Source organism: Colwellia sp. BRX9-1 (assembly GCF_014077195.1).
In the GTDB taxonomy this organism is placed as follows: domain Bacteria; phylum Pseudomonadota; class Gammaproteobacteria; order Enterobacterales; family Alteromonadaceae; genus Colwellia_A.
Map to the genome: position 1 here is coordinate 1 of NZ_JACGVM010000027.1, position 50087 is coordinate 50087.

Annotated in this window: 43 protein-coding genes and 1 pseudogene; 13 read left to right on the plus strand and 31 right to left on the minus strand. The window is 38.5% G+C overall.

The features are described from left to right. Window positions 1-276 precede the first annotated feature (276 nt). A complete protein-coding gene (gene pssA / locus H4J76_RS17905; protein ID WP_182216982.1) occupies window positions 277-1074 on the minus strand; it encodes a CDP-diacylglycerol--serine O-phosphatidyltransferase in 798 nt (265 codons plus the stop codon). Between the two features lie 180 nt (window positions 1075-1254). On the opposite strand from pssA, the gene H4J76_RS17910 reads away from it, so the two are divergent. Further along, the gene (locus tag H4J76_RS17910; protein ID WP_182231048.1) at window positions 1255-1701 is read left to right on the plus strand and encodes a DUF4124 domain-containing protein; all 447 of its coding nucleotides are present in this window, start codon (window positions 1255-1257) and stop codon (window positions 1699-1701) included. Between the two features lie 10 nt (window positions 1702-1711). On the opposite strand, the gene clpB is transcribed toward H4J76_RS17910, so the two are convergent. The 3 genes from clpB to rluD form a co-directional block, all read right to left on the minus strand. After that, the gene (gene clpB, locus H4J76_RS17915) at window positions 1712-4285 is read right to left on the minus strand and encodes an ATP-dependent chaperone ClpB (RefSeq protein ID WP_182216978.1); all 2574 of its coding nucleotides are present in this window, start codon (window positions 4283-4285) and stop codon (window positions 1712-1714) included. Window positions 4286-4412: 127 nt separating this feature from the next. Further along, window positions 4413-5240, minus strand: a complete 828-nt coding sequence (gene pgeF, locus H4J76_RS17920) for a peptidoglycan editing factor PgeF (protein WP_259377164.1) — start codon at window positions 5238-5240, stop codon at window positions 4413-4415. Then, the gene (rluD, locus tag H4J76_RS17925; RefSeq protein ID WP_182216975.1) at window positions 5191-6168 is read right to left on the minus strand and encodes a 23S rRNA pseudouridine(1911/1915/1917) synthase RluD; all 978 of its coding nucleotides are present in this window, start codon (window positions 6166-6168) and stop codon (window positions 5191-5193) included. Before rluD ends, pgeF begins: the two co-directional genes overlap by 50 nt. A gap of 187 nt (window positions 6169-6355) precedes the next feature. Here rluD and H4J76_RS17930 point away from each other — a divergent pair, with 187 nt between their 5' ends. Continuing rightward, window positions 6356-7120: an outer membrane protein assembly factor BamD gene (locus H4J76_RS17930; RefSeq protein ID WP_070374470.1), complete on the plus strand. Its 765-nt coding sequence runs from the start codon at window positions 6356-6358 to the stop codon at window positions 7118-7120. Window positions 7121-7255: 135 nt separating this feature from the next. On the opposite strand, the gene glnB is transcribed toward H4J76_RS17930, so the two are convergent. After that, window positions 7256-7594, minus strand: a complete 339-nt coding sequence (glnB, locus tag H4J76_RS17935; RefSeq protein WP_070374471.1) for a nitrogen regulatory protein P-II — start codon at window positions 7592-7594, stop codon at window positions 7256-7258. A gap of 204 nt (window positions 7595-7798) precedes the next feature. Between glnB and nadE the strand changes: the two genes are divergently transcribed. From nadE to H4J76_RS17950, 3 genes are all read left to right on the plus strand, one after another. Then, entirely contained in the window at window positions 7799-8650 is an 852-nt protein-coding gene (nadE, locus tag H4J76_RS17940; RefSeq protein WP_182216974.1) for an ammonia-dependent NAD(+) synthetase, read from the plus strand. Between the two features lie 90 nt (window positions 8651-8740). Next, a complete protein-coding gene (locus tag H4J76_RS17945; RefSeq protein WP_182216973.1) occupies window positions 8741-9316 on the plus strand; it encodes a GspH/FimT family pseudopilin in 576 nt (191 codons plus the stop codon). Between the two features lie 215 nt (window positions 9317-9531). Beyond that, window positions 9532-10113: a GspH/FimT family pseudopilin gene (locus tag H4J76_RS17950; RefSeq protein ID WP_182216990.1), complete on the plus strand. Its 582-nt coding sequence runs from the start codon at window positions 9532-9534 to the stop codon at window positions 10111-10113. 9 nt (window positions 10114-10122) lie between these two features. Here H4J76_RS17950 and H4J76_RS17955 read toward each other — a convergent pair whose 3' ends face one another. The 12 genes from H4J76_RS17955 to murJ form a co-directional block, all read right to left on the minus strand. Further along, entirely contained in the window at window positions 10123-10461 is a 339-nt protein-coding gene (locus tag H4J76_RS17955; protein ID WP_182216972.1) for a TapY2 family type IVa secretion system protein, read from the minus strand. Window position 10462: 1 nt separating this feature from the next. Next, complete coding sequence (locus H4J76_RS17960; RefSeq protein ID WP_182216971.1) at window positions 10463-10879, minus strand: type IV pilin protein; 417 nt, start codon at window positions 10877-10879, stop codon at window positions 10463-10465. Then, window positions 10879-14460: a pilus assembly protein gene (locus H4J76_RS17965; RefSeq protein WP_182216970.1), complete on the minus strand. Its 3582-nt coding sequence runs from the start codon at window positions 14458-14460 to the stop codon at window positions 10879-10881. The genes H4J76_RS17960 and H4J76_RS17965 overlap by 1 nt, the downstream gene beginning before the upstream one ends. Window positions 14461-14462: 2 nt before the next feature. Next, window positions 14463-14984, minus strand: a complete 522-nt coding sequence (locus H4J76_RS17970; protein ID WP_182216969.1) for a PilX N-terminal domain-containing pilus assembly protein — start codon at window positions 14982-14984, stop codon at window positions 14463-14465. Then, complete coding sequence (locus tag H4J76_RS17975; RefSeq protein ID WP_182216968.1) at window positions 14975-15964, minus strand: PilW family protein; 990 nt, start codon at window positions 15962-15964, stop codon at window positions 14975-14977. Before H4J76_RS17975 ends, H4J76_RS17970 begins: the two co-directional genes overlap by 10 nt. 89 nt (window positions 15965-16053) lie before the next feature. Next, window positions 16054-16671, minus strand: a complete 618-nt coding sequence (pilV, locus tag H4J76_RS17980; RefSeq protein ID WP_182216967.1) for a type IV pilus modification protein PilV — start codon at window positions 16669-16671, stop codon at window positions 16054-16056. A gap of 396 nt (window positions 16672-17067) precedes the next feature. Next, window positions 17068-17997, minus strand: coding sequence for a 4-hydroxy-3-methylbut-2-enyl diphosphate reductase (ispH, locus tag H4J76_RS17985; protein ID WP_182216966.1), 930 nt, complete (start codon window positions 17995-17997; stop codon window positions 17068-17070). 41 nt (window positions 17998-18038) lie between these two features. Continuing rightward, the gene (gene fkpB / locus H4J76_RS17990; protein ID WP_070374483.1) at window positions 18039-18473 is read right to left on the minus strand and encodes an FKBP-type peptidyl-prolyl cis-trans isomerase; all 435 of its coding nucleotides are present in this window, start codon (window positions 18471-18473) and stop codon (window positions 18039-18041) included. A 1-nt stretch (window position 18474) separates the two neighbouring features. Next, entirely contained in the window at window positions 18475-19008 is a 534-nt protein-coding gene (lspA, locus tag H4J76_RS17995; RefSeq protein WP_182216965.1) for a signal peptidase II, read from the minus strand. Window positions 19009-19225: 217 nt separating this feature from the next. Beyond that, window positions 19226-22063 carry an isoleucine--tRNA ligase gene (ileS, locus tag H4J76_RS18000; RefSeq protein WP_070374485.1) on the minus strand — a complete coding sequence of 946 codons (2838 nt, stop codon included), beginning with the start codon at window positions 22061-22063 and terminating at the stop codon, window positions 19226-19228. Between the two features lie 116 nt (window positions 22064-22179). Beyond that, on the minus strand, window positions 22180-23106 hold the full coding sequence (gene ribF / locus H4J76_RS18005; RefSeq protein WP_182231050.1) for a bifunctional riboflavin kinase/FAD synthetase: 927 nt from the start codon (window positions 23104-23106) through the stop codon (window positions 22180-22182). Window positions 23107-23228: 122 nt separating this feature from the next. Beyond that, on the minus strand, window positions 23229-24818 hold the full coding sequence (gene murJ, locus H4J76_RS18010; RefSeq protein WP_182231051.1) for a murein biosynthesis integral membrane protein MurJ: 1590 nt from the start codon (window positions 24816-24818) through the stop codon (window positions 23229-23231). Between the two features lie 310 nt (window positions 24819-25128). Between murJ and rpsT the strand changes: the two genes are divergently transcribed. From rpsT to H4J76_RS18025, 3 genes are all read left to right on the plus strand, one after another. Beyond that, on the plus strand, window positions 25129-25389 hold the full coding sequence (rpsT, locus tag H4J76_RS18015) for a 30S ribosomal protein S20 (RefSeq protein WP_070374488.1): 261 nt from the start codon (window positions 25129-25131) through the stop codon (window positions 25387-25389). A gap of 193 nt (window positions 25390-25582) precedes the next feature. Beyond that, a complete protein-coding gene (locus H4J76_RS18020; protein ID WP_182216962.1) occupies window positions 25583-27235 on the plus strand; it encodes a dipeptidyl-peptidase 3 family protein in 1653 nt (550 codons plus the stop codon). 131 nt (window positions 27236-27366) lie between these two features. Then, window positions 27367-27861, plus strand: coding sequence for a peroxiredoxin (locus tag H4J76_RS18025; protein ID WP_182216960.1), 495 nt, complete (start codon window positions 27367-27369; stop codon window positions 27859-27861). 55 nt (window positions 27862-27916) lie between these two features. Here the strand turns inward: H4J76_RS18025 and dinB are convergent, their stop codons facing one another. Continuing rightward, window positions 27917-28978, minus strand: a complete 1062-nt coding sequence (gene dinB, locus H4J76_RS18030; protein WP_182216958.1) for a DNA polymerase IV — start codon at window positions 28976-28978, stop codon at window positions 27917-27919. 237 nt (window positions 28979-29215) lie between these two features. On the opposite strand from dinB, the gene H4J76_RS18035 reads away from it, so the two are divergent. After that, window positions 29216-30346 (plus strand): HupE/UreJ family protein, encoded by a 1131-nt coding sequence (locus H4J76_RS18035; RefSeq protein ID WP_182216957.1) that lies wholly within the window; start codon window positions 29216-29218, stop codon window positions 30344-30346. A gap of 121 nt (window positions 30347-30467) precedes the next feature. On the opposite strand, the gene metH is transcribed toward H4J76_RS18035, so the two are convergent. The 3 genes from metH to recA form a co-directional block, all read right to left on the minus strand. Next, window positions 30468-34166, minus strand: coding sequence for a methionine synthase (gene metH / locus H4J76_RS18040; RefSeq protein ID WP_182231052.1), 3699 nt, complete (start codon window positions 34164-34166; stop codon window positions 30468-30470). Window positions 34167-34225: 59 nt separating this feature from the next. Then, window positions 34226-35173 (minus strand): homoserine O-succinyltransferase, encoded by a 948-nt coding sequence (metA, locus tag H4J76_RS18045; RefSeq protein WP_182231053.1) that lies wholly within the window; start codon window positions 35171-35173, stop codon window positions 34226-34228. Between the two features lie 454 nt (window positions 35174-35627). Beyond that, the gene (gene recA, locus H4J76_RS18050; RefSeq protein ID WP_182216951.1) at window positions 35628-36665 is read right to left on the minus strand and encodes a recombinase RecA; all 1038 of its coding nucleotides are present in this window, start codon (window positions 36663-36665) and stop codon (window positions 35628-35630) included. A gap of 337 nt (window positions 36666-37002) precedes the next feature. Here recA and mutS point away from each other — a divergent pair, with 337 nt between their 5' ends. Beyond that, complete coding sequence (mutS, locus tag H4J76_RS18055; RefSeq protein WP_182231057.1) at window positions 37003-39582, plus strand: DNA mismatch repair protein MutS; 2580 nt, start codon at window positions 37003-37005, stop codon at window positions 39580-39582. Window positions 39583-39646: 64 nt separating this feature from the next. On the opposite strand, the gene rpoS is transcribed toward mutS, so the two are convergent. The 10 genes from rpoS to H4J76_RS18105 all read right to left on the minus strand — a co-directional run bounded on the left by rpoS (window position 39647) and on the right by H4J76_RS18105 (window position 47085). Then, window positions 39647-40570: an RNA polymerase sigma factor RpoS gene (gene rpoS / locus H4J76_RS18060; RefSeq protein ID WP_182216949.1), complete on the minus strand. Its 924-nt coding sequence runs from the start codon at window positions 40568-40570 to the stop codon at window positions 39647-39649. An 86-nt stretch (window positions 40571-40656) separates the two neighbouring features. Beyond that, entirely contained in the window at window positions 40657-41517 is an 861-nt protein-coding gene (locus H4J76_RS18065) for a peptidoglycan DD-metalloendopeptidase family protein (RefSeq protein WP_220465347.1), read from the minus strand. Window positions 41518-41546: 29 nt separating this feature from the next. After that, on the minus strand, window positions 41547-42125 hold the full coding sequence (locus H4J76_RS18070; protein ID WP_182222730.1) for a YqaA family protein: 579 nt from the start codon (window positions 42123-42125) through the stop codon (window positions 41547-41549). A gap of 142 nt (window positions 42126-42267) precedes the next feature. Further along, window positions 42268-42906 (minus strand): protein-L-isoaspartate(D-aspartate) O-methyltransferase, encoded by a 639-nt coding sequence (locus tag H4J76_RS18075; protein WP_404842419.1) that lies wholly within the window; start codon window positions 42904-42906, stop codon window positions 42268-42270. Window positions 42907-43007: 101 nt separating this feature from the next. Further along, complete coding sequence (surE, locus tag H4J76_RS18080) at window positions 43008-43754, minus strand: 5'/3'-nucleotidase SurE (RefSeq protein ID WP_182222729.1); 747 nt, start codon at window positions 43752-43754, stop codon at window positions 43008-43010. Then, window positions 43754-44788, minus strand: a complete 1035-nt coding sequence (truD, locus tag H4J76_RS18085; protein ID WP_182222728.1) for a tRNA pseudouridine(13) synthase TruD — start codon at window positions 44786-44788, stop codon at window positions 43754-43756. Before truD ends, surE begins: the two co-directional genes overlap by 1 nt. Before the next feature lies 1 nt (window position 44789). Then, window positions 44790-45290, minus strand: a complete 501-nt coding sequence (gene ispF / locus H4J76_RS18090) for a 2-C-methyl-D-erythritol 2,4-cyclodiphosphate synthase (protein ID WP_182231054.1) — start codon at window positions 45288-45290, stop codon at window positions 44790-44792. Then, complete coding sequence (ispD, locus tag H4J76_RS18095) at window positions 45287-46045, minus strand: 2-C-methyl-D-erythritol 4-phosphate cytidylyltransferase (protein WP_182231055.1); 759 nt, start codon at window positions 46043-46045, stop codon at window positions 45287-45289. Before ispD ends, ispF begins: the two co-directional genes overlap by 4 nt. A 7-nt stretch (window positions 46046-46052) precedes the next feature. After that, on the minus strand, window positions 46053-46355 hold the full coding sequence (gene ftsB / locus H4J76_RS18100) for a cell division protein FtsB (RefSeq protein WP_070374505.1): 303 nt from the start codon (window positions 46353-46355) through the stop codon (window positions 46053-46055). Window positions 46356-46467: 112 nt separating this feature from the next. Then, entirely contained in the window at window positions 46468-47085 is a 618-nt protein-coding gene (locus tag H4J76_RS18105) for a hypothetical protein (protein ID WP_182216938.1), read from the minus strand. 215 nt (window positions 47086-47300) lie between these two features. On the opposite strand from H4J76_RS18105, the gene H4J76_RS18110 reads away from it, so the two are divergent. From H4J76_RS18110 to H4J76_RS18120, 3 genes and pseudogenes are all read left to right on the plus strand, one after another. Continuing rightward, a complete protein-coding gene (locus H4J76_RS18110) occupies window positions 47301-48194 on the plus strand; it encodes a mechanosensitive ion channel family protein (RefSeq protein ID WP_182231056.1) in 894 nt (297 codons plus the stop codon). A gap of 273 nt (window positions 48195-48467) precedes the next feature. Continuing rightward, a complete protein-coding gene (locus H4J76_RS18115; protein ID WP_220466056.1) occupies window positions 48468-49718 on the plus strand; it encodes an EAL and HDOD domain-containing protein in 1251 nt (416 codons plus the stop codon). Window positions 49719-49840: 122 nt separating this feature from the next. After that, window positions 49841-50087: pseudogene (locus H4J76_RS18120) on the plus strand (transposase); the annotation flags it as partial.

Here is a 50087-nt window from a genome sequence, read left to right on the forward strand (position 1 = left end):
ACCTTATCTATAAAACGTTAAGTTAACTACTTTACTCTAAAGTGATGTAGATAACTTATCAAAACAGCTCTTTCGTGGTTCGTTTTGACTGAACCCCTTGGAACTGGAGCGCATTCTAGACATTTCTCGCTGGGCGTCAACCCTTTTTTGTAATAACTTTGAAATAAATGCTTATTCGCTCGATTAACGTACAAACTGTATTTTTATTGTGGTTTAATCAAACAACTAATGCCTTTTGCTCACAAAGCTGGTGCTACAGACAGTTAATTACTGCTGTTATTTATCTTTCGAGTTATCAACCGTATTAAAGTCTTCATCTTTGTCATCACCGACGACATCTTCTAATTTTAACTTATTAACAGAGCGGATAGTCGTAAACGGCCCCGAGCAAGCATAGAAGCCAAATACGATAAGTAAAACATTCTCTGGGCTAGAAGCGATAATGACGAAGGCGAGTACAATGAGCAAAACCACAAAAAAATTAACTTTCCCCTTCCAATCGACTTCTTTAAAACTGTTGTAACGAAAGTTACTGACCATCAATAATCCTGCAAGCATAGTAATAATGCCAACAACAATGCCATAGTCTTGGCCATTTATTTGATATTCTGCACCAACCCAGACCAAACTGGCAATAACTGCCGCGGCCGCGGGGCTTGCTAAACCTTGAAAAAAGCGTGCATCAGCAATACCCACCTGCGTATTAAAACGTGCTAAACGAAGTGCTGCACAGGCAACAAAGACAAAAGCGGCTAACCAACCAAATTTTCCGTAACTCGATAACGCCCAGTTATAAGCGACAAGTCCGGGGGCTATACCAAAAGAGACCATATCAGCCATACTGTCATATTCAGCACCAAATTCACTTTGTGTATTTGTCATCCGAGCAACGCGCCCATCTAAACCATCAAATATCATGGCAATGAATATTGCTACAGCTGCACTAATAAAATGACCATTCATTGAGGAAACTATGGCAAAAAAACCAGAAAAAAGTCCTGCGGTTGTTAATAGGTTAGGTAATAGGTAAATACCTTTCGAAGGAGTACTGGTATTTGTTTTTTTATCATTCATTATTGTTACAACGCTTGTTTAAAAATATATAGGTATAGTTAATCAAATCTAACATAAAAAACTATCATCGGTATATTAGAGAGTAATAGCATAATAATTCCTCGTTATAATTTGTAAAGTCCCAATTGTATTGTTATATAAAGTATTAGGATTTTTCTTTATATAGTTAATAGGTGACCAATGAGTTTTCGTATTCTGTTATTTGGGCTGATATTTTATTTTAGCTTTTGTTCGGCGAGTGAACTAATGGTCTATCGCTGGGTAGATGAAAACAATGTTGTTCATTTTAGTCAACATCAACCTGTTGGTGATGAGTACACCCAATTTTTAGTGTCTAATCAGTCAAGTGTAACTAGTCGCGCAGACATTATTACCAACCCGCTAGTTTCAGATGACGATGTGATTTCTCAACAAAATCAAGATAACCTCACGGCGACTATAAACAGACCTGAAAAATGTCTAAAGGCACAAGAAAATATTGCCATGTTAATGGCTTTTGATAAGGTCCAATATACGGATGAAGAAGGCAGTAAACAGATATTAACAAAAACAGAGAAACAACAGCAATTAGCGATAAACCAAAAACGCACAGAAGTTTACTGTGCGTCTTTAAGTGAAATGCCATAATACAAATTTGTTAGTGCGTAAAAACTAATTCACCGTCACTGACTTCAATACTTATCTCTGCCTTGTTTTTAAAGGCTCCCGACAATATTTTCTGAGCTAATGGGTTTTCAATTTTTTGTCTAATTACCCTTTTCAACGGTCTTGCTCCAAATAGGGGATCAAATCCAGCCAAAGAAATCAGCGCAAGTGCTTCTTGGCTAATTGATAGCTTAATATCTTGGTCTGCTAAACGATCTCTCAGACCGTCAATTTGTATTGCTGCTATTTTTTCTATCTGTTGTGATATTAATGGATGAAAAACAACTGTTTCATCAATGCGATTAATAAACTCAGGCTTAAAATGTAAACTCACTTCTGACATTACCTTAGATTTCATTTCTTCATACTGACCGTCATCAGCAAATTTTTGAATGTGATCAGAGCCAATATTAGAAGTCATAATGATAACAGTGTTTTTAAAATCAACAGTTCGCCCTTGACCATCCGTTAAACGGCCATCATCGAGCACTTGTAATAATATATTAAAAACATCACTGTGCGCTTTTTCAATTTCATCAAGAAGAATAACAGAATAAGGTTTGCGTCGAACAGCTTCAGTTAAATAGCCCCCTTCTTCATACCCTACATATCCGGGAGGAGCCCCCACTAATCGAGAAACTGAATGTTTTTCCATAAATTCAGACATATCGACACGAATAAGTGCATCTTCACTGTCAAAAAGATAATGGGCTAATGCTTTCGTAAGTTCGGTTTTACCCACACCAGTAGGACCTAAAAATAAAAACGATCCTATCGGCTGGCTTGGATCGGCAAGCCCAGCTCTTGAACGTCGGATAGCATTCGAAACACTGATAACCGCTTCGTTTTGTCCTATTACACGCTGATGCAAGTTATCCTCCATTTGCAGTAACTTATCGCATTCTTCTTCAAGCATCTTAGAAACAGGAATACCCGTTGCTCGACTTAATACATCTGCAATTTCAACTTCAGTGACTTTATTTTTTAATAACGTCATTTCTTGCATTTCTGCTTGGCTTGCTAAGTCGAGTTGTTTTTCTAATTCCGGTATTTTGCCATATTGTAATTCTGACATTTGGTTAAGATCGCCCAATCGTCGGGCAGCCTCTAAGTCAAGTCGAGCTTGTTCTAGATCTGTTTTAATAGCCTGTGTACCATGTAAAGCAGCCTTTTCGGTTTTCCAAATTTCATCTAACTCATCAAAATTAGTCTGACAAACGCTCAGATCCAATGAGATAAGTCCTAAACGTTTTTTAGAAGCCTCATCTGAATCTTTCTCTAATGCCCGTTGTTCTAATTTCAGTTGAATGATACGCCGCTCTAATCGGTCTAAGTCTTCTGGCTTAGAATCTATTTGCATACGAATACTAGAAGCCGCTTCATCGATAAGATCAATCGCTTTATCAGGTAATTGTCTATCACTGATATAACGATGTGACAAAGTAGCAGCGGCAACTATGGCTGGATCGGTAATATCAACACTATGATGAAGTTCGTAACGCTCTTTTAAACCGCGCAATATGGCAATCGTATCTTCAACACTAGGTTCTTCAATTAATATTTTTTGAAAACGACGCTCTAAGGCTGCATCCTTTTCAATATATTGACGATATTCGTCCAATGTTGTCGCGCCGACACAATGTAAATCACCACGGGCAAGTGCTGGTTTTAACATATTTCCAGCATCCATCGCGCCATCAGATTTACCTGCACCGACCATAGTATGAAGTTCATCAATAAATAAAATGACTTGCCCTTCTTCTTTGGCTAGCTCACTCAATACCGCCTTTAAACGTTCTTCAAATTCACCACGATATTTAGCGCCAGCAACCAAAGCACCCATATCCAATGACAATACCCGCTTACCTTTTAACCCTTCAGGAACTTCATGATTAATGATACGTTGTGCTAACCCTTCGGCGATGGCTGTTTTACCAACACCTGGCTGACCAATTAATACCGGATTATTTTTCGTACGACGTTGTAAAACTTGTATCGTGCGACGTATTTCATCATCTCGGCCAATAACGGGATCTAGTTTGCCCTGCTCGGCAAGCTCTGTTAGGTTCACCGTATATTTATCAAGTGCTTGTCGAACATCTTCAGCATTAGGCTCATCAACTTTTTGACCGCCACGCACATGTAATATTGCATCTTGAACACGTTGTTCACTTGCCCCAAGCGACTTTAATATTTGGCCTAGTTTTCCTTTGTCTTCAATAGCGGCAAGGATAAAAACATCAGAAGATATATACTTATCACCCATTTTTTGTGCGAACTTATCGCAGAGGTTAAGTAAGTTCCCCATAGCAGAAGAAAGTTGTACGTCGCCACCCGATCCAGAAACTTGCGCAAGTTGTTCTATAACCGTCTCGACTTGTGATCGCAGTGAAAGAACATTAATTCCTGCACTTTTCAATAAGGGTATAATGCTACTCGCGTTCTGATTTAATAGCGCTAACATGATATGCACGGGTTCTATAAATTGATGATCCCGACCTAATGCTATTGACTGTGCGTCTGAAATAGCGACTTGAAATGCTTGGGTTAATCTGTCTAAACGCATGAGGCTCTCCTGCCTAACAAAGAAAAATATTCTTTTATACCTTATAGATAAGGATATAATTGAAATTTTTCAAGGAACAAAATGAAAAGCTTTTGATTTGAAATAAGATTTAGTTTGTTTTTTAAACTTATTTTCGACAAATGATGGAAACCATTCGTCCGGTAATGGTATCTCGTCGATAAGAGTAATACTGCTGTTCATTAGAATAGGTACAATGGTTTAAATGATGAACCTTATTAATACCGAGCGTATTTAGTTGGATTCTTGCTATCATTGCTAAATTGGCTAGGTATTTACCTTTATGTTTTTCCAGCGCTAATGGTTCATTTATAGCAGTGAAAGCCGATACAAATTTTTCTGACTGACTTTCAAAGGCACACTTTACTTCTTGCCCTACTTCAAAAGCATATTCACCAATACAAGGCCCCAACCAAGCAATGATATTTTCATTATCTGTTTTCATATTATTGACGGTATTGGTAATAATATTTTTAGCTAAGGGTTTCCAACCACCATGGATCGCAGCAATTTCACTGCCGTCTATTGCAGTTAATAATATCGGTAAACAATCAGCGGTCATCACGGCTAAAGCAATATTCTTTTGCCGAGTGATTATCGCATCAGCTACTAAAGGCGTTTTTGAATAAGATTCTATGGTCACAACTTTATTACCATGAACTTGTTCAAGCCATTGAATTTTTGTATTAAGCGGTAAGTATGCGAGTAACGAAGCTCTATTTTTGTTGACATTAACCAAGTCATCACCAACATGTTCGCCCAAGTTAAATTGGCCGTATACTGAAGAATGGCTATGATTAGAGGATAACGATTTTTTTTGAGGATGGAGTCTTGTCGTAGTAAAAGCCAGTACATTTAGTACTGGCCATTCTATATTGTAGAGACTGTTATAAATAGTCGTCTGTTGCGTTGATTTTCGAATCTTCACGCAAAACATTTGTTAAATTAACCATATCCTCTGGAATAGGTGCATGCCAAGTCATTTCTTCACCCGTTATAGGGTGAAATAATGACAACATTGCCGCATGTAATGCTTGGCGCTTAAAACTACGCAGTAAATCCCGCAAATCTTCTGTCGCATTTTTAGGAGGACGTGGACGACCACCGTAATTAGGATCTCCAATCAATGGATGGGTTATATGCGCCATATGAACACGAATTTGATGTGTACGACCCGTTTCAAGACGTAATCTTAAACGTGTGTGTAAACGGAATTTTTCCATTACACGATAATGCGTTACCGATGGACGTCCAAAAGGACTAACAGCCATGTGTGTTCTTTTGGTTGAATGGCGACCTATAGGTTCATCAACCATACCACCAGCTGTCATTAGACCATTAGCAATCGCTTCATACTCACGCGTTATTTCACGCTCTTGTATAGCATCGACTAAGTTTGTTTGCGCTGCAATTGTTTTAGCAATAACCATCAAACCCGTTGTGTCTTTATCTAGTCTATGGACGATGCCGGCACGAGGGACAACATCAAGCTGTGGGCAATGATACAATAAAGCATTAAGCACCGTGCCATCAGGATTACCTGCACCTGGGTGAACTACAAAACCAGCAGGTTTATTAATAACTATAATATCGTCATCTTCATAAACAATATTTAAAGGAATATTTTGTGGTTCAAATCGCACGTCGCCTTCAACTTCAGTTGATATTTTGATCACTTCCCCGCCAAACATTTTCTCGCGTGGTATTATCAAAATAGCGCCGTTTAAAGTAACGTGACCTGCTAAGATCCATTCTTTTATGCGAGAACGAGAATATTCAGGGAACATCTCAGCTAATGTTTGGTCGAATCGTTTACCTAAACAAGTTTCAGGAACCGTATCTGTATGTTGAATTATTTCAGCCATTAAAATTTCTATTTAACTCTCTATAAATTTACTATGAATTAGCGCTGTGCAAGGCAAGTATGCTAGGTTAGAATGCCAGTGTTTATTTTACCTCTTTGCTCTATTAATTACATTAAGTAATTTGCAAAGGGCGTATATTTATTTAACTAATACCTTTAACTAAAACAAAGTAGTGATAACAAAGTCTATGCAAAATTTGACAATAAAAATGATAATACTAGTGCTTTCATTAGGGCTAGCGGCGTGTTCATCATCAAACAAAACCGACATTGAAAAAGTACCAGACAAGTCAGCACAAGCATTGTTCACCGATGCTAGAACTGCGCTTGATAGTGGCTTATATCAACGAGCTATCCAGATTTTATCAGCAATTGACTCACGCTTTCCATTTGGTCCTATCTCTCATCAAGTGCAATTAGACTTAATTTACGCTTATTATAAGAGTGGTAATTCAGCTCAAGGTATTGCTTTGGCGGATCGTTTCCTGCGTTTAAATCCTGATCATGTCAATCTTGATTATGTTTATTACATGCGAGCGTTAATCAATATTTCAACTGAAGAGAACCTTTTTCAAGAATTAGCAGGCATTGATCGTTCAGACAGAGATCCAACAGCTGCTCGCGAAGCATTCAAAGACTTTAAAACGATTTTGACTGAGCTACCACAAAGCAAATATGCCGCTGATGCACGCAAACGTATGATTGGTATAAAATCACGTTTAGCTAAGTATGAATTAACAGTAGCTCGTTTTTATATGAAACGTGATGCTTGGGCCTCAGCAGCAAATCGTGGTAAGTACATTGTTGAATACTTCTCGCCTAGCCAGGAAGTGGAACAAGCCTTAGAGATTATGATTGAGTGTTACGACAAGTTAGATTTAATGGATTTAAAAATTAATGCGAAGCAAGTCTTAGCAGCAAATTATCCAAATAATAAGTTTTTAACTCGTTAAGTTTTAACTGTTTATTAGCATTGAAATAGAAGCTATAAAAATTTGCCTTATCAATAATAAGGTTTAAATTAATAAAAAGCCCATTGAGATATAATACTCAATGGGCTTTTTTTATGATGGGATTAACTGATAAAATTAAATAGCGGCTTCATCTTCTTCACCCGTTCGGATTCTGATCACCCGCTCAACATCAGTGATAAATATTTTTCCATCACCAATTTTACCGGTTTGCGCTGTTTCTATAATAGCATTAACACAACGCTCAACTTGTTCTGTGGTGACAACAATTTCTAATTTTACTTTCGGTAAGAAATCAACCATATATTCTGCACCACGATAGAGCTCAGTGTGCCCTTTTTGTCGGCCAAAACCTTTTACTTCTGAAACAGTCATGCCTGTGATGCCAATTTCACTTAATGCTTCACGCACATCATCCATTTTAAATGGTTTGATAATTGCTTCTATTTTTTTCATTGTTGTTATCCATTAACCGCGAAATATACTTTGAATTGTACACAATTATATCAAATAAACCCAAGCGCTATATTTGTTGTAAGTCATTTAAATTTCAGATACTGAACAAACTAGCCAATACCGGTTACCTATATATTGAAGTATCACAGGTATACGTTACACTAGGATAATTTAACTTATCAAATAACTATCAAAGGAAGTTGAATGGATCCGCAATTGATCATAAATGAAATGAGAGTTTTACCTCAAATAGATGCTGTGTTTGAGATAAAACGCCGTATTGAATTTATCAAAAAAACACTTAAGGCTGCCGGACTCAAAAATTTAGTGCTAGGCATTAGTGGCGGTGTCGACTCTTCTACCTGTGGACGTCTTGCACAACTTGCTATTGATGAGCTCAATGCTGAAGAAAGAATCGCTAATAATAATTCGACATCACCCTATCAATTTATTGCGGTTCGTTTACCTTATGGCGTGCAAGCAGATGAAGAAGATGCGCAGCTCGCTTTGGATTTTATTCAACCGACACATAGTGTAATAACCAATATTTTGAATGCCGTTAATGGAATTCACATTGAAACGCTTAACGCGCTTAACCAAGCAAATATCTTATCGGCAGACGATGCAAAAATCGATTTTTCAAAAGGTAATGCCAAAGCTAGAAGCCGAATGGTAACGCAATATCATATTGCCGGTATTGTTGGCGCACTTGTTTTAGGGACAGATCATTCAGCAGAAAACATTACCGGATTTTTCACTAAATGGGGCGATGGTGCCTGTGATTTAGCGCCTTTATTTGGTTTATCTAAACGCCAAGTACGGTTATTAGCAGAAAATTTAGGTGCGCCAGACTTATTAATTAATAAAGCTCCAACCGCGGATCTTGAAGAATTGGATCCGGGAAAAACTGACGAAGATGCATTAGGTATCAGTTATGAGCAGTTAGATGATTTCTTGGAAGGCAAACCAGTAGCAGCAGAGGTGCAAGCACTTATCATTAATATTTATCAAAAAACCCAACATAAGCGATTACCTATTCCAACAATCTACGATTAACTTTAACTTGTAAGCGCTAAACTTGTAAATTTAACGTTAACAGCTATACCTAGTAATACATCTACTCTAGCCAACGGACGGCTTAATGTTATGTCATACTTATCGTTTAAAATAATGGGTTTCACTCTCATTGAAACCTTAATCACGCTAGCTATATTAATTTTTCTTACCGCTATAGCTGTTCCTACGTTTGCAGATTTAAGGATAAGAATACGTGTTGATAAAGAGATCACAGCCTTACATCGCCTATTATTATTAACAAGAAATCATGCGGTTAATCAGGAACGTTTTGTTACTGTTTGTCCACTTACCCCTTCTGATCAGTGCTCAAACGAATGGCATAAAACGCTGACTGTATTCTATGATGATAATAAGAACAAAGCGCTTGATGCCTCAAGTGCTGAAGTGATTATAAAAATAAAATCAGCCATAAAGTCAGGCGATAAATTACAGTATGCTCAAGGCAGAACAGCATTAATTTACGCACCCAGTGGACGGCTCGCAGTGTGGGGAGGTAATGGTACTTTCCGCTATTGTCCAAAATCACACAGTAATAAATCAAGAGGAATTATCATTTCAGGCGCTGGGCGGTTTTATTTATCGAGCGACCAAAATATGGATGGAGCCGATGAAAATCGTAGCGGTCGAATCATTAGCTGTCACTAATCTATGACAACAAGCGCTTTTAAAAGGTATAGAGCTTATTATCATTTCAATAATAACAAGCTCTGATATCGATAACAGCAACCTAGCGAAAGAGTGACTTAAGTGATATAACTTAATTATCTTGAAATATTCTCACACAGTTTTGAATATGATGTAATCCCCATAAGACTAACTAATTGCTCTCATGGGTATAACAAGAAATTAAGGCTTATATTATGAAGTATGATTATTTGCAATCAAACAACAAGCGACAGGGCTTTACACTCGTTGAATTGATGATAACTATCGCTATTGGGGCAACGTTAATGGCGATAGCGCTACCAAACTTCAATAGTTTTTTAGTTGAAACACGCGTCGACAATGAAATTTCTCATTTACAAAGACTACTATTAACAGCAAGAAATACCGCCATAAATGCAGAACAATCGGTTACCTTGTGCCCACTTAATGCAAGTAATAGTTGTGATACTAATTGGCAAAACGAAGTCAGTGTTTTTATTGATATAGATGGCGATAAAACTTATGAACCCGCCTCTGACGAAAGAATAGTTGCAGTAAAGGCTAAAATAAAAACTAATGACAAACTTCAGTACGGCCAAGATAGCATTATATACAGACCTACAGGCAACATCACAGGTGGCGTTAGTGCTAGCCCATTTAAATATTGTCCAAAAGACTACCCGGCCAAGTCCAGAGGTATTACAGTAACTACCTCTGGACGTTCATACGTTACCTCAGACACAGATAGCGACGGCATTGATGAAGACCGCTCAGGCAATGAAATTACTTGCAGCTAAGTCTCCTCTTTAACGAGCAGTGTTTTCATCTAATTTTTTTGAAAGCGCATTGGAAAAATCATCATTTGATTTTACACATTCTTTTACTTGATGAACTTGCTGCTTTTGCTTTGAAAAGCCAGTCGCTATTTTTTTACCAACTAACCAATCAGGATATTTTGCCAGTTTATTAGAACCAATAATGCCAAAATGAATAATGTCGTTACCGCCCATTAGTTCAACATGACATTTAATCTTAATTTTTGTCGATTTGTCTGTCGTCTTTGCCACGCTATCAATACTTATAACAAGTAGACTTACAAAAAGTAAGTTGAGCGCTAAGCAATGCTTAAATAACAATTTCATCATATTACTCCCAGCAATTGGTTGATGTTGCTGTTTTCTGACCACTATCGGTTACCGATAAGGTTAAACAAGAAGAATCATTAGTCGCTTGCGTACCTCTCGCCGTAGCTTTAAGGGTATATGTTACCCCAACTACCACAGCATCAATGCTATAAAAGCCCGAGTCTGTAATATAAGGGTCTGCAGACGCACCTAATTTTTTCATATCTGTGGTGTATGCTCGATGGTCAATAAAATACTGCTCTTGCAAACTTGCTAAGCGCAACAATTCACGTTGGCCCTCGCTACGATTTGCCCTTGAAATATTATCAATATATGAAGGATAAGCAATCGAAGCTAGAATACCCACTATAGCAACCGATATCATTAGCTCAAGCAAAGTAAAACCTTTAACTCGCCGCTTATTTTTACTCACTCTCATTAATTTGACTCCGTTACATAAAGGTAAATTCTTGACGTTTCTAGGCTAACGCCTAACGGAATAATTTTCCCTGCTAATAGTTTTATCGTGGCAATGACTTCTGCTTCCTCTTCATCAGGCGGACAATCGCCTTCGCAAGGTTCTTGAGGCGCTTGTGGGTCTTTAGTTATAATAATTGAAGGAGTATCAGGAATACCGGCCGCTATTTCCCATGTTCTCCAGTCATAGACAGTCGTGCCAAGCGCTAAGTCCACCGCGTATAAAATACCCGAACCATCACTTAATTCACAACTGTTAGGATCAGCAGAGACCGCGGCAGGCGTAAATGAAGTGAAGTAAGCAACGCCATTAATAACAATGGCTGAAGCCGTATTTTTCTCACCATCACCAACGAAATCCATAAACCAACCTTTTTTATTACCGACGTTTATTTCAAGTGTCTGCAGATTGTCGGCAGTTAATGCCTGGCCAAATGGGTTGTTTGTATAGTCATAAAGATCTGTCGCTAAAATAGCCGCGGGTATTGCCAATTGTGGGTGGGTAGGTGAAGCAACAAATGATGTGGTTACAATATTGGCATCTTTAATCATGAAAAATTTATCGTCAGTATCATTGGCCGCAGGTGTTGATCGGTCGCCACTCCCAATAAGTATCGCTTCGTAGGGTCTTTCCTGTTTTGTTACCACGGTTGAACTAGTACCATTAGCATCAACTGATGTAGTTTCTATCGTGTCTGAAATATACGTTCTAGCAATTGAAGGTTCGCTAAAAAAACGGCGATCTGTCGCATGAGTTGTTCCACCCAACTCAGCTAATTTAAAAGCAGTCCACGGCGATGTTCCACTAAAGGGAGCATTGCCTGGCATATCAACACGCCAAAAATTTCCACCGGTATCGCCAAAATAAAGACGATCGGTTAAGCCATCAGAATCACTGTCTAAGATAGCGAGGCTAGAAGGCACGCTATCAGTTATCCCAGTAAATTGAGTATTAGTTGCACTCGTTGCATCAGGGCTTAAACTCCATTTTAGTACACCTGTTTCTGCATCGACCATATAAACAGCTCGGCCTAAGGTATCATCTGCACCAACGGTTAAGTTATCTTTAGTTGTGTCATATCCGCCAGCGAAAAAGAGTACAGGTTTTGGTGTACCATTTTCTATATTAAGCGCTGAAAATCCTATTTTAGGTTGCGACCATGATTGTCCTAAATGGCTAAATCCTGGTGAGCTTGCATCTAGGTGCCACAATAACTTAGGAGTATCGGGGTCACTAACATCCATAGCATAATATGAAGAACCGCCACGACGTAAACCAAAAAATATCCATGCTTTATCACCACTTGTACTATCAATAGACCCATCACCATTGACGTCCAGCAAGTATGAAACGGCAGGGCCGTCTATGCCGTATGATTTACCTGATGAAGTAAAGTTTTCACGTAAAGCTTTTATTTTTGAGAAAAATTCTTTAGGCATAAAAGCCCAGTTTTCATCAACCGTCTCACCGTTATCGTCAAACATATGTAAAACACCCGCATTGGTGCCAACGATTATGCGAATATCTTGATCATTACTTGCACCACCATAATTAATAACTAGTGGTTTAGAGTGCAGTGGATCACCAAAAACATCACTACGGATATCTGTGATTGAACTATCGTTGTCTTCATCATCAACGTCAATTCCCTTGGCCCAATTGAGCATGCCATCAATGTCATCAATTTCAGTATCCAATTCACTTGCTAGCGTCGCTTCGTCACCGTAGGATGTTTCGGCATTCGTTCGTGTTAGTAGCATTAAGGCACCATTAACCCCAATATCACTGACAATAACGCGTGTAGATTTAGTACGTAACATTTCAGCTACGCCACCTTTTTTAACATCGTTACCATCTGGATTGGTATCTGTGCTCCAAAAGGTTTTGGCATTTTTTGAAATATTGCCATTATCATCAATAGCACCAGCACCCGTTCTATCGACTTGCTGGCCATCGGTCACTTTAAGTTTTTTTAAATTTCCTTGCCACCTTGCACCATGATCAGGAACGAACATCGCATAATAAACTGAATCTAAAGTTTCGGTTCTATCAAAATTATTTGAGGCAACCGAAGGGGCTGTAAAGCTGGTATTCACTTCCAAAATATTGGTTAATGCCGATTGAAGTGAAGCCAGTAAGGCACTGGGATCTTTAGCCGGGTAATATTGACCACCCCCCAATTTTGCAGCTTCACGTAATAACGCTCCCGCATCATCAATAGCATCTTGGCCAAACCCTATCGTAAAGAGTGTTGATGATTGCACATCAGGTAAGGTGCTATGTAAATCATGGGTGTGCATCCAACCCGCAAGTGCCGCTAAATAGTTATTAGTACCGTTAACGTCAAACGGTAGGCCGATATCAGGTAAGCTTTGAATATAAGTGTCAGCGGCAAGATCCCTAGTCGGTTCACCATCTGTAATCATAATCACATAAACTTCATTAGTACATGAATTAAAGGGTGATTGATAAACACCCTCATCATCTTCAATTGAGTCATCTCTTGGCGGTGTATTACCACGATAAGTATTACCATCATAATTTGAATCATTATCACCAAAATCTACTGACATACCTGCAAAGTAGCGCGAAGCCTCATAAAGTGATTCACATAATGGCGTATTCGTTTCACCATCAATATCTAAATCAATAATATTTACTAATTCAGCGCGAGCTGCTGCGGTCATTTCTTGGATACCAAAAACAATTCTGCCGCCATCGCGAACAAATTCGCCAGAATGGTTATAATTAAAAACTTGTAAACCAAAATCAACAGAAGGTGCCGATTCAATTAAATCAGTAACGGTATCTTGTGCTATTTCTAAACGGGTGCGATTAACCTGTTCAAGCGTTTCACTGTTTGCCCAACGCAAATAGTTGTCGGTATAAAGTGTAACAACCTCACCCGACCAAATAACATTTGAATTACTCGCATTTGCCGTGTAATAGACCGGGCTTTGGTTAGAGCCACCACCATCGAGGGGAAAACCATCGGGTAAATCTTCAACAGTATTGCCAGTAGTTTTAATCCCCTCATTGACTTCAGGATTAGCTGGTATGAGGTTAACGTCATCTTCACAGTCAACTATATCGATATTAGCGCCATTGTTATCGGGGATCTCTTGCCAACTTCCTGAGTTTCCTTGAAAAGCATATTCACGAATGTGTCCGGTATAAAAGCCAACAGATGCTAAACGTTCACGGGCAGTTGCACAGCTATTAATAGCATCAAGAAAACGGCGCTTTTCACCAGGACTATCGGGAACAAGGGAAGAAGAGCCATCGATGCCACCTTTGGTGAAATAAATAAATTTTTCTGATAAGGAGTTATCGCTTCCAACCGCGGGGTAAACTGTATTAGGATCATAAGGTTCATCGACTGACTCTAAACTATTCATGCTGCCAGAATTATCAAAAATAATCAGTACTTGTGGTTTATTACCGGTACGCTGTGCTGCATCACCAATATACAGTTCAATATCTTCACTATAAGCAGCAAGAGATGTAAATATCAATGCGCTACATAATAATAATTTTTTCATGATCAGTTCCCCACATTAAGTAGTTGTTGCGATACACCAGAATTAACTTCTATGGTGCTTTTGTTGGTGCGACCATACAGTCGAGTGACCTGCACTTTAAGTACATTACACTTAAATACCTGTACGGAAGAAGCTGCTCGAGAGTGGGGGCAATCGGCTGCAATCTTATACGGATTAGCCAGCGAAATTTCTGCACTGGTATTACTTGCACTACTCACTACGGGTGAGAGTGGAAATTTGGCGATTTCAGAAGCAAAAGCATTGGTTCCACTTATTTGCGTGACTTCTTTATAAATAACTTCATCAATAGCACTAACCGCTTCTTGGGTAGCAACCACTTTTTCTTCACTTGCTCCAGACATTTTCATATCAATGGTGGTATTTTGCATCAATGCAGCAGCAACGGCGGTTAAAGCAATCAAAAAAACTAGTGAAACGATTAGCACAACACCGCTTTGTTTGTGACCTAGTTTTAAATTACCAGAATAAATTAAACAATTTTTTCTTATAACTTTTATGGCCATGAGTCGACCCTCGCATTGTAAAGTGTGATGGTAGAGCTAAATAATAAACGTCGATAATTATCCCCTTTACCTTCACCATCGATAAAGTTGATAGGAAGATCACCAAGCTGATAAGTGTTAAGATTTTCATAATCTCTGTCAGGCAAGATATTTCGCGCTAAGACAAAAATCTTAACGGCAAGTATCCGTACATTACTTTCATTATCCCAGTAAGCTGTTGTCATGTTATCTGCAGAAATAAAAGCATTGACGATACCGTTGTTGGTCGTATCAACGCCATACATAAAGCGGATGTATTCAATGCCTTCAACGACCATATCAAGATTCATCACCGAAGCTTTATTTTGTAATCGACCTTGCACTAGAACCGGCACTTTATTGGTGCCCTGATTGTCTTCACGCACATAGTAAATGTGCTGCTGATATTCCCAGATCTGGCCCAAATTTAGTGTTGGTATGGCAGCGCCACCCGCAAATATCGCAGCCGTATTAGGGTTTGAAATGATATAGTAATTATCACTAGAAATATCGGCTAGCGCTGTCGTTGATGAAACAGCTCTTTTTAATTGCAATACATCGGAATCAATTTTAGCATTGGTAATACAGCCCATTAAGTTGACATTGTTGACTGTTTTCCCCCACAAGGTTCTAAAATGGCCAATAGCTGCAGGGAAACTGGCATTATTAACGCCTTCACCAATACAATCACCAGAAACTGTTGATGGTAAAGGTGAACTTACCAAGCCACTTACATCGAGGTTTCCTGATAAGTCGCCCCAAAAGCTTTGTCGTAATAAGTCATCACTGAGTAAGCTAATCGCATACCTGCCATTTTCTTGTAACTCTCCATAACTGGTGGTCTCAACAGTGGTCGTTTTCATACCAACAAAAACACTTAATATGCCTAGCAGCAACATTAAACCTACCGCAAGCGATATAAATATTTCGATTAAACTAAAACCTCGTTGAGCATTAACCATTATCATCTCTTACTAAACAAAATCAATATTATCTATAATTCAAAGCATTAACATCACGATGAACGTTAACAGTGATTGCTTTGCTTGCCTTAATATATAAAAGCTTCAACCGTAACTTGTCGACGTTTACTGGTACTTGTACCACAGGCGTTGGCCAGTGTTGCAGCTGCAGAACTATTGTTATCGGCGTCATAACCATCAGCCGTTGCGACTCTGCCCTGCCAGCTGATCACAACAGTAACTGCATTTTTATTATGATCAATACAACCGACAGCACCAACTAAGCCACCAGTATTTTTACCACCAGCAGTAACATCAGCGCCCATAAGTTTGACTTCCCATTCATACAAATCATTGGTGGTCATTTGTGCACTTGTACACAAAGAAGCAACTGAATTACACCTAACGTCAGCGTCAGGCGGAGTATTCAATGCTGCGCCATAAACACCTTGATAACTCTCTAAAGTAAGAATATCAGAATCATTACTGCGCATTCGTTCGATAATATCTTGAGCTAACGCTGAGGCTACAGAGCGTTGCATCGCATCAAAACTGCCTTTCTTAGCTGACGCCTGCATGGCAACCGCACCAAAAATACCCGTCACTAAAATAACTAAAGCGACTAAAACCTCTATTAGTGTCATGCCCTTTTGTACTTGGGCTGGTTTTCTTTTAGGATAACTCGTCCTAAGTGTGCTGTTACCCATGAGACTCCTTAATACACTGACAAAAATTGCTGACTACCCAGAAAAATAATGCTTTAAAATATAGAGTGAATGGGAGATAAATAAAAGAAACAGCATTGACGAGTATACTTTTAAGTGACAAACACAAAACAGACCCAAATAGAATTTTAAAGGCGAGGAGAAACGAAACTAAGCGTAGCGCTAAGAATTCGATGGAGAACTTATATGTGTTAAAAATCACTAACGTGAACCGCATTAACTCATACCTTAAAAATCTATTATTGAATAGCCTATGTACATAGTTACTATTCAGAATAATAAGGTTAAGTCATGAATATTGTTATTAAAATGCTTTAAATTTAAGCACTCATATAACGGATAAAATTACATTCAACCACTTAACCTGATATTTTAAGATTAGCGCAATTCTATAGGTACCGCAAATACTGTGTTCTCTTCACGACCAGGATATTCGATAACCTCTTGACCACCAAAGTCTTTTAGTGCGTCAATAACTTGCTGGATAAGTATTGCGGGTGCAGAAGCGCCTGCAGTAACACCAATTTTATTAACATTTTCAAGCCATTGTGGTTGAATATCGGCAAAAGTATCAATCAGGTAGGAAGGTGTGCCCAACTTCTCAGAGAGTTCACGTAAGCGATTAGAGTTAGAGCTATTTTTGGCGCCAACAACTAACAGTAAATCAACTTGTGCAGAAATAGTGCGTACCGCGTCTTGACGATTTTGTGTTGCATAACAAATATCGTCCTTGCGGGGGCCTTTAATTAAAGCGAACTTATTTCTCAACGCGTCAATAACTTCTGACGTATCGTCAATGGATAAGGTCGTTTGGCTACAATAATACAATTGAGTAGGGTCTTTTACTTCAAGTGTTGCTACATCAGCAACAGACTCAACTAAATAAATCCCGCCATGCTCACTTTCATATTGTCCCATCGTACCCTCAACTTCAGGGTGTCCAGCGTGACCAATAAGAATGCACTCAATATTTTTACGACTGGTACGTGACACTTCCATATGTACTTTAGTCACTAATGGACAAGTAGCGTCAAATACTTTTAGACCACGGTCTTTAGCTTGTTGACGTACCGCTTTAGAGACGCCATGAGCACTAAAAATAACGGTATTATCGTCAGGAACTTCAAAAAGTTCATCAACAAATATCGCGCCGCGGTCTTTTAAGCCATCAACAACAAACTTGTTATGTACTACTTCGTGGCGTACATAAATGGGCGCACCAAATAAGTCTAACGCGCGGTCTACGATACTAATCGCTCGGTCTACGCCAGCACAAAAACCACGAGGGTTAGCTAAAATAATTTCCATAATTTGTTCCTGAAAGACTTAAAAGTCCTAAGAGTTAACGATTATAAAACTTCAACAACGTCAATAACAAATGTTACTGCTTGTCCCGCTAGCGGATGATTAAAGTCAATAGTGACTGATGTACCGATCACTTCTTTGACCATACCAGGTAACTCTATATTGCCAGGTTGTGTGAAAGTAATGATACTGCCCACTTCTGCTGGTACGTCACTACCAAATTTATCTGCATCAACGTAATGGAAATTATCTGGATTAGGTTCGCCAAAAGCATCTTTTGCTTCGAGGGTAAATTCTTTAGAATCTCCAGCGGCAAGGCCTAACAATTGCGCTTCAAAGGCAGGAGAAATACTGGCATCGCCCATAATAATTTTAGCAGGCTTTTTGTTTACTTTGGTACTGTCTGCCGCTGAGCCATCAGATAATTTCATGGTAATATGAGCGATAACTTCAGATTTATCAGTAATTAACATTGTCATTTTATTTCTCGTCTACTTTTGTCTTAGTAATTTCAGTTTTCTTGGCTGAATCACCATTTTTAAAGGAATCAAAAATCATCAATGCCGCGCCAATAAAAATAGCAGAGTCTGCGACATTAAAGGCTGGCCAATGATTATCGGCAATATAAAAGTCTAAAAAGTCGATAACATAGCCAAATAATGCCCGGTCAATTAAGTTGCCCACTGCGCCACTGAGCATAAACGCTAAAGCGATACTTAATAGTGCATTATTCTTTGGCGTTTTAGCCAACCACACTAAAAAAACCACACTGGCAATAGCAGCAATAATGGTAAAGAACCAACGTTGCCAACCGTCTTGGTCGGCAAGAAAGCTAAAGGCTGCACCTGGGTTTTGTACATATCTCAAATCAAAGAAAGGTAAAATGTTCATCGACTCATATAAATCAAATGAGTTAACAACCAGTTGCTTGGTTACTTGATCAATAATCAAAAATAAAACGGTTAACCATAACCATTTAAAACCCGTTTCTGTAAAAAGTTTATTAATTTTCATATTTCTACTGTGCTAATAGTTGTTGTTATATAACTAATGAGATAGTTAGCATGTTTTGTGAATGTCTGACTAAGGCTTTTCAACAAAACTAATCGATGAAATATTGGCTTATTCAAAGCTAGTTCATTCAAGAATAAAGCTAAAGCACACAGCCTAGTTAACTAGCTGAGTACTTTTCTGCAATTCTTGGATGAAATAGCAAAGAATACACAAATATTTAGGCGAATTGGCGTTTCTCGCCCTCACCCTCTACGTTGGTAATACAACGTCCACAAAGTTCAGGATGTTTTTCATCTTCCCCGATGTCTTCAGTTACATGCCAACAACGCTCACATTTGGTGCCTGTTGCTGGTGCAACCGTTAACCATAAGCCTTCAATCTCAGTTGCTAAAGCGCCCGTTGGTGCACTGTCAACTACTTCAACCGTAGCTTTAGAGGTGATCAAAACAAAGCGAAGTTCTTCGCCTAATTGTTGTAATTTTTCAGCAAGCTCTGCGTTGGTATATAAAATAACCGCTGCTTCAAGCGCTTTACCCACTTGTTTTTCTTTACGGGCATTTTCTAGTGCTTTGTTTACTTCGGTGCGCACAAGTAAAATTTCATTCCAGTAATCATTGTTTAAAGTATTACTTGTTTCTGCCTTAGGCAAACCATTAAACCAAACACCGGTGAAAACGAATTCGTCACGCGTTTCACCAGACGGAGTCGGTAGCGCTTGCCAAATTTCTTGTGCAGTAAAAGATAAAATAGGAGCCATCCAGCGAGTCATCGCTTCAGCGATTAAATACATAGCGGTTTGACAAGAGCGACGCGCCGTACTGTCTTCTTTCGCTGTATATTGACGGTCTTTAATAATATCTAAGTAGAAGCCACCTAATTCTGTGGTACAGAAGTTCATCAGCTTATGAACAACAACATTAAATTCGTAGTCATCATAAGCGCTAACAATTTCTTTTTGCAATTGTGCAGCTTTATCAACAGCCCAACGGTCAAGTGCAACCATATCGTCAAAAGCGACTGAATCAGTTTTAGGATCAAAACCATTAAGGTTTGATAATAAAAAGCGCGAGGTATTACGAATACGACGGTACGCATCGGCTTGACGCTTAAAGATTTCATCAGAGACAGTAATTTCTTGCGTATAGTTAACTGAAGCTACCCATAAACGCAAAATGTCTGCACCTAACTTACTGGTGATTTCTTTTGGTGTAATAACATTGCCTAATGACTTAGACATTTTGTGACCGTTAGTATCAACGGTAAAGCCATGTGTTAGTACCTGCTTATAAGGCGCTTTACCATTCATCGCTACCGATGAAATCATTGACGACATAAACCAACCACGATGTTGATCTGAACCTTCAAGGTATAAATCTGCAACGCCATCAAATTCTTCACGTGCATTAACAACGGAGTAATGAGTCGTTCCAGAGTCAAACCATACATCTAAGGTGTCTGGTACTTTAATATATTCTTTAGCGTCATCACCAATAAGCTCAGCAGCGTCTAAATCAAACCATGCTTGAATGCCTTTTTCTTCAACACGCTTAGCAACCGTTTCAATCAGTTCAATACTGCGTGGATGTAAAGCACCCGAGTCTTGATGAATAAATAATGCCATTGGCACGCCCCAAGTACGTTGACGTGAAATACACCAGTCAGGGCGACCTTCAACCATCAATTCGATACGGCGTTGACCCCAATCAGGGATCCATTGCGTTTTTTCAATTTCGTTTAATGAATCTTGGCGTAAACCTTTTTTATCCATGCTAATAAACCATTGTGGTGTTGCACGAAAAATTAAGGGTGTTTTGTGGCGCCAGCAATGCGGGTAAGAATGCTCTATTGCATGGTGATGTACTAAAGTGCCATGTTCTTTCAATGTTTCAACGACATTGGCATTGGCTTTAAAAACATGTTGGCCAGCAAACAATGGTGTATCTTCTAAATAAACACCATTAGCGCCAACAGGGTTAGCTACTTCAAGGTTATATATTTTGCCCACCACGAAATCTTCAACACCATGACCAGGTGCTGTATGTACACAACCCGTACCAGAGTCAGTCGTTACATGCTCGCCTAAGATCATTGGTACAGTAAAATCATAAAATGGGTGTTTAAGTTGCACTAAATCTAAATCGCTACCTTTACAAAACCCTAATGCATGATATTTATCAATTCCAAAACGGTCCATACATGCTGTCACTAGGTCCGACGCTAAAATATAACGTACTTTGCCCTGCTCGGTTTCACATTGTACTAAAGTGTATTCAACGTCGGCATTAACAGAAACTGCTCGGTTAGCCGGAAGTGTCCAAGGTGTAGTGGTCCAAATAACAACCGATACTTCACCTTCACCTTGATGATTTTCAGGGTGATCAAACTTATCAGCAACACTTTGGTCAACTACGGTGAATTTTACGTCAATCGCTGGCGATTGTTTATCTTTGTATTCAACTTCAGCTTCAGCCAAAGAAGAACCACAATCAGTACACCAATGCACAGGTTTGAACCCTTGATGTAAATGACCATTCTCAGCTATTTTACCTAAAGCACGTATGATATTGGCTTCAGTACCAAAATCCATAGTGAGGTAAGGTTTTTCCCAATCAGCAAAAATCCCTAAGCGTTTAAAGTCTTCACGCTGCCCAATAACTTGCTTGGCTGCATATTCACGACATTTTTCTCGAAAAACACTGGCAGAAACTTTATGACCTGGCTTACCAATTTTTTTCTCAACCATTAATTCAATCGGTAAACCATGGCAATCCCAACCAGGCACGAACGGTGCGTTAAAGTCAGATAACGTTTTTGATTTAACAATAATATCTTTAAGAATTTTATTAACAGAATGACCTAAGTGAATATCACCATTTGCATACGGAGGACCGTCATGCAAAATAAATGATTTCTTACCTTTTTTAGCCGCTCGAATTTGGCCGTACAGATCTTTTTCAGCCCACTCTTTTAGCATGTTTGGTTCACGGTTTGCCATGTTACCTTTCATCGCGAAAGAAGTAGCTGGCAAGTTTAGGGTTTGTTTATAATCACTCATTTAAATCATTATCCGTTGTTATATTCGCTAACTGGTGGTTAGCCTCTAATAAGTTAATAGTAAAATCGACATTGGCTTGATATTAATTTTACTATTAACTCACGTATCTATTTTATTTATAAATCTTGAACAAAGGCTTTTGCCTGCTCACTATCTTGTGATATTTGCTTAGTTAATTCATCTAGTGATGAAAACTTTATTTCATTTCTTAATTTATTTAGCATAACCACTTCAATGGTTTGACCATAAATGTCTTCATTGAAGTTAAAAATATGTACTTCTAGCTGCTGCCTAATACCAGACACTGTTGGCCTTGAACCAATATTAGCCACACCATAAAAGCATTCTTTAACCGTATTTACTTTTACCACGAAAACACCGGAAATAGGTGAAACTCGTCTTTTTAATAAAACATTTGCGGTAGGAAACCCTAGTTTTCGGCCACGCTTATCACCATGAAAAACCCGACCGATAATAGAGTAAGCCCGACCTAGCATTCTTTCTGCGTCAGCTAGTTGATTATTCTCTAAAGCATTACGTATTTGGGTACTGCTGATCCGACAATTTTCAAGTTTGAAACTTGCGGTATCAGAAACAGCAAAATCAAATTTTTCACCGGCTTGTTTTAGCAGACTAAAATTGCCTAAACGGTTCTTTCCAAAGCGGAAATCGTCACCAATAATTAAATGCTTAATACCTAGCTGTTGAACTAATAAAAGTTCGATAAACTCTGACGCGCTTTTATTGGCAAATTCTCGATGAAAATTAACACAAATCAAACGTTCTACACCCAAATTTTTCAAAAGAAAATATTTATCTCTTAAACGTGTCAATCTTGCAGGAGCCGTCTCAGGAGAAAATAACTCTTGCGGCTGAGGCTCAAAAATCATCACTGCTGGTGTACAATTCAATGCTTTAGCTTTTGCAATTAAAGCCTTTATAACGCGAGCATGTCCTAAATGAACACCGTCAAAATTACCTATGGTTAACACACAGCCATGATCTTCAGCTTGAATATTGTGGATACCGCGTATTAACTGCATTTAATTAAAAAACCTAAATTTGACTGACATTAGTAGACAAGTGTCGCCATTAATGAATAAAAACCGATAAATTATATATCACTCAGGCTTAAGAATCAGCACCTGAAGCTAATTTCATCAATTTATTTTTCAGTTACTTTAACTTTGAAATCTTTCACTCGAATTCCCAGTGCAGCAATAGAAATAAAATAACTGAGCATACCTAAAGTAATGCAAATAAGTAATTGTTGAATTTGCAAGGTGGTTTCCATCGCTAACCAAACTTTAAACGGGGGTGATAACGTAAAAACAACCACTGCCATGATTCCTGCAGAAAAGATAAGCCGCGCAAAAAACCACCACGTTGTTTTAGACAATGCAAAGATATTATTACTTTTTAAACCATGGTAAAGCATTAACGCATTGAGTGTTGCCGACATAGCTGTCGCAATGGCCAAACCTACATAACCAAAAAAAGGTGCCAACATCAGATTGAAAATCATATTGGCTGCCATCGCTTTAATACCTATTTTTACGGGGGTTTTGGTATCTTGGCGTGCGTAATAAGCCGGCGCTAATATTTTAATAAACATAAAGCTGATTAAACCCGAAAGGTAAGCAAATAAGGCATAAGAGACTTGTAAAACAGTTTCTTGAGAAAACTCACCACGCATAAATAAAATCATAATAATCGGCTGAGCTAATACCATTAACCCTGCAAGTGCGGGCCAGCCAAATAAAGAAACAATTTTTAAGCCCCAAGTAATCGTCTCACTAAACTCTTCTTTGTCTTGCTTAGTATGCAATTTAGCTAAACTGGGCAAAATAACGGTAGCTATACCAATACCAAATAACCCTAAGGGAAATTCTAATAAACGGTCGGCGTAATAAAGCCAACTAATCGAGCCAGTGACTAAGATACTGGCTATTAGGGTATCAAGCAGTAAATTAATTTGCGTAACAGAAACGCCAAACAAAGCAGGAACAATAAGTTTGCGGATTTTTTTTACACCTTTCGCGTGCCAAGCCCATTTTGGTTTAACAAAGACACCGGCTTTAATTAAAAAAGGTATTTGAAATAAGAACTGAGCTAAGCCCCCTAAAAATACGCCCCAAGCTAATGCAAAAGCAGGATTGTCGAATAAGGGTGACAAGTAGATTGCACAGCCAATAATGCAAACATTAAGTAAAACAGGGGTAAAAGAAGAAACAGCAAATCGACCAAAAGTATTTAAAATCGCGCCGGCAAGTGCGGTAAAGCTGACAAACCATAAATAGGGGAAGGTAATTTTTAGTAGTGATGAGGCTAACTCAAACTGTTGGGCTTTGGGACCATCGTTAAGCCAATCTACAAACCAACCAAAACCAAATAAAATCACAAATAACGGCGAGGCTATCATGCCAATAAGCGTTACTATGGTAACAATTACACCTAAGGTGCCTGAAACTTGAGCGATTAATTTACGTGTTTCACCTTCTTTCAAACTCAGCCCATCGGCCTCATCTTTGGTATGATATTCACTCAACACGGGGACAAAAGCTTGTGCAAAAGCACCTTCGGCAAATAATCGACGTAGAAAATTGGGAATTTTATTGGCAAAGAAAAAAACATCAGACGCTAAACCTGCACCAATAATGTTCGCAATAACAACATCTCGAACCAAGCCGAGCACACGAGAAATCAAGGTCATAAAACTTACTATAAGACCTGATTTTATTAACTTTTTACTCAATGCATAGCTCCAATAAATCGATATAAATCATCATATTCCAAGATGTAATTTTTCATTAATATTATGCAGCTTTTTACCTGTGATAAACAAGTAAATGCAAAGAAGTTTTTAATCTATTTTAAATCCTGTAAATAACAGGTAAAATAGCGCCATTATTTAGTAACCAATAATGATAATTATTATATAATGGTAAATTCATCGTTATTAAGTAAATTAAACCGGTAAAAGGTTTGACAATCGAGCTAAAAAAAGGCATATTTCCTCGCCTTAAATTTAGGCTATATATACAATCATATTTTAGGAGTTCACCTTGGCTAATTCAAAGCAGGCGAAGAAACGCGCGGTTCAATCAGAAAAACGCCGTCAACATAATGCAAGTCGTCGTTCAATGATGCGCACTCTATTCAAAAAAGTACTCGCTGCAATTGAAGCTGGTGACAAAGACACAGCATCTAAAGAATTTGCTGCTGCACAACCGATCTTAGATCGTTTTGCAAGCAAAGGTCTTATTCACAAAAATAAAGCTGCTCGTAGTAAGAGTCGTTTAAACGCTGCTATTAAAGCGCTTTAATTTTTGTTATTGAATTAAAAAACCAGCTTATGCTGGTTTTTTTTTGCCTATTATTTAATTTTTTTACCCCGCTAATAAAACAAACTCACTAAAACCTGATCCCATCCCATAGATTAAGACCTTGCGCATCCTGCCATTTTTGGTAATCTCTTTGCGTTATATATACATATTCAAAAAATACGTGAGAATAAAAATGAGACTAACAAAACTCGCTACTGGCCTTTTGCTTGCCACTAGCCTATTAAGCGCTTGTAGTGAAAATAATAAACAACCACGTTCAGCGCCTACTTTATTAGCAGAAGCCAAAAGTCGTTTAGACATATATAAGCCAGTAACACTTAGTGCTGATTTGAGCCACTTGTCTGAAAACCAGAAAAAAATGATCGTATTGCTTATTGAAGCTTCAGATATTATTGATGAACTTTTCTGGCAACAGGCTTTTGGTGAAGACAAAGCAAGCTTCCTTGCTAGTATTGATGATGAAAAGGTCCGTGAATTTGCCCGTATCAATTATGGTCCTTGGGATAGATTAGATGGCGATAAACCTTTCCTTTCTGGATATCAAGCAAAAGCGGCTGGCGCAGAGTTTTACCCTAATGACTTAACCAAAGCTGAATTTGAGCAAGCAGATTTTGCTGACAAGAGTGGCTTGTATTCGGTCGTTAAGCGTACCAGCGATGGCCAATTAACGTCAGTGGCTTTTTCTGAGCTTTATAGCGATAGCATTAATCGTATTGCGGCTATATTAGAAAAAGCATCAAGCTTTGCTGATGATAAAGAATTTGCAAATTACTTAAATTTACGTGCGACAGCAATCCGTCATGATGACTTTCAAGCGTCTGATTTTGCTTGGATGGATATGAAAAACAATCCTATTGATGTCGTTATTGGCCCAATAGAAACCTACGAAGATCAGCTTTATGGTTACCGCGCTGCTTTTGAATCTTATGTGCTGATTAAAGATTTAGCCTGGAGTGAAAAACTCGCTAAATATGCTGAATATTTACCCGAATTACAAAAAGACTTACCCGTTAAAAAAGCCTACAAAAAAGAAGTACCCGGCTCTGATGCAGACTTAAACGCATATGACGTCATTTATTATGCAGGTCATTCTAATGCCGGTAGTAAAACCATTGCGATTAATCTCCCCAATGACGAAAAAGTACAGTTAGAGAAAGGTACGCGCCGCTTACAACTTAAAAATGCGATGCAAGCCAAGTTCGATAATATTATGTTACCCATTGCTAGTACCTTAATCGTTGCTGAGCAACGTGAAAATGTAACATTCAATGCCTTCTTTGCTAATACGATGTTTCATGAGGTTGCCCATGGTTTGGGTATCAAAAATACCATTAATGATAAGGGCACAGTACGCCAATCATTAAAAGAGCATGCTTCGGCACTAGAAGAAGGTAAAGCCGATATCCTTGGGCTTTATATGATCCGCCAGTTACTGATTAAAGGCGCCATTGAAGAAGGTACATTGCAAGATTATTACACAACCTTCTTAGCGGGAATTTTCCGTTCAGTGCGCTTTGGCGCAACATCTGCTCACGGTAAAGCCAACATGGTACGGTTTAATTACTTTGCTGAGCAAGGGGCGTTTACCCGTAACTCGCAAGGGTTATACTCTGTCAACATTGATAAGATGACTGCCGCTATTGATTCGTTGTCTGAGCTTATTTTAACCTTACAAGGTAATGGTGATTATGAAGGTGTGGCTGCACTTGTTGCAAAAAGCGGTGTCATTAAAGCCGATTTAGCAGAAGACTTAGCGCGTATTGAAGCGGCTAATATTCCTGTTGATATTACCTTTAAGCAAGGTAAAAAAGTGTTAGGTTTATAATACTTTTAAATGAAGTGTCAAAAAGCCTATCAATACGATAGGCTTTTTTGTTAATAAAAAGCTCGAAATAATTTCGCCGTAATCAAGGTCTCCTAAAGTAGTTAGTCATATAAATAAAAGTAGGTTGTTTCATGAAAGCATTTTTATCAATTATTATAATATTCGTTAGCATATTGTCGTTCAACGTTAACGCCAATGACAATAAAGCCAACCAAGCCCCAGACTGGACACTAAAAACCCAAGCCGGTAAAAGCATTTCATTAGCAGACTATCAGGGCAAGCCGGTGATTTTACATTTTTGGGCAACATGGTGTCCCTATTGTAAAAAATTGCAGCCTAAATTAGTCGAGCTAACTGAAAAGTATAAAAATACCGGCATTGAGATTGTTGCGATTAGTTTTAGTGAAGATGAAGGAGCAAAACCACAAGACTCGATTACTCAACGAGGTTATCAATTTATTACCGGTGTTGAAGGTGAAAAAGTTGCTAAGTTATATGGCGTAAAAGGTACACCAACGACATTTTTTATCAATAGAAGTGGACAAGTTGTTTTCAAATCTACCAGCTCAAATATTAACGATCCAAAATTAGAATTGGCGGTTAAAGAAATCATTAAACCCGCATAAGCACAGTAATAAAAACTAAAATACCGGTACCGACATCATATCAAGTCAGTACCGGTTATAAACTAAAACAAAGCTGCTGTGTTTCTTTGTTATTATGCTCAGCAAAACCTAGCGTTAATCCTATTAAACGTATTCCCCTAGATTGACTACGCAACAGTGCTTTTAACAGTAATTGTTTAAAGGTGTTTTCATCACAGTGGCTGCTTTGCTGCTCAACTGTTGTTTGGGTAAAGTCATTAAACTTAAGTTTAATCCCTTGCTTACTAATAACCATATGTTGATGTTTTTCTAATCTCACTAAAAGCTTCTCATATAAAAGCTCAACGGCACTTTCACACTCTTTTTCACAAGACAAGTCTTGAGAAAAAGTGGTTTCTATCGCTAATGATTTTCTAACTCTGTCGGTTTCTAATTGGCGATGATCAATACCAAAACTTCGTTGATACAATGCAGGGGCAAACTTGCCGACAATAGGTGTTAATACGGCGACAGAACTTGCTCGTATATCTGCACATGACGAGAAGCCGTAGCCCAATAATTTTTGTGCTGTTTTTGGGCCAATACCCGGAATTTTTTTCAATGGTAAATTTTCAACGAAACCACTCACGTCTGCGGGCGTAACAACACATTGACCATTAGGTTTATTTTCATCACTGGCAATTTTAGCAATAAATTTATTAGGAGCAACACCTGCCGAGGCGGTTAGATTGAGTTCATTAAAAATATCACGACGTATTTGCTCCGCAATAAGCGTGGCACTGCCGTTAAACTCTTTGTTATGGGTAACATCAAGAAAGGCTTCATCAAGCGACAATGGTTCAATCAACTGAGTGTAACGTTGAAATATCGCCCTTATTTGTGCAGAAACTTCTTGGTAAACAGCCATTCTGCCTGAAACAATAACTAGCTCAGGGCAAAGTTGCATCGCCTTAATTGCTGGCATTGCCGAGCGAACACCAAATTTTCTTGCTTGGTAATTACACGTACACAAGACGCTTCGAGGCCCTGTACCGCCGACCGCAAGTGGCACATTACGTAAAGACTCATTGTCACGCATTTCAACAGCTGCATAGAAACAGTCCATATCTATATGTATTATTTTTCGGCTTTGAGTCATGTTTTAGTCATGTCTTAATTATAGTAATCATGTTTATCAAAAGTCCCTTATTTCGTTGTGAAAAAATAAAGCATATTTTCGCTATGGGCAACTCAACCTAAACTGTATACAAACACAGTATAAGCTTTTAAGTTAATAGTTCAATACTGAAATAATAATTTGGCCACTGTTAATTTCATGCTAAATACGTTAATTTGTCGCTTTATTTTTTATCAATGACTAGCTGATATTACTTTTATGATTACGCGCCTTTTACAAACAACTTTTGCCCTATTACTACTTTTATCACCTGCACTAGTGAATGCTCACACCAATGAAGCTAATCAAGCAGAGCTAAAATTACTTGTAGATAATAACTACCAACTTAGTATCGATATTGATGTTTTGCATGTCATTAAAAGTCATCAAAAATCATCAGTAGATGAGGCAGATTTAATTAATCATCTAAAAAACCTCTCTTTAATTGAAATAAAGCAATTACTCTCAAAAATATTGCAAATAATAAATCAACAAAGCGCTTTTATTATTGATAAAGAAAGTGTGCTTGTTACCCCTTTTTCAGGGCTAACGGTATTTGAATTAAAAGCAAGACTTCGCGCTGACTCACCGACTAAAACCATTAAGCTATTGTCGCAGGGTCAATTGCCACAAAAAAGTAACAACGCAGCCTTGATATTTTCGCCCATCTTAGGGGATGTCTTATTAACAGTCAGCCGTTCAGAGAAATCTTTAGTGCTATCCGGCCAGAACAGCCATCACTTTTCTATTGATGATATCAAGGGTGGTGTACGTAAACTTTCAACAACCGAAATTAAGCTGCTTAATATTGTTGAGTATATCTATCAGGGCTTTGTACATATTCTGCCGCAAGGGCTTGATCATATTCTCTTTGTGCTCGCGCTATTTTTATTAGCCACTAAGACATCAACACTGCTCTGGCAGGTAAGTGCCTTTACTCTTGCCCATACCATTACGCTAGCTTTGGGTATATTTGGTATTATCAACCTACCCAGCAGCATTGTAGAGCCGCTTATTGCCTTATCAATTGCTTACGTGGCTATTGAGAATATTTTTTATCACAAACTAACAAAGTGGCGCTTACCCATTATCTTTGCTTTTGGTTTACTGCACGGTTTAGGGTTTGCAGCAGTACTTGTTGAACTGGGCTTACCCAAGAGTGAGTATGTCAGTAGCTTAATTTCATTTAATATTGGCGTTGAGTTGGGTCAAATAACGGTCGTTGCCTTAGCTTTATTAGCGACGCGCTGGTTTGCTAAAAAACCTCAATATAGACAATACGTGGTGATACCGTTAAGTGCGCTTATCGCCGTTATCGCTATTTATTGGTTTATCGAAAGAACCTTTTAATACGCAACACAGGACATATCATCGTTTAACATTGAGTAGTCAAATGAACAACGGCCTTAAACCTACTTTACCGAGATTTAAGGCCGTTGCCGTATAAACTAAATGATAATGACTCTATTAATTACTCAGGTTCATAATCCAAGTTAGCTGACAGCCAACGCTCTGCTTGTGGCAATGTCATCCCTTTTCGAGTCGCATAATTAATCACTTGGTCTTTAGCGACTTTAGCGACCGCAAAGTATTTTGATTCTGGGTGAGCAAAGTACCAACCACTAACCGCGGCTCCAGGCCACATGGCAAAACTTGAGGTTAGTTCCATGCCGATATTTTCTTCAACATTGAGTAGTTCCCACAACAAACCTTTTTCGGTATGCTCTGGACAGGCAGGATAACCCGGCGCAGGTCTGATACCTTGATATTTTTCACGAATTAAATCGTCATTAGCAAGCGACTCTTCAGGAGCATACCCCCAGTATTCTTTGCGAATTTTTTCATGGAGATATTCAGCACTCGCTTCTGCTAATCGGTCGGCAACAGCTTTAACTAAAATACTATTGTAGTCATCATGTTGAGCGGCGAACTCCTTCACTAGGTCATCACAACCATAACCTGCAGATACCGCGAAAGCACCAACATAATCTTTAATACCTGAGGTTTTATCCGCGATATAATCAGCCAAACAACGGTTAAACTGCCCTGCTGGTTTTTTACTTTGTTGACGTAATTGATGTAGTTTCATCAATTGCTTATCTCGGTTTTCATCTGCAAACAATATTAAATCGTCTTGTTGACGATGAGCTGGAAACAGACCAAAAACCGCTTTTGCCGTTAACTTTTTACTGTTAATAATATCGTCTAATAAAGCATTAGCATCATTAAATAGATTAGTTGCCTCTTCGCCGACCACTTCGTGTCGTAAAATAAGCGGATACTTGCCTGATAACTGCCAAGTCATGAAAAATGGCGTCCAATCGATGTAGTTTCGAATGACATTTAAATCAAGATTATCAAGTACCGTAATACCAAGTTTATTGGGTATTTTAGGGGTATAGTTTTCAAAACTTATCGGCGCAGCATTGGCGCGTGCATCTTCTAATGATATTAAGCTTGAACGTGGTCCTTTTTTATAATGACGCTCACGCACCCGCACATATTCATCATCTTGACGCGCTAAAAATGCAGCACGTTTCTCACTATCATCTGAAAGTAAGGTACTAACGACTGAAACTGAACGCGACGCATTAGGCACATATATCACCGGATGTTGATATTGCTGCTCTATTTTAACGGCAGTATGAGCTTTTGATGTTGTCGCGCCACCAATAAGTAACGGCAAGTCAAAATTAAGACGTTTCATTTCTTTAGCAACATGCACCATTTCATCAAGTGACGGTGTTATCAAACCTGACAATCCAATCACATCGACCTTTTCGGCTTTCGCCACACGCAAGATATCATCACAAGAAACCATGACACCTAAATCAATAATTTCGTAGTTGTTACATTGTAAAACAACACCGACTATATTTTTACCAATATCGTGGACATCACCTTTTACCGTTGCCAGTAATATTTTACCGTTTGATTTTATTTCAGTTTTTTCAGCTTCAATAAATGGATTTAAATGAGCAACAGCTTGTTTCATCACTCGGGCTGATTTTACCACTTGTGGCAGAAACATTTCGCCAGCACCAAATAAATCGCCAACGGTATTCATACCATCCATTAATGGTCCTTCAATAACATCAAGAGGTCGTTCAGCCACTAGCCTTGCTGCTTCAGTATCTTCGACAATAAATTCATTAATGCCTTTAACCAAAGAGTATTCTAAACGCTCTTTAATCGGTAGCTCACGCCAGGTTAAATCAGCCTTATTATTTTTGCTCCCCGCTTGCCCGCGATAAGACTCAGCCACATCAAGTAAACGTTCTGTTGCGTCGTCATCGCTATTTTGTATGACATCTTCAACAGCAAGGCGGAGATCGTCAGGAATATCTGAATAAATAGCTAACTGACCTGCATTTACAATGCCCATGTCCATACCATTTTTTATTGCGTGATATAAAAACACCGCATGAATCGCTTCACGTACTGGGTTATTACCACGAAATGAAAATGACACGTTAGAAACACCGCCCGAAATCATTGCATGAGGCAGGTTTTCTTTTATATCGGCAACCGCTTCAATAAAATCTACCGCATAGTTATTATGCTCTTCGATACCGGTTGCGACCGCAAAAATATTGGGATCAAAGATAATGTCTTCTGCAGGAAAGCCTATTTCATTGACTAAAATTTCATAAGCACGTTTACATATTTCATACTTACGTACCCGTGTGTCTGCTTGACCTTGTTCGTCGAAGGCCATAACAATAACAGCCGCGCCATAACGGCGTAATAGTTCAGCTTGTTTACGGAAGTTTTCTTCGCCCTCTTTCAAGCTGATTGAGTTAACAACTCCCTTGCCCTGAATACATTTCAAGCCTTCTTCTAAAATATCCCATTTAGAAGAATCAAGCATAATCGGCACTTTCGCGATATCAGGTTCACCGGCGATTAAATTCAAATAACGGATCATCGCCGCTTTCGAATCAAGCATGCCTTCATCCATATTTATATCTATAATTTGCGCGCCATTGGCAACTTGTTGCAGGGCAACAGCGACGGCTTGTTCATAATTTTCTTCGGTAATTAAGCGCTTAAATACAGCAGAGCCAGTAACATTAGTTCGTTCACCAACGTTAACAAATAATGAAATTTCCTCTATTGTTAACGCTTCAAGCCCAGACAAACGACAAGCAATTTTCCTTGCGCTGATTTCCCTAGGTTTTACATTGGCAACCGCATCCGCCATACCTTTTATATGCGCTGGCGTTGTACCACAACAGCCACCAATAATGTTAAGGAATCCCGACTCAGCCCACTCATTGACATGAACATTCATATCTTCGACGCTGAAATCGTATTCACCAAAGGCATTAGGCAAGCCTGCATTAGGATGAGCTGAAACAGCAAAGTCTGATATTCGACTCAATTCTGCCACATATTGTCTTAGTTCAACCGGACCTAATGCACAGTTCAAACCAAATGAAATAGGTTTTGCGTGGCGCAATGAATTATAAAAAGCTTCGGTGGTTTGCCCAGACAATGTTCTGCCTGATGCATCAGTAATGGTACCCGAGACCATTACTGGTAAACGTAACTGCAATTCATCAAAAACAGTTTCAACCGCAAAAATAGCCGCTTTAGCATTTAAGGTATCAAAGATAGTCTCAATAAGAATAATATCTGAGCCACCTTCAATCAGTGCTTTCGTTGATTCTATATAGGCATCTTTTAATTGATCAAAAGTCACATTACGATAAGCAGGATCGTTAACATCGGGTGAAATAGAACATGTTCTGTTCGTTGGCCCTAAAACACCGGCAACAAACCTAGGCTTATCAGGGTTTTTAGCGGTGAATTCATCCGCTGCTGCACGGGCTATTTGTGCCGCCGCTAAATTGATTGCCGCACTGTAAGACTGCATATCGTAATCTGCCATTGCGATCGTCGTGGCATTAAAAGTATTCGTTTCAAGAATATCAGCACCCGCTTCAAGGTATTCATAGTGAATAGCTTTAATTACCTCGGGTTGTGTAAGCACTAACATATCATTATTGCCTTTGACATCAAGATGCCAATCAGCAAACTGTTCACCTCGGTAATCTTGTTCTTCAAATTTGTAGGCTTGGATCATCGTCCCCATAGCACCATCTAAAATAAGAATTCTTTTTTGTATTTGTTGCTCAAGACGACTAAATGATGCTGATTTTTTCATACTATTTCTCTACTTTTACTTTCAAACTTAATTTAATGGCTAGATATATCCGACACTGTTTATATTTCTGCGTCTGGGTGTATTGCTTTAATATTTGTTGCGTCTAGCTTGTACGGTGTGATCTGATAGACATAATAGTTTAGCCAATTAGTAAATAATAAACTGGCATGACTACGCCATGAACTGTGTGGCACTTTTGTTATATCATCATTAATATAGTAATTATTGGGCATAACTGCATCAACATCAGCCTTAAGGTCACGTTGAAACTCTTCATCTAGCGTGGTTGAGTCATATTCTGGATGACCAGTTAAATAGACCTGCTGTTTATTTTTGCTCGCGACCACATAAACGCCTGCTTGTGGAGATTCAGCAACAATCTTTAATTCAGGAATTGATAGGTAATCAGACTTATCAATATATCCAAATCGTGAGTGTGGGACATTAAAAAATTCTTCAAAGCCGCGGGTAAGCTGTTCTTTTTGGTCAACAGGGCTATGCTGAAAAACACCAGATAATTTTTCTTTTCTTAAATGTCGTCGCAATCCATAGTGATGATATAGAGCGGCATGAGCAGCCCAACAAGAAAACATTGTTGAGGTGACATTTTCTTCAGCCCAATCAAATATTTCACAAATTTTATCCCAGAAGGTTACTTTTTCGTATTCCATTAACGCCAATGGTGCACCGGTTATAATTAAGCCATCGTATTGAGTATTTTTAATGTCATCAAAGAGGCGGTAAAAATTATCTAAGTGCTCTTTCGGCGTATGTTTGGATTCATTGGCGTGAATACGTACAAAATCGACATTTATTTGTAAAGGTGTATTAGACAATACCCGTAATATTTGAACTTCTGTTTCAATTTTATTAGGCATTAGATTGAGAATAGCGACTTTCATTGGGCGAATTTCTTGACTTGCCGCTCTACGCTCAGACATTACAAAAATATTTTCTTCACCTAAAATAGACAAAGCAGGTAATAAATCTGGAATTTTAATGGGCATAGCGTTTACCTAATCAAATAATGTCAAACAAGCATGAACACTTCGTTCTCTACTTTCATTTATTAACTTATATTATGGCTACCAATCAACATACAGGTTTCGACTAACTCGAGCACTACGAATGATAACGGATATATAAATATTATCATTTTATGGTACGTGTATTTTTAGCTATGTCAACATCTAAACGTATAGACGTCTATAATGTTTTTTACGTTAATATTATTTGTCATCTATAACCCTAGCGAGTAAATATTGGTGGAACTAACCTAATAGAGTGCTACGTAGAAAAAGGGGGGGTATTCGGGCAGTAAAGATGCTTAGGTAAAACACTATATCAGCCTATTAAAGAACGATGGCATAAGAGAGCAAAGTCATTAATTAGATATAAAAAAGCCACTGTAAATACAGTGGCTTAATAATTGTTTAAACTTTTATGTTTAATGTGTAATGTTTATTCTACAGCTTCTTCTTCTTTAGCTGGTTTTTCACTTGCTCTTACACTTTTAATTAACAGTAAGTCGCGTAAACGCTTATCAAGTTCTTTTGCCATTTCAGGTTTTTCTGCTAAAGATTTAGCCGCATTTGCTTTACCTTGGCCAATACGATCGCCATTGTAGCTATACCAAGAACCGGCTTTTTCAACCATGTTATGCAAAACGCCTAAATCAATTAATTCACCTAAGCTGTTAATACCTTCGCCATATAAAATCTGAAATTCTGCTTGTTTAAAAGGAGGCGCTATTTTGTTTTTAACCACTTTTACGCGAGTTTCGTTACCAATAATTTCGTCGCCTGCTTTTACAGCACCGATACGTCGAATATCTAAACGAACAGAAGCATAAAACTTAAGTGCATTACCACCCGTTGTGGTTTCAGGAGAACCAAACATTACACCAATTTTCATACGAATTTGGTTAATGAAAATAATCATGGTATTTGATTTTTTCAAGTTACCTGTCAACTTACGCATTGCTTGTGAAAGCATACGGGCTTGTAATCCCATATGAGAGTCACCCATATCGCCTTCAATTTCTGCTTTTGGTGTAAGTGCAGCAACAGAATCGACAACAATAACGTCTATAGCACCTGAACGCGTTAGCATGTCACAAATTTCCAATGCTTGCTCACCGGTATCAGGCTGAGAAACAAGTAATTCGTTGATGTTAACACCTAACTTTTCAGCATAAATAGGGTCAAGTGCATGCTCAGCATCAACAAAGGCACAAACCTTACCGTTACGCTGAGCTTCAGCAATAACTTCAAGCGTTAACGTTGTTTTACCACTTGATTCAGGACCATAAATTTCAACAACACGCCCAAGTGGCAAACCACCCGCACCGAGTGCAACATCAAGCGCCAATGAACCTGTAGAAATGGTTTCAACATCCATGGTGTTATTATCACCAAGCTTCATAATTGAGCCTTTACCAAATTGTCTTTCAATTTGACTTAATGCTGCTGCTAATGCTTTTTCTTTATCATCTTTCATGTTTGTTCCGCCGATGTTGCTAAGATTTCGTTTTGATGAAGCAAGTATACTGTATGACCGTACAGTATCAAGCTTTTTTACAACTATTTTAATTATATTATCAAAAACAAAACAAGGTGACTTTTAAGTAATTGATAAGTAATAAAATAACAAGCATCAATAACTTTTAACTATTACTCATCAAAAAGTTACTATTTATATTATCACGGTAAAATCCTTGCCTAAACTTTATCGTATCCAGTAAAAGTTTTAGTTAAATAAATAGAGTCTAAATTTGCCAGTTATGGCATAATTGCCACCTTACTCTTTCATTGAACTTATGAGTTACCGCATAGAAATGACGACAGCAAACTTAGACTTATCCTCACACACACCTATGATGCGCCAGTACTTAACCATTAAAGCTGAGTTCCCTCATATTTTAATTTTTTATCGCATGGGTGACTTTTACGAGTTATTTTTTGATGATGCGAAAAAAGCATCTGATTTGCTCGACATTTCATTAACCGCTCGCGGCAAGACAGGTGGCAATGCAATACCTATGGCGGGCGTTCCCTATCATGCGGTGGAAAATTATCTAGCAAAATTAGTACAACTGGGTGAATCTGTTGCCATTTGTGAACAAATTGGTGACCCAGCAACCAGTAAAGGCCCTGTTGAACGTAAAGTTGTTAGGGTTATTACCCCAGGTACGGTGAGTGATGAAGCATTATTACTTGATAAACATGACAACCTAATTGTTGCGGTAAGTGAAGGTCATAATAAGTCATCGCAACGCTTTGGGCTGTCTTATCTTGATATGACCAGTGGTCGCTTTGTACTGACTGAGCCAAATACCATTGAACAGTTACAAGCTGAACTACAGCGTTTATCTCCTGCTGAATTACTCTACAGTGAATCGTTCTCAGTGCCAGAGTTACTAAAAGGCTATCAAGGATTAAGAAGAAGACCTGAATGGGAGTTTGATTTAGACACAGCTACTAATTTACTAAATACACAATTTGGCACTAAAGAACTTTCTGGCTTTGGTGTTGGTGATAAATCATTAGGCTTAATGGCTGCTGGTTGTTTATTTCAATATGTAAAAGAATGTCAACGCAGTGCGCTTCCTCACATTCGAGCCATTATTTGTGAGTCTTCTGCTTCTGGTGTCATTTTAGATGCGGCAACTCGTCGTAATTTAGAACTCACGCAAAACTTACAAGGTGGCTTTGAAAATACCCTAGCATCGGTATTAGACAAGTCAGCGACACCAATGGGTTCTAGATTACTAAAACGTTGGTTACATTTTCCTTTACGTGATTTAAACATATTAACTGCACGTCAAAATGCAATTAGTGAACTATTGTCACAAGATTTAACGGCTGAATTATTTAGCCAACTTAAATCTTTTGGTGACATTGAGCGTATTGTTTCTCGCATTGCCTTACGCTCTGCGCGTCCAAGAGATTTTGCTCGTTTACGTAATGCTTTAAGTCAATTGCCTGAACTTCAGCAACATTTACAAACTTGTCAGCAAGCACATATCACTGAATTAGCGTCAAAAAGCTTTCCAATACCCGACTTACACGACTTATTACAGCATGCTTTAGTTGAAAACCCACCCGTTCTTATCCGTGATGGTGGCGTTATTGCCAAAGGCTATCATGAAGAACTTGATGTCTTACGTGACTTAAGTGATGGAGCAACTGAATTTCTTGCCCAACTCGAAGCGCGTGAAAAAGAACGTACCGGTATTAGTTCCTTAAAAGTAGGCTATAACAGGGTTCATGGCTTCTTTATTGAAATGAGTCGTACTGCCGCGAACGATGTACCTGATGATTATATTCGCCGACAAACCTTAAAAAATAACGAACGTTTTATTACCAATGAACTAAAGCAACACGAAGAAAAAGTGCTTAGCGCACAGAGTAAGTTTCTCGCCTTAGAAAAACGTTTATATGATGAATTGTTCGATTTAGTATTACCTGATTTAGAAAAACTGCAATTACTTGCTCAAGCTGTCGCAGAACTAGACGTTTTAAATACCTTTGCAGAACGCGCAGAAAGCCTAAATTATGTTAAACCAAGTCTAAGCCAAAATGACGGTATTGAGATTAAAGCCGGTCGTCATCCTGTCGTTGAGTTAATGACTAGTGAGCCCTTTATTGCTAATCCAGTTACTTTAAATAATGAACGTAAGATGTTGATCATTACGGGTCCTAATATGGGCGGTAAATCAACCTATATGCGTCAAACAGCGCTCATTGTTTTATTGGCTCATATTGGTTGCTATGTCCCTGCTGATGCGGCAAACATTAGTATGGTTGATCGAATATTTACCCGTATTGGCGCTTCTGACGACCTAGCGAGTGGTCGTTCAACCTTTATGGTTGAAATGACAGAAACCGCAAACATTCTCCATAATGCAACAGAAAAAAGTTTAGTGTTACTTGATGAAATAGGCAGAGGAACCAGTACTTATGACGGTTTATCTCTTGCTTGGGCTTGCGCTGAAATGCTGGCGATTAAAACTAAAGCCTTTACTTTATTCGCTAGTCATTATTTTGAGCTAACCCTGTTAGCCGATCAGATACCAAGCTTGGTTAATGTTCATTTAGATGCGGTTGAGCATGGTGATACCATCGTCTTTATGCATACCGTTCAAGAAGGCGCTGCAAGTAAGAGCTTTGGCTTACAGGTTGCACAACTTGCCGGTGTGCCTAAGACCGTTATTCAACGGGCTAAACAACGCTTGGCTGAACTGGAAAGACAACAAACTCCTTCTGTTATCAATGTCGAACAACAACCCTTTGAGCAACTTTCATTTATTGATAACACTCACCCCGTACTCGAGTCATTGTCATCAATTGATGTAAACGATTTAACCCCCAAACAAGCATTAGATTTATTATTTGAGTTTAAAAGTAAAATGTAGCCCTTAATAATAAGTAAAAAAAACCAGCAATTGCTGGTTTTTTGTTTTATCGAAGCTAAAATATCTACGCTTGAAACAAGGCTTCAATCGATAAGTCTTGTTGACTTAAAATATCACGTAAACGCTTAAGCGCTTCAACTTGAATTTGACGAACACGTTCACGTGTTAAACCAATTTCTACGCCAACATCTTCTAATGTTGCCGCTTCATATCCTAATAAGCCAAAACGACGGGCAAGTACTTCACGTTGCTTAGAGTTAAGTTCGTTTAACCAGTGAATAATATTATTTTTAATGTCAGATGTTTGCAAGCTACCTTCTGGACCACCACTTTTATCATCCGGGATCACATCAAGTAATACTTTATCGTTTTCACCACCGAAGGGGGAATCGACTGAGGTCATACGTTCATTTAGACGCAGCATTTTAGTGACATTAGCGACTGGCACATCAAGCGCTTCAGCAATATCTTCTGCGGTAGGTTCGTGATCAAGCTTTTGTACTAATTCACGCGAAGTGCGTAAATAAATGTTGAGTTCTTTAACGACATGGATAGGGAGACGAATAGTGCGTGTTTGATTCATAATAGCACGTTCAATCGTTTGACGTATCCACCATGTTGCATAAGTTGAAAAACGAAATCCACGTTCGGGATCAAATTTTTCTACTGCGCGGATCAAACCTAAGTTACCTTCTTCAATAAGGTCAAGTAAGGGTAAACCACGATTATTATAACGACGGGAAATTTTAACAACTAAACGCAGATTACTTTCGATCATGCGTTTTCTTGAGGGTTCATCACCTTTAAGGGCAAGGCGAGAAAAGTACACTTCTTCTTCAGCGCTAAGTAATGGAGAAAATCCAATTTCGCTTAAATATAATTGAGTGGCGTCTAAATTCGATGGTACATCTTCTCTATCTTTAGATGATGATCTAGTTGATTCTTTTTTATCTACACTAGTACTTACCAATTCTTTTTCTATACTCATGCTGTATCTCCCAAGATTTAGCAAAGCCAACTATCAATGATTAAATATGCACACTAACTCCAATTTATTATTATTATTATTTGTTGTTATTTAGACAGGTACTTCATAGGGTTTACTGATTTACCACGAAAGCGAACTTCAAAATGAAGCATGACTCTTTCAGCGTCTGTATCACCCATTTTCGCTATAACCTGACCCGCTTTTACCGACTGTTGTTCTTTCACTAAGATACTATCGTTATGAGCATAAGCACTAAGGTAATCATCATTATGTTTAACAATAATTAGCTGACCGTATCCTCGTAAAGCATCTCCGGCATAAACCACCACGCCATCAGCTGTCGATTTAATCGAGTCACCACGTATACCTGCGATGTTTATTCCTTTGTTACCTTGTTTTGCTGTAGAAAAACCTTCAATAACTTTTCCTTGAGCAGGCCACAACCAATTTCTTATTTTTTGAGAAAAACTTGTGCCATTTGCAGAGGTTTTATTGTTTACTTTTTGCCCTCTTACATTTTTACCATACGCCTGCTTTTTATTTGATGCAACAGGTTTTTTTACCCTTGTTGGTATGTTACTTTTCGGCTTTTCATTGCGCGCTATATTACTAGTGGCTTGGCTCGAATTTTTAACTAAAAATAATTTTTGTCCAGGGAATATTTTGTAAGGAGATACCAGATTATTAAAAGTGGCTAAGCTACTAATATCAACATTAGCTCGCCAAGCAATAGAATATAAGGTTTCACCTTTTTTAACGATGTACTCGCGACCTTTTAAGCTATTTTTAACACGCTTACTTAATGGAACTGAGCCTTGAACATCAACAACGGGGGCCGGTTTATGGTTAGAAGAACAACTTACCACAGACAAACTAAGCACTAAAAAAACCACATAAGTGATTTTTTTAGTGCTTAATAGAGCATAATTTTCACGATTTAAAATCAAAAAACCATCCTAGCGTTGTCTGTATTCATTTAACGTAAAACAAAATAGGCCACAACAATAAGCGCAACAATTAGCCAACCCAGTATATCTACCCATTGTCTTATCTTTTGTTCCATGGCGGCCCCTCCCCAGCGAATAATACCGGCAACCAAGAAAAATCGCATTCCACGACCAATTGCTGAAGCAATTAAAAACGGCAGAAAAGCCATATGTAAGAAGCCAGCACTGACTGTGAATAATTTATAAGGGATCGGTGAAAATCCAGCAATAAAGACGACCCAAACACCCCACTGCTGAAACCACAGCACAACGGCGTCAAAAGCGTCTTGCTTACCCATAGCGGTAATTGCCGGTTGTATCCAAGGTTCAAACATATAATAACCGAGTAAATAACCAACAGAGCCTCCCAAAATTGAAGCTATCGTTGTTAATGTGGCGTAAGACCATGCTTTGTGTGGTTTAGCCAGCACCATGGGTGCTAGAAGCACATCAGGGGGAATAGGGAAAAATATAGATTCAGCAAAAGTTAATAGTGCCAACATTCTTGGCGCAAATTTATGTTCAGCAAAACGAAGTGTCCATTCATACATTTTTGAAAAAATTTTCAATTAAATCATACCTTTTTTTCAGATAATAAAGAGTGAGTAATATTGTTTAGTTTATTTATGCAAAGACCACAATACTCTGCAGCTAATCTAGGGCTATGGCAGTAACGTACTGGCACAACTTTTTATATCAAGCGATGAAAAATTAAATTAACGCGCCGGGTACAAGCGGTACAAATTTAACCATTTCAACTTGTTGTTCTTTATACTCATCGCCATGACGAGTAATAACTTTTAGTATTTGCGTATCTGTGCCAACAGGTATCACTAAGCGCCCACCATCAGCTAACTGTTCCAGTAATGCCTTAGGCACTTCGGTTGGCGCTGCAGTAACAATAATCGCTTGAAAGGGAGACTTACTACTCCACCCTTGCCAGCCATCACCGTGCTTCATTGAGACGTTATTTAAATCTATTGATTGTAAGCGACGTTTCGCCTGCCATTGTAATGCCTTAATACGCTCGACCGAAAAAACTTTAGCAACCAATTGTGTAAGGATGGATGTTTGATAACCAGACCCTGTCCCTATTTCTAGAATGCTGTCAGGGACACCGTCCGCTAATAATAATTCTGACATTTTTGCCACTATATAAGGTTGAGAAATAGTTTGTCCCTGCCCAATAGGCAAAGCCGTATTGTCGTATGCTTTATGCGCTAAAATTTCAGGAACAAAAATATGACGAGGTGATTGAGCAATCGCTTGCAACACCCGCTGATCACGTATCCCTTCTGCGTATAATTTTTGCGCTAATAGCTCGCCGCTACGACGTGATTTACCGCTCACATTGCTCCCTACCCTTACATTCATAACCTGCTCTTTTTATTTTTTTTATTTTAAAATTAACATGTGATTTATCTAAAATTTAGCAATAACTCAACGGTAACTTAAATGATTAAGTCGCCGACCCAACGAGTGATCGATGCCAAACTATCATGGGCGGTCATATCAACAGTTAACGGGGTTATCGATGCATAACCATTGGCAATAGCATGAAAGTCTGTACCTTCGCCACAGTCTTGCTCTTGGCCTAATCGACCGTACCAATATATATCACGTTGCCATGGGTCTTGCGTTTTTTCCATCATTTCTGCTTTATGACGATTACCCAAGCGTGTCACCTTGACACCTTTTAATTCACTAAGCGGAATATCAGGGACATTAATATTGATAATTTGATCGACGGCTAATGGATGAGATTGTAAACGTTGAATAAATTTTGCCGTAACCACGGCAGCTGTTTGGTAATTTTGTTCACTTTGACCCACCAAGGAAACAGCGATTGCTGGCATTCCCATATGGCGCCCTTCTGTTGCCGCCGCTACCGTACCTGAATATAAAGTATCATCGCCTAGGTTTGCGCCACAGTTAATACCGGCAACAACCAAATCAGGTGTAACCAGCTGACTGATACCAAGATGAACTGAATCGGTTGGCGTGCCGTTTACTGAAATGAAACCATTGTCTAACGTTTGAATGCGTAGCGGGTTCATTAGCGTTAAAGAGTTACTGGCACCACTACAGTTTCTATCGGGTGCGACTACCGTTACCTCAGCCATTTTTACTAATTCGTCGTATAAAACTTTAATGCCTAAAGCATGAACACCGTCATCATTACTGAGTAATATTTTCATTAGTTTACCGCTCGCTCTGTCATATCTTGATAACTGATTAATTCACGCAAAATGGTGGTTGCATAACAACCAGAAGGCAAAAAGAAGCTCAATGTTATGGTGTCATCAACCGACTTTATACTGCCTTCAGTTAACGACAACCTAATTCTACGTCGTTCTTGCTTTAAACCAAACTTAGCTAAACCTTGGCAAAAGTCAGCGTAACCATCGGCAACCTGCTGCTCTAGCTGTTGTGATTCACCTTGCGACATTAATTCGCCAGCGCCCCACAGCACAGCCGTTAGGTCGATATCTTTTTCTTGAAAGCGTTGACGAATGGTTGCGTCAATTTCATCAGCCAAAAATACCGACTGTGTACCGCTTAACATAAAAACATCACCCGTTTGTAAAGATTCAAACTGATTTTTTTCAATACGAGTACTGATTATTTGATTAAATATTTCTGAGCGAGCCGCCGATAAATACAGGCCTCGTTTCTTTTTATCTTTTACTTTCTTACCTTGAAATAACTCCAACGCTCTTTCAAGGTTGCCGCCATTAATACCAAAGCGTTGTTCACCAAAGTAGTTAGGCACACCAAATTGGCTAACCGCAGCCCAGCGGCGTAAGACATCATCGGTATTACTGACATTACGTAACACTAATTCGAAGCGATTACCTGACAACGCTCCGATGCGTAACTTTTTGTTATGACGTTGTTGGGAAAGAACTTCAACACCTTCAATGGCTAAGTCACTTAAATCATAAATCGCTTTGCCTGGTAGGTGAATACCGAACCACTGCTCGGTAACAGCAAATCTGTCTTTTAAGCCGGCATAAGATACTAAGCCTTCTTTTACCTTAAAGTATTTAGCCAACTCTCGGGCAACAACCAGCGTATTGGCGCCAGTTTTTCTCAGGTGAATAAATAAATGTTCGCCTTCGCCGCAAGGTTCAAAAGGTAATTTTTCAAAGACCTTAAAATCAGACATTTCACTACGAAGTTGGCCAGTTGCATTCGGTTGGGTATATAAATATTGTAATGACTTGCTCATTTTATTGATTATTCTCTATAACGGCTACAGAAGATTTTGTCAGTAAAACCACAGCGTGAACAGCCACACCTTCTTTACGACCTGCATAACCTAACTTTTCAGTCGTGGTTGCTTTTACATTAACTTGATCTAGCTCTGCTTGTAAGTCTTCACTTAAGCAAGTACGCATCGCCAATAAATGTGGTGCTATTTTAGGGGCTTGTGCAACGATAGTAATATCGGCATTACCGAGTTGATAGCCTTTTTCAATCATTAAACCGACCACATGCTTTAATAAAATTCGACTATCGATATTTTCATACTGACCATCTGTATCGGGAAAGTGATTACCAATATCGGCTAAGCAAAGCGCACCCAATATTGCGTCACACAAAGCGTGAATAGCAACATCACCATCCGAGTGAGCAATAAAGCCTTGCGGATAATCTATTTCTACACCGGCTAAAACAATAGGGCCTTTGCCACCAAATTTGTGTACATCAAAGCCGTGACCTATTCTCATGGTGTTTCCTGTAATGTTGGTTTTTGTTGCTGTTGTTTTTGCTTAGCTAAGAAAAAAGCGGCTAAAGCGAGATCATCTGGATGAGTAATTTTTATATTTTCACTGCTTGCCGAAACTAACAGACTAGGTAAATTAGCCCGTTCAATTGCTGATGATTCATCAGTGAGTTCAGCTCCTTGATTAAGGCCATTAATAATCGCTGCTTTTAATTCTCGCACGGGAAACATTTGTGGTGTTAGCGCGTGCCATAAATGCTCTCGCGCTACCGTTGATAAAACTTGCTGACCATTTAACGTACTCAAAACCGATCGTTTCATGGTGTCTCGCACCGGTGCAGCTAATAATCCGCCCACTTCTTTTTCTAGGCAACGAGCAATTAACGTTGAAATATCATCATGAGTAACACAAGGTCTCGCGGCATCATGCACCAAGACCCAAGAATAGTGATCAGGGTCAATCGCTGTTAATCCAGCCAGTACTGAATCAACTCGTTCTTTGCCACCAATAACCGTTTCAACCTGAGCATTATTGATCAATGAAGTTTGTGGGTAATATTCATCATTTGCACTAAGCGCGATAATGACTTTATTTATCGACGGATGACTTAACAGGCGTTCAATGGTGTGTTCTAAAATCGTTTTATTATCAATAGTTAAATATTGCTTAGGGCAATTTGCCTGCATACGTTTACCTGCACCAGCGGCAGGGACAACAGCAATAAATTGTTGAGTGAGCTCTGTTGGATTAATTAGCATAACGTTATTATTCCGGGTCTATTTGCATGGTGTTTTTTTCAGAGGGTATTAAACGAAAGAATGTTTCGTTTTCTTTTATCATCCCTAACTCATTTCGAGCGCGCTCTTCAATAGCTTCAACGCCTGATTTTAAATCGTCGGTATCAGCATATAATAATTTATTACGTTGTTTGAGCTTGTCATTGTCTGCTACTTGACGTTGAACTTCTTGTTCCAAAGCTAGATAGTCAGGCACACTATTTTTCCCGAACCATAGTCGGTATTGTAATAACATCAAAAAAACCAGTAATAGTACGGTTATAGCGCGCATAAAAACCTAATGTAAAGCCTAAAATTTAGTCAGAGAAGTACCAGTACGGTTGCCATTATAAATGGGTGTTTGCTGGTGTAAACATTATTAACGCATTTATAATTTTTAAAAATTAAATTGCTAACGATTGCTTAAAGTTACGCCAGTTAATGGCACAAGATAATAACAACTCACGCAAACTCGGTGTTAAAGGGTTTGCTCGATGGGCATTTAACCAACAATGGCCACTACAAGCTGCCGTCATCACTTTCTTATTCGGTTTGAGTAACTGCCCTATTGCCTGGTTTTGTTCAAGCTCGGTTAAAGAGAACCAACCATGAAGATTGGTTCGAAAACGCTGTTGCTCAAGATCAATTCTGTCAATAGAGTCTAATAATATCGTGGAATCTTTGGCAATAGGCACCACTAGGCCATGATGCAACGTTGCCGATAAATACCACTGCTTTACTGACTCGCTGTCTTGACCATTTAATGGCATCTGTACACCTTGTTTAGCTGACCAAGTTGCATTTTGCACATCAAGCTTTAGGGGTGTTTGCACCTGTAACATGGAATTTGCCGTACGCTTGATATAATGAGGCAAGCTTTTTAATCGCCCTTGCATCAATGAGGCTGATAAAAGAGGATCTATACTCAACTGCCCCAACTCTCTTTCATATAGCGCATTACAAAGCTCAGCAAAATCAGCTGATTGATAGTCTCTTTGCCATATTGAGGTTTGTTCATTCATGAATAATTGAGTGCTTTTTAATACGTTACTGGGTAGAATTCAACCTGAAGTTTAAGCATAACCTATTGGGTGAAAAAGATAAAATAAAGCGATAGTCTTTATTTATGGCTAATACCATGCATATTATTAGCTTTATCGCCCTTAACATTAACCAATAGCGCTATGCTGTTAATTGAACTCCACATAATCTAACACCGAAAACTCATGGAAAATATATGTTTGAAAAAGTAGCAAGTGAAAGCCCAATAGCAGAAAAAACACTCTCTCTAGCACCAACCGATTTATTACGACAAGAAATAGATCAGGTCAGTTATATTTATAATATTATTGTTGATTTTTTTGCTAATTATACCTTCCAATTAATTGGCGCCTTCATCATTTTCGCGCTCGGTTATATCGTCGCAGGCAAAATATCCAATGTTGTATTGAGACTATGTACAAAACATAAACTTGATATCACCTTAAGTCAGTTTTTGGCCAGTACCACCAAAATGCTTATCATCATTATGATAACCGTTATCTCGCTAAGTAAATTAGGCATTAGTGTTACGCCATTTATAGCTGCCATTGGTGCCATTTCTCTTGGCGCAGGTTTAGCCTTACAAGGTTTATTAGCTAACTATGCCGCTGGTTTTAATATTATTATTATTCGCCCCTTCGTGGTTGGTGATACCATAACGGTGCGCGGTGTTACCGGCATAGTCAAAGAAGTTCTTCTGGCTTATACCATAATTCATGACCAAGACAGTGTTGCGATCACCATACCGAACAAACATATTGTTGGCGAGATATTACACAATTCCAAACATGACTCATTATTAGAGTTAACGGTGGGTATCGCCTATAAAGAAGACCCACTGCAAGTGGTTACTATTTTAGAAAAAACGATAGATGAACTCAATATCGTTGGAGAATCACGCGAACCACAAATTGGTATTAGCGAATTTGCTGACAGCTCTATCAATATTTCGATACGCTTATGGACACCCACAGCTAATTATTATGATGCTAAATTTAAAGCCTACAAAGCAATTTACTTAGCCCTGAAAGAAAACAATATCGAGATCCCGTTCCCACAACGCGATGTCCATTTAATCTCACAAGCTTAGTATAATGGTTAGATAAGTCTTACTTTCCAGCATAAATTTAACGCATAAAAAAACCACTCATTGAGTGGTTTTTTTTCGAGGAAAATTGTAGCTGCGGATAATGTTCGAAACTAGCACTCGTTAAATGATGATTGAGTCTCAATGGAAAATTTTGCCACATTCGAGACATTAAACTGTGCGTGGGTTAAGTTAATTAATATTAGATTTTGTATCGATAGCTCCCGTATAAAGTGAAAGTTTTATTTAGTACTTTTCGCATAAATCAAACTACACTTGTTATTAGTTGTAGGGACTAGTAAGGAGAATGACATCGAAATTTATACAGCTAGACAGCCAATTCTTAATAGGAAAAAAAATGTCGTAGCTTATGAATTATTATTTAGAGATAGCCAAAAAAATTGTTTTCCCACTGACGTTACTCCGGACATCGCCACTGCAAAATTATTAGTTAACAGTTATCTCAGTATCGGCCTTGATGAAATGACAGAAGGAAAACCCGCATTAATCAATTTTCCAATGACCATGCTTACTGACCATTTGGTGAATTTGGCTCCATATAAAAATATTATTATTGAAATACTAGAAACAGCAGAACCAAGTGATGAGAATTTTGACGTTTTGACTAAACTTTTCCATCAAGGATATGCGTTGGCACTCGATGATTTTATTTATAGTACTGCATGGGATCGATTTTTACCCCTTGTTAAGCTGATAAAAATTGACATTATTGAAACACCGCTTTCGTCCATTGCTCATTTGTTACCTCACTTTCGAAAATACAAAATTAAATTACTCGCAGAAAAAGTAGAAACACATAAAGAATTTTTACAGGCTAAAAAACTTGGTTTTGAATATTTTCAAGGATATTTTTTTTATAAGCCAGAAATACTCACTGGCGTTGAAATTGAATCATCGCACCCTTTTTTAATGTCAATTTATCATGAGGTGATGAAAGAGGGTTATAGCTATAAAAAATTAGAAGGTTATTTTGAGCATGACATGGATTTAACCTACAAGTTATTGCGCTTTGTTAACTCTATTTTTTTCGGTCACACCAACGAAGTCAAATCTATCAAGCAAGCGATTGCTTATTTAGGAGAAGTTCAACTACGTAAATTTATATGTCTGATAGTTATGGTAGAACTCAACCCACAAAAACCGACAGTACTTATTCAAAATACTATTCTAAGAGCCCGACTTTGTGAGCAGTTTGCTAAAATAATGGGATTAAAGCAACTCACTGAGTATGCATTTTTAACAGGATTATTTTCTACCATTGATGCGATCCTAGATCGACCAATGGAGAAAATTTTGTTGTCGATGCCACTTGCCAAAGAGATAAAAATTGCCTTAATCGATCAAACAGGTAGCTTGGCAGAGTGTCTCGCATTTGTCGTTGCTTATACCGAAGGAGACTGGGATACCATTAATATTTTCATTGATCTTTACAATGTAGATCCTGCCAATTTAATATCAACTTGTAATAAGGCCTATCAATGGTTATCAGCCTACAAAACATCATAAAATATTCATTAGAAAACATATGGAAAATAAATCCCCGCCTATTAAGCCACCCACAATAACTTGTTTGTTTTTTCAACAATAAACTACACTTAGTTTACCCTCTTATAAGTGTGGTGATTATTATGCCCAAGCCTCGTTCACAACAAATCAGTTTATCTGATACGCCGTATTATCATATTTGCAGTCAAACCGTTCGAAAAGCCTTTTTATGTGGTATTGATAAAGAAACCGGTATCAGTTATGAGCACAGGCGTCATTGGATTGAACAACGCATTTTTACATTATCTCAGGTGTTTGCTATTGATATTTGTGCTCACGCTGTCATGAATAATCACTTACATTTAGTCCTTCATGTTGATAGTGAAAAAG

Coding starts and splice junctions, on each gene's coding strand:
- H4J76_RS17910 (WP_182231048.1), top strand. CDS start 1,255: ATGAGTTTTCGTATTCTGTTATTTGGGCTGATATTTTATTTTAGCTTT.
- clpB (WP_182216978.1), bottom strand. CDS start 4,285: ATGCGTTTAGACAGATTAACCCAAGCATTTCAAGTCGCTATTTCAGAC.
- ispD (WP_182231055.1), bottom strand. CDS start 46,045: ATGCTAATTAATCCAACAGAGCTCACTCAACAATTTATTGCTGTTGTC.
- recA (WP_182216951.1), bottom strand. CDS start 36,665: ATGAAAGATGATAAAGAAAAAGCATTAGCAGCAGCATTAAGTCAAATT.
- metA (WP_182231053.1), bottom strand. CDS start 35,173: ATGCCCATTAAAATTCCAGATTTATTACCTGCTTTGTCTATTTTAGGT.
- H4J76_RS17970 (WP_182216969.1), bottom strand. CDS start 14,984: ATGGCCATAAAAGTTATAAGAAAAAATTGTTTAATTTATTCTGGTAAT.
- pssA (WP_182216982.1), bottom strand. CDS start 1,074: ATGAATGATAAAAAAACAAATACCAGTACTCCTTCGAAAGGTATTTAC.
- mutS (WP_182231057.1), top strand. CDS start 37,003: ATGACGACAGCAAACTTAGACTTATCCTCACACACACCTATGATGCGC.
- H4J76_RS17965 (WP_182216970.1), bottom strand. CDS start 14,460: ATGAAAAAATTATTATTATGTAGCGCATTGATATTTACATCTCTTGCT.
- surE (WP_182222729.1), bottom strand. CDS start 43,754: ATGAAAATATTACTCAGTAATGATGACGGTGTTCATGCTTTAGGCATT.
- lspA (WP_182216965.1), bottom strand. CDS start 19,008: ATGAAAATTAATAAACTTTTTACAGAAACGGGTTTTAAATGGTTATGG.
- ftsB (WP_070374505.1), bottom strand. CDS start 46,355: ATGCGCGCTATAACCGTACTATTACTGGTTTTTTTGATGTTATTACAA.
- pilV (WP_182216967.1), bottom strand. CDS start 16,671: ATGGGTAACAGCACACTTAGGACGAGTTATCCTAAAAGAAAACCAGCC.
- H4J76_RS18035 (WP_182216957.1), top strand. CDS start 29,216: ATGATTACGCGCCTTTTACAAACAACTTTTGCCCTATTACTACTTTTA.
- H4J76_RS17945 (WP_182216973.1), top strand. CDS start 8,741: ATGTCATACTTATCGTTTAAAATAATGGGTTTCACTCTCATTGAAACC.
- dinB (WP_182216958.1), bottom strand. CDS start 28,978: ATGACTCAAAGCCGAAAAATAATACATATAGATATGGACTGTTTCTAT.
- ispH (WP_182216966.1), bottom strand. CDS start 17,997: ATGGAAATTATTTTAGCTAACCCTCGTGGTTTTTGTGCTGGCGTAGAC.
- nadE (WP_182216974.1), top strand. CDS start 7,799: ATGGATCCGCAATTGATCATAAATGAAATGAGAGTTTTACCTCAAATA.
- H4J76_RS18110 (WP_182231056.1), top strand. CDS start 47,301: ATGTTTGAAAAAGTAGCAAGTGAAAGCCCAATAGCAGAAAAAACACTC.
- H4J76_RS18025 (WP_182216960.1), top strand. CDS start 27,367: ATGAAAGCATTTTTATCAATTATTATAATATTCGTTAGCATATTGTCG.
- ispF (WP_182231054.1), bottom strand. CDS start 45,290: ATGAGAATAGGTCACGGCTTTGATGTACACAAATTTGGTGGCAAAGGC.
- glnB (WP_070374471.1), bottom strand. CDS start 7,594: ATGAAAAAAATAGAAGCAATTATCAAACCATTTAAAATGGATGATGTG.
- pgeF (WP_259377164.1), bottom strand. CDS start 5,240: ATGTTTTGCGTGAAGATTCGAAAATCAACGCAACAGACGACTATTTAT.
- rluD (WP_182216975.1), bottom strand. CDS start 6,168: ATGGCTGAAATAATTCAACATACAGATACGGTTCCTGAAACTTGTTTA.
- H4J76_RS18020 (WP_182216962.1), top strand. CDS start 25,583: ATGAGACTAACAAAACTCGCTACTGGCCTTTTGCTTGCCACTAGCCTA.
- H4J76_RS17975 (WP_182216968.1), bottom strand. CDS start 15,964: ATGGTTAATGCTCAACGAGGTTTTAGTTTAATCGAAATATTTATATCG.
- truD (WP_182222728.1), bottom strand. CDS start 44,788: ATGAGCAAGTCATTACAATATTTATATACCCAACCGAATGCAACTGGC.
- fkpB (WP_070374483.1), bottom strand. CDS start 18,473: ATGACAATGTTAATTACTGATAAATCTGAAGTTATCGCTCATATTACC.
- rpoS (WP_182216949.1), bottom strand. CDS start 40,570: ATGAGTATAGAAAAAGAATTGGTAAGTACTAGTGTAGATAAAAAAGAA.
- H4J76_RS17955 (WP_182216972.1), bottom strand. CDS start 10,461: ATGATGAAATTGTTATTTAAGCATTGCTTAGCGCTCAACTTACTTTTT.
- metH (WP_182231052.1), bottom strand. CDS start 34,166: ATGAAAAAATCAGCATCATTTAGTCGTCTTGAGCAACAAATACAAAAA.
- ribF (WP_182231050.1), bottom strand. CDS start 23,106: ATGCAGTTAATACGCGGTATCCACAATATTCAAGCTGAAGATCATGGC.
- H4J76_RS17950 (WP_182216990.1), top strand. CDS start 9,532: ATGAAGTATGATTATTTGCAATCAAACAACAAGCGACAGGGCTTTACA.
- ileS (WP_070374485.1), bottom strand. CDS start 22,063: ATGAGTGATTATAAACAAACCCTAAACTTGCCAGCTACTTCTTTCGCG.
- H4J76_RS17960 (WP_182216971.1), bottom strand. CDS start 10,879: ATGAGAGTGAGTAAAAATAAGCGGCGAGTTAAAGGTTTTACTTTGCTT.
- H4J76_RS17930 (WP_070374470.1), top strand. CDS start 6,356: ATGCAAAATTTGACAATAAAAATGATAATACTAGTGCTTTCATTAGGG.
- H4J76_RS18105 (WP_182216938.1), bottom strand. CDS start 47,085: ATGAATGAACAAACCTCAATATGGCAAAGAGACTATCAATCAGCTGAT.